The sequence below is a fragment of the Limosilactobacillus sp. C0001E2 genome (assembly GCF_056590915.1).
Map to the genome: position 1 here is coordinate 1 of NZ_JBWPXC010000008.1, position 50548 is coordinate 50548.

The following is a 50548-nucleotide window of genomic DNA, read 5'->3' on the forward strand; positions in this document are numbered from 1 at the left end:
TAATTTCTAAACTAAACTTAGTCATAGTAAAACCCCCATAGTTGGAACTCCTTGTCCAACTATGGGGGTTCACTTCAATATGCATTTGTTTTTGTTCCCTTTTTTCTACTTAAGGCTAAGTCATATCAGCATTTAGTTACTGCTTTGACCTGACTTTTTGAATCTATTATTACCCAACAACAGTTTGAATTATGATTTTGAGTATACTAAAACTAACCAGTTTAAAAACGATTTTAAAATTATCTTTGTCAATTAGTCATGGTTGGCAAATTGATAATCATATTACTCCAGCAGTCCAGCTGATTGAGAACATGATGGTATCGATCCACAGCCGCGGGTTAGGTGACCAATCAACGGTGGCCTCGTCATCATCACCAAACTGGGTGGTGACAATGGTACTTAGGCTAACTGACGTTGAGTTCGCAGAAATAATAAATTTTGAATATTAGAGCTGCTTATTGAAATAGCGCAGGTGGCTGGGATCTTGCTTACTATATTCAGTGCTGAAAAAATAATTGTTTTTTGATTAAATTGTGGTATGCTAGTTCCTAAAGGAGAGAGTGTATTATGTATGGAAAAAATAATTAACATTTAATTGACCAAAAAGCAAACCAGCACTACACACGCTGGTCACTGCGGAAATTAAGCATCGGAGTTGCTTCGGTAGCCATTGCTTCGGGTTTCTTTGTATATACCGGACTTGGCCAGGTTACCCATGCCGATGCTTCGACTGCCGTTGAAGCATCGGTGGCTACTCCACAGCCGGGGGAGGGGCAGAGCAAAAGTCAATCCACCAGTACGACTACTGATTCTAATCCCTCGGCGGTCGTAAGTGACCGGGCAACAAATGATAGTAGTGCACCATCAACCACGAACCCGGCTGCTGTGACGAACCGGAATTCCCAGGACACACCAATCAATATTGACGCCATCGAATCCGGCCATGTAAAGACGGGTGGTCAGCTGACAAACGCGAGCCAAGTGGTCAGCGGTTGGCTAGAACTGGCACCAAAATCTCGAGCTGGATACACCCCAGGGACTGGTAATTCGACTAAGTTAAACGACTATGAAGTTAACCTGCAGTGGATTGACACTGACGGGGCGATTAGTCCGGTTTACTCGACCAAGAGTCACTACCTGGAAGGGGCAGCCTCCAACGGTGGGGGTGACGGTGTCTTTGCCTTCGACTTGCCGACCTTTACCGACGCCAAGGGAACTGAGCACAAGTTTACATTTTTACCAACGTCTAAACAGCGCCTGAAGCTGTGGCTTGCACCAGGGCAAAAGTCAGCGGACGGCAGTGAATTATTCACCTTCAGGCCAGTCGTCGGGAACACGCCGGGCTTCTCAACGCCAACTACGGCGGGGGCCTTCTACCTTGCCGGTGCTAACCTCCAGCGGGCTAGTATCTACGTTGGTGAAGCACCAACGGCAGAGATGATTAAGACAATGGTTGGTGACCCAAGTACCTGGCGCTATGATGATGCCGGTCCGGATGCTTATCCGGGGAACATTGCTGGGGGAACAAATCGGGTTTCCGGTAGAGTTTGGTGGGGAACATCAAAGCTAGGGACGATTTTCCCAACGTCAGCTGGGGAAAACTTTGTTAACCAGACCGCCGATGAAGCTAAGACTGGCTTCCGCGTAGTCAATGCGATGCTAACTCCTGAGGGAATTGCGGCTTTGAGTAGTACTAGGAGTGCTGCCACGGCGATTGATGAGGTTAATGAACAGCTCGCAATCATGAAGGCCCATCCAGAGTACATCCAAGAAGTAGTGGTAGCACCAGTGATTGATGGTAAGTATACCGCGCACTTTAGTAAGGATATTGATACTGATGGGCTCCTGCAGTTTGTCTTAAATCCAGCAGGCGAAATCCAAAGTTCGTACAGTAACTACCCAGTGCTGGCGTACGGGGGCTGTGGTGACTACATAAATTCTAACGCATTTATTACTACTAGTAGAATGCAGGGTTACAACCTCCATTTTGCACTAGTGCCGAATATTGGAAAGTACAACATTGATATAACTAACTATGATACAGTGGACCATACAGCTCGGCCAGGTGATACTGCTATTTCCAAGGTCAATGCTATTTACGACTATGGACAGAAGGTGGAAATCGTCTGGAATAGTAATGGCAAAGAACTCAAACGGACCACTGTTACAAGCAATGCTGAGGCGGGAAAAGCAGCTCGGCTCACCGTTCCAAAGGACATGGATACTGATACAATCTACAACGTGGAATTAGTTGTCAACGGGGTCACGGTGGATGCCGACAGTTTCTTAGCAGAAATGCCAAAGGACGCTGAGAAGTATACGGCAACCAGCGACAAACTGGTCAAGCCTAACGGCGAACCAACGACGCCAGCTGCTAGTCAGCCAGCACCAGTGCAGACAGCGGTTAAGCCTGCCGGCGCTGCTGAACATAAGCTGCCGCAGACTGGTGAAGACCACAACGGTGCACTAGCACTTGCTGGGGTTTGCCTGATGAGCTTCGCAACGCTGCTTGGCTTTGGTGAGTTACGGCGGAAGAAGTAACCATGTTTTAACTGAATAATTAGGTGTGGTTTGTGAATGGCAACATTCTGACAATACTAAACCTTCTTTCTTTAGGGAGACGTGAGAACAGCGGCGATGCCCTTCTCATGCTCCTACTGAGGGCTCCAGGATTCGGCTTGGCCGGGTGCTGGAGCCCTTTTGTTTGGCTCTTCGTCTAAAGTATAAGGTAGATAGAAGCATGACGATGCTTTTATCTACCTTTTCTTTTATACTTAGAATTGAGGTTGACAGTACCAGTGAATCTAGAATTCGTTTGTCAAACTGGCCCATTAATTTTAAATCGGTGTTTTCCAACATTTTATAACCGGTGTGGACAACATGATCTTAGTCGCTTTTACCAAGAAGTAAGTCGAGATGTGGTTAACCATAAAAATAGCTTACACCGTGCTTTACAACTTACTTTCCCGTAATTAGAGTCATTATTTAGTAATACTAATAATGAGTTGTATTGGACTATTGTTAATCACTTTGCTTGTCCTTCACGGGCCCTGAAACTTTCAGATACTGAGTTAAGATCTTTCATCTTACATAGTACAAATAAAAATATCTCAATTGATCTCGCTACTCATATTGCTGAAAAACTATTAACACTTGCCAAGAAGGCTTAATGATAATTCTTATGTTTATGGACAGATCGCGTATTTAACTAACCGTGTTATCGAGGAAGTTCACGAAAAAGAGAAAATTATTTCTGAAATGCAACACGAAGCGGAAGGGTTGTCTGAATATAATCTACTCTTAACTATCCCTGGATTCGGTGTTCGAACTGTTACTTCTTTGATCGGTGAATTAGGAGATATATTCGTCGTTTCCATAGTAGTAATGCTCTTAATGCCTATATCGGGATTGATCTTAGACATTATTATGAATCAGGTAACTTTGTTGCCACTGATCATATTAGTAAACGTGGTGATGCGATTGCACGTAAAATTCTTTTTAAATCCATCCAAAACATTGCCGTGGCAAGTCATTTTTATCCTAATCATATTAATGATTTCTATCAGAAAAGGAAAAGACAATCTTCTCAGCCAGGAACTAAGAAAATTGCCATTGCCGCGATACACCGTCTTCTCAGAACGATTTATCATCTTGTAAAATATAATCAACCCTATAATTATCAAATAGCTAAAGTATAATTTAAGATTGATTATTACTATTATTGTGCAACCCATGAAAAATAAATCTAGTTCATGAGCTTGTTTTGTTATACTTTAAATTTAACTTTGAGCCATTTTAATTATTTAATTAACTTTTCTATCCAGCTAAATTCCAAGGAATTCCTTAATATCCTTGACTATTCGTAGAAAACCAAAACAAGCACTGATGTTAAATTCATCAGTACTTACAATTGTAGAGTCCCTTTGTTCAACCCGTATTGATAACGACTGCTTACAATAATAAAATTAAGACCACTAGAATAACAGCTTATGGTTTTCGCAACTTTGATCATTCCCGTATCCGAAGTCTACTAGCTCTCAAATCTCATGGTAAAAACTAAGCTAAAAGAAAAGGTCAGCTCAAGCAGCTTCGCTACTTAAACTAACCTCATCAAAATACCTCATCAGTACTGACAAAGGGGTAAAATTGTAGAGCTAATTTGATTACTTGCGCTTCTTGTTTACAGCAGCAAGGCCAAACATTCCCAATAAGGTGGAGGCACCTAAGCCTATTAATGTTAAGCTATTGTTATTACCAGTTTGTGGTAGTTGGTTATCCTTAGCTGTCGTTGATTGAGACGTAATCGTCTTCCCAGTTTGCATGTTAGGAACATTACCTTCTAGTTTGCCAGTAACATTATTTCCATTAGGAGTAGTGTTTGTAGGCGTATTAGTAGCTGGTGTTCCTTGCCCTTGATGATCATTAGTTGTTGGTTGACCGCCATTAGTTGGGATCAAGGCCACTTTAATGATTTGATCAGGGTTACCATCCTTGAAGGTGTAAGATGTTGGAACACTTTCACCAGGAACTAATTGATAACCATCAGGAATGTGAATATTAACTGGAACTGTCTGACCGGTCTTGCCAGGTACTGTTTGAACGCCAACAACCTTTCCTTGTGGATCAATAAACTTATACTTAACCAATTGGTCGGTTGGGATATAAGTAATTACGACTGGAGTAAAGTCGCTGGTGCTGGTAGCCAAAGCAACTGCTGGTGCATTGCCACTTAGCGTATAACCAGGAATTTCTGGAGCATCGTATTCACCGAAGTTTCCAGTGGTCCAATCGCTATACTTGGTTACTTTACCGGTTACTTCATCAACTGTAGCAGTCCGGGTGAGGTTAACCGTTTGATCATGGGCTTCCTTCGTTCCATCGGGCTTGATAACCGTAATCTTCCGCATGATTGTCTTATTTAGATCAGTTGGTGTTGTTGTCTCTGGCGTTTTGGGATCAGTTGGATCTGTGTCCTTAGTGTAAACAAAAGTTGTGGTGTATTGGTATACACTATACTGGCCACTCGTCACTCCAAGAGTACGAACAAGACGATAACCTTTAATTTTCTTAGGTTGGACTTGCCATGAACCATTTGCATACCAGCCTTTTTGCGGATTAACCCCATTATTTTTTTGATTAGGATTATCTAGGTTGAACGCAAGCGTATCATTATTCCTAAGCACATTTCCTTGCTCATCAATATAACGCACAGTTACTGGTTTGTTTGGTAGCAAGTAAACATGTATCCCTTTGGCGTACCAATTGAAATAATCAGAATTAAGATATGTCCCTGTACTTCCAATATAGGAGTAACCTTGTTTTTCACAATGGCTAATCTCCTCACTTATTTTTTTCTCAAAATTACCATTGTTTAGGTCAATCCTTTCGCCATAGTTACCAGCAATCGTAAAAAATTTGTACGGTAGATTTGTTTCTTCTGGAACAAGTAACAATTCAGTCCTATTACTATCAGAATTGTTTTTCAAAACCTTCTTATACTTGAAAGTTAAATAAACATAGTTAGGATCAGCTAACGAATTTCGAGTTTGACCAGTGATTTTACCCTTTAAAACAGGTTCAGAAACTAATTTATATCCAGGAATATTAATGGCTGCGGCTTCATAGCGCGATGCATCCGGTGCTTTCTTATCACCAGCACGGTGTTGTGGAGATTCAGGGGTCATCCAGAAACTATCTAGAACCATTGATGCTAAAATATGCCCGTTATCTACATCAACATACTCTATTTTGATTGGTGACAATGATGCGTAATCTAAATTAATGTTAATGTCTTGCGTAGTAATACCTTTCTTAAGGCAGGCATTACCTTGTTTATCAAAATAGAAATACTTATTCAAAACTTCTGAATTCATTAATTTATAACCGGCCACAGTAAATTCTTGATCCACACTATCCCCTGGTCGAATTTCGGTCTGCTTGAAAGGTTGTTTGAATACATAATGACCATTACTAATCACTTGAATTGGCTTATGTAGGGTGACATCGCGAAAATTCATAGTAATGTTGTACTTACTGGGCAGTGGTTGTTTTGCTGTTATTTTATTGATTATCGGCATTTGTTGCGCTGTCGTTGTTGTTTTATTTGGAACTAATGTTGATGAAGTTTGATGACCAACCGTATTTGATTCGTCGCTAATCCGAATATTGCTTGAATTGGCACTAACTTGTGGATCAGTCACTTGAGTCGTGGATGTATTTTGAGTAGCAACTGTCGCATCATCTGCCTTGGCATTACCACTAATAATGAAGGTTAAACCAACAAGGACAGATGCCGTTCCAACCGTTAATTTCTTAATAGCAAATCGTTGTCGTTTTGCTACTTGTTGCTTATGTAATTTATCCATATTTTATACTCCCTTTCTAATACATAATTTATTATATATTGAATATGTGGGGGGGCAAGTGCTTGTTTGTGACACCTTGTAGAGATGAATGCCAACTTTTAATTTTCACCGGTTTGAATAAATGTGAAAGCACAATGTTACCGAATAGAAAGGATTGGACAGTTATTACAAAATGGCTAAAATACCAGTACAGACTCAAAGCAGAACTGTACTGGTATTTTTTCGTATATTAAATTATTCATTATGATCGTAATCTGTAAAATCACTAAGCAAATGTTCTAGAACATCCATACGATTACTGTAGATTCTTAAAATTTCTACACGACTTTCATTACTAAGGATCTGATAGAAAACAGTATTTCTTGTTAGGTGTAAGTAGTGATAACCCGTTAGAACTTCGGAAAGTTCCGATGCGTCTCTTCCAAAGCCAGGTAGATTAGACAATTTACTGATAGAATCTTGTAAATCATTAACTTTTTGATGAGCGATTTGGCTACCAAATTGCTGTTTTAAGTAATTATATAAGGAAGCAATGTCTTGTTTAGCTGCTCCCTTAAATCTAATTTGATATTTTTTCACTAGTCAAGATCTCCAAAAACTTCATCCATAGTGTATAATCCCTTTTCATTAGAAGCCTGTTGAAGGTCCTTTAAGAGTTTCATGCCATTGACAAAACGATCATAGTTCTCAATATTAACAATGGCATATTTTCCATAACCATTTTTAGTAAGGAAAACAGGGGTATCGGCGTTAACTTCTTTGAGTAGTTTATTATAATCCCGCAAGGCAGACACGGGCTTGATATTCATATTTAACATGTCAATCACCTCTCTTATAGTATATATAATTTTAAGTAAAATTAACAGCGGAAAAATATATTTTAAAATCTTTTCCTTAGAATAATGATGAAAACTATTTAATTTCAAAGGAGACAGATTGTTATGTTACACAAACAACAACACCTAACTTACAATGTACAAACTGGGGAATTTCTACGGAACTTTGAATACCTTGCTAAGTATAGCGAAAAAGCCGGAGTCTCAATTTCTGTGAGGAGGCGCGATAAGATTATTGCAACCTTGTTAGCACCAGCTGCTGTGGAAGAAATTAGTGATTTTGTCGAAAAGATGGAGCTTAAGCATCAAACCGACCAAGCAGAGAATAAGCGGTTAAAGAAAGAAGTTGCCGCGTTACGTTTAAGACTGAACCTTAAAGAAAATTTGGATAAATAATAATGAAGCTGGTTAATGAGATCAAGTGATGATTTCATCAACTAGCTTTTTTAATTGGTGTATTTTTCTAGTATTTGACAGTAACAATAAGCAACGGCTTGGGGATAGTCAATATAAGTCGCCGTCTCTAGATTCAATGAGTAGTGGAAATAATCAGCAAATTCATAAATTGATGGTGTATGGTCAAATAACTGATACCTCCTAAAGAGCTGTTGCTGCACATCAACTTCCATCATCTGTGGTAATTTGATTCCAGCCAGTTGTAAGAATAGATCTTCAAAATTTTTGTTACCAAAGCCAATTAAAGTATCAGCTTGATCAAAGAATTTTTGAATGGTTGGTAGGTAATTATTTAATGCTGATTGGTTAGTCACATCTTGGGGAGTGATGTGGAAACCTTGTTGAGTTGGGTCCCAACTTTTAACTATTTCTGGTTTAAACAAGTGTGAGAAAACAATGTTACCAAATAGATCCGTTATGGTTAGGTGAATAATTTCATCACTTTGCCAATCTAAACCAGTAGTGTCAATCCAATAAATAAATGGAGTATAGTATTTTAACATTTTTCAAATCCTCCAGCGCAAAATAATATATATTTTTTTGAAATTAAGCTATATTATTTTGCTCTACCTGCTTTCGAATCCGTTGCAAAGTGGAAATCGAAATATCAAAAGCACTTGCAGTCTGTTTATAAGAATGAGTAAGCAAGTACTCATAAGCGGCTTGGTAGTGTGGCGTGATCGCTCTTTTGGGTCGTCCTTCATGATAATCAGACCGGTGCAGCTTAGCATAACGTTTCCCTTCTTGGGTGCGGTCCACAATCATATCCCGCTCCATTTCCGCGACTGCCAAGAGAATTGTCTTAACTAACTTACCTACTGTTGAGTTTTCCAACATGCCAATGTTAAGAACATTGATCTTCACGCCTTGATTCATTAGTGGGTCGATTACATTTAATGCTTCCCGGGTATTTCTAGCTAACCGATCCAGCTTAGTAACCGTAATCACATCACCCGGCTTTACCAATTGAGTGAATTTAGCAAATTGTGGGCGGTCAGTAGTGGTACCCGTAAATTTTTCGGAAAAGATACAATCATCACTGATTCCAGCATTCTGCAATTGATTAATTTGATCTGCTAGTTCTTGTCCTTTTGTAGACACTCTAGCATAGCCATATTCCGTCATTTCAATCCATCCTTTTTGACCATAAGTTTCTGAACATCATTAAAGCTTGATGTTATAGGCCCAGCCCCTTCATTCACTTACTTTCAAGTTTTTGACCAGGGCCTTGCAATAAATATAGTGCGAATGGTTGAGAATCTACATAGCCAAGTTGAAATTAGGTGTCGGGTAAGCTGACACATTTTAGCAGATGTGCGACACCATTTTTGACACCGGACTTTAAATTTTGAATAGTGCTAGTTATTAACTCAAATGGTGTCGGTCTGGTGTTAGTTAAGCTGACACTAGTAAAACCTTACTGTATCAAGCATTGGGTAACTTTTGAATTATTTTGGTGTCAATGGAAAAATGATGCTTAAAGTCAGTGGTACCATGGCATTGGAAGGAAATGTGTCAACGGTGTCAGGTTTTGAACTGAACTTTTTAAATTAACTATTAAATGAAGAAAAATAATAGTAATTAATTTAAAAAGAGTAGGTAATAGTTATTTATTATGTTTTCATTCCAAACCTGACACAACTGACACCAAATGAAATGGGTAACCAAAGTAACTTGACATTTACTGTTAATACTTGCATCAGTCTAATGTTATTAATCCTGAAAAGCTTCATTTAGCTATTCAATTAAAAAGAAAGTGTCTAATCAATAATTGTAATAAAAGTAGTTCCTCAACATCCTTATAAACTTGTTATAATAAAAAAGTGCACTGGCGACCACCAATGCACAAGTTGTCAACTGAGGAGCTGATACCCTTGAGGGTGTACTCTGTTGCGCTTGGCTGGTGGTGTATTGCAGTACACCAGAACAAGAGCGCTACCGTTAAGCTATCAGCCTAATTGTTGAATATAATATTCTCATTTACGGTTATATTATAGCATGGTTTAGCGACTTTGACGACCGCTTGGCTTTCGGGCTGAGCGGTTTTTCTGTGTCTTAATCTGACTACTTTACCCATCAGCTTAAAATTTTTGGATTAGTGGTTTGCAATAAATATAGCCAAGATGAGGTTCGGTGTCAGCTAAACCGACACATTTTAGCCAATGTGCGACACCGTTGTTGACACTGAATTTTGAAATTTGAAAAGTATCAGTTATTGACTTAATTGGTGCCGGGTTAGTGTCAAGTTAGCTGGCACCAGTAGATTATTGTTATATCAAGCATTAGAACACTTTTCAATAATTGTGGTGTCAATCAATAAATAATGACTAAAGTCAGTGGTATCAAGGTATTGGGAGAAAATGTGTCAACAGTGTCAGGTTTTAAGCAGAACTTTTTAAATTAACTATTTAATAGATAGAAATAATAGTAATTGATGTTGAAATTAGTAGTTAATTATTATTTATTATGTTTCACTCAAAAACCTGGCACAACTGACACCTGCTTAGTCTAGTATTGTTTAAACACGTAATTGTAATTAAAAGCAAGCTGTCAGCATAAAAAAGCGTAAGTTTAAATGTTGGATGTGAAAATGCCCGTGACCTTATTAATTTGAGGTTGCGGGCATTTTTTCTAATGAATAATACTTCAATAGATAAATAGAAATAGTGCTTGGTAATGAGCACTTAGTATAATCATTAACTTTATCACTGTTAATTAATTCAAATATTTGACTAAAAATTAGAAAATTGACGGTTGATTCAGAACTTCTATAAGACAAATTTAGCTAAATTTAATGCTATTTTGATGCAAAAACACATTGCTTTTAGCTGGCTAATGCTTATTTTACAATACTTGTAATATAAATAAAAAAATATCGGAAAAAATTTAAATTTTTTCGTGCATCGATTATTAAATTTTATATTATGAATATATAAATAAATATTAATAATAAATTAATGAAATTGAGGAGCGATTATTATGCTAATACAAATAATAGCAGGACCTATTTCAACATAATAATTATATAAAAATAATAAAAGTCAATTGTGATATCGAAAGGAAGTTTTAAATATGACCAAAGGTTTAGTAAGAAAGAAAACAGATCCCAAATTTTACTTTGCAATTTTTATTCGAAAGCATCACGGAAATTATAATGGCGGAATTGGCATCATTATTCCCCATCTTAATGTATTATTTCAGATCACTAGATTTCGCGGCATGGCTAAAGAAGTAACTGGTGAATGTTTCTTCTCTAATGCTTACGAAAAAATATATGAGCCATCTTACTCCAATCTTCGAGTTGTTCGTTATTCTAGATTCTCTGACTTAGTAGAAGCGCACCCTGAACTTGAACATCCATTTTTCCAGGAGATTTTTGAAAAGCGACTGCAGGAAATTGCCAATTACCGGATTGATGACCGAGGTGTCTTTAGAGTGGTAGATAATGATCCAACAGCAGATATGGACTTCGGTCTCATTAATGTTCGTATGAAGCATTATTTCAAGAAAATGAAGAGTGGCTGGCCAGTAGATTAGGAAAGGTGAAGCTAGAATGTTAATGGATGATAGTGGAATTATGACTTTTCCGAGCACTCCATCTTACTTACTTCAGGCGGAAATGCTTCAGCTAAATAAAGTGTTTAGTGGACATTGTGAGGATGAGTCTGGTAAGAGTGAAGCAATAAAAATGCTACCAGAGCAAGTATTTAGTGAACTAATAACCAAAGGACCATTTCAAAATGATGCTAAATCAACGTTTAGATTCACTAAGAACGGCATTTATGCTGCTAATAAAGTAGTTGCACATGACGTGGTACAGATTGATGTTCATTCAATGCTTCCTACTTTTGCCTATGATCTTGGTTTATTAAATGGTCAGTACCAAGCTCTATATAATAGGAAAAAATCGATTGAAAAGATTGATGGTTATCAGGCTAACCCCAAGCTAGCTCAGGAAAGGGCGGACATCAAGTTCCGGCTTAATCATGCTTGTTCTACTAATGATAGTGGGAGGGGCAGATACGTTAATCGGTTACTTCCGGTGTTTAGTTCCATGAATTTTATGTTTGATGTCTTAAGCTACTGGGGACTTAACAATATTTTAGCTTGTCTTAATGATGGCTTCATCATGCAGGTCGGTAAGAGGTTTAATCAGAAATTTGCCAAGTTTGAACAATATTATCAGGAACAGATTCCGCATTTAACCTTCTCAGCTAAGAAGTGGAAGTACGGAATTGTTAAGAACCCGCAGGAATATATACTGATCAACTCACCATCAGATTATAAGTGTCGCAACCATGAATTCGATGTTAATTCGCTGTATCAACAGAAAACAGGACACAGTTTGAGGACACTTAAAACAGACGAGGTTGACCAAGATACGTTAGCATTAGCACAAGCAAAAGAAGGAGAGGTGATTAGAGTGCTTTATCGTTACATGTTTGAACCAGATATTGATGGTTTAGGAGCACTTGACGAACAGGAACAATTCAAGGATCTGGATAAAATTCTTCAGCAAGCTGGAGTTAATGATATTGACTACAAGGTACCGAAGAAGCATTTCTACAATGTTTACCTAGGTGATGATAATGACCCTGATGACTGGGCATATCAGTTCACTAAGCGGATATTGCAAAATCAGGTTTTCGCTACTGGAGATAAACTTAAAGGTAGAGTTAATTTGTTGGGTCAGACCATTAAGATTGATGAAGTCCAAAATATTGATGATTATCTGGATAATAGTCGAGTTCAAGTTATTAATAATTACACACCGTCAGTTATTGATTCTATTGGCAACGATCAAACCATTGAAGAGTGGTTAGAGCATGAGGTTAAGAAGATCCAGCAAAGCAATGTTAATCTAGCTTACCAGTACAGCCTACTTACAATGACTGCCCAAGCTTGGGCAACTCTCAACAAAGAGAGTCCTAATAAAGTAGTTAATTATTTAACTAAGTTGAGAAAAAAGCATGGATTGTCTCAGCTGGATATGGCCGATATGGTATATAGCGATCCGAATACCATTGATGGTCAGCTGATGGTGAAGGACAGTCATAATGTGTACAGCTCTAAGGCTTCGGTAATTAACCATTTATTGAAGAAGTACATGAATAAGCAGCAGAAGCAACACTTTGACTTAGTGAAAAATAATATTTTAGCATTGCTGCAAGACGACAAGTACCAAGATACTTTAGAAAGTGGCTTCAATTCTGATACCCAGACCATCTGGTTGAATGGTAAAGGTAAGATTCAAATCGATACACAGTATGGTCATGTGGTTTGACATCATGTGAACGTTAACTATAGTCCGGGCATTGTTAACAGCACAGAATACTATCAGGTTAATAGTTTTCTTAAACACCTGGCTCCTAAACAGGAGCGTCAGCTAAAAGCAATGCTTGGTCTAATTCCACTTCAACATACAGAGATTATGAAGGAATTAAGAACTTTTATTGTACTAAAAGGTAAGAGTGGTGCTGGAAAGAGTACATTAGCAAACTTGCTAGAGAAACTTTTTAATGATCCTGATCAGGCAGGTTCTAACATTATTTCTAATACGCAGAATGTTAACAAAGCCTTTACTGATGGGCATTATATTGCTCTTAACGATACTAAAAACGGCATGTTAATGTTATGGTTTGATGATTTTCAGTCCTCTAGTCGGAATAATATTATTACTGCCAATGCAGGAACAGTAATTAATGGGGTGATTTCTGGGGTAGCACAAAATGCTTCCACAAAATATGAGCGGGATCATCCGGTAACCTTACCTTCACTAATCGTAATCGCGACTAACTCTATACCGCAAGTTACGCAGGAAGGAACCGCAGCTAGAATGTTCGTGATTGATTCACCGAAGACGCTCAAATAAGATCCGATTAAGGATGAGAACGGTAATGTTATTAAGGTTGCTGATTTTATTAATAATCCAAAAGTATGGCAATCATTGTTCTATATCATCATGCGGGAAGCAGCTAATTTGCTTAAAATGACTGATAAAGAACGGGGAGAAATTTTCGATCATAAGTATTCTGCAGCGTCTAAGTTGTCGGTGCTCAATGATTCATTGGAGCTATTCTTTGAAAATCAAGGAATTACTTCACCGTATGACCTCATCGGGATGCAAGCCAATAAACTCTTTAATGTTTATAAGGATGAAGCTAAGCAACCAGGGGTATCTTATCGGTCATTTACGGATCAGCTAGAATTGTTGGGACTTGTACTTAAGCGGAAACACTTTAATGGAAGAACTTTCCAGAAAGTGATTTGTTCCAATAACGATCGGCTAACTCAAGAAAAAATGAAAGCCATGCTCAATGACCTCAGTATTCTGCCAGACCAAGTAAATAGTGTGGATCTTGATACTGGTGAAATCAGGCCATTAAAGACATGGCATCACGGTTACGAAAATTTAAAGGATAAGTACCCTCACGCCAATGAAGTATTTAAACCATTTAAATTTAGTAACTGATGAAAATATTTGATTACATTAATTTTAACATAGAATTTCTATTTGAATTTGAAAGGAAGAATAAAAATGGCACGTTTTGCAAGAGAGCTTAAACTAGTAAAGGTAACTAAGAAAGACTTCGTAGAAAGATTCCAAGAATTTAATATATTCGATAAGTTAAGTGAGGATACTCGTTTAGAGGTTGAAATTAATGATAAAGAGGGAATGGTTAAAGGAGTTTACCTTCCAGTGGGTTCTTATAACGAATTAATGCTAAATTACATTCAGATGAACGAGTTGGTTAAGAGTCTTGTGGATGATGGGGAAAATACAAATGATGGCAAACAGGATAAGAGATAAAAGGCTAAATTTGTACTAAGTTTTAACGCAATATACGAATATAGCGACAAAATAAAAATATTGGTAAATGATTATGTTACCCAATGCTCTTAGAGAGGTATATGTAAATGCTATTAAGAAAATTGAAAAGCCAATAAAGAAAGTAATAAGTTGAGAAAGGGAAATGTAATGGTAAAGGATGAAATTGTTAACTTGAAAACACTGGCGGATATTATCGGTTGTAGCAATGGTTACATCTATACTTTAATCCGGTTAGGTATGCCGTATCATCAGTTGGATCCAAAATCCAGACGCTACTTTGTAGTTGATGAAGTGGTTAATTGGTTAAAAACAGCGGGATTTCAACAGGTTACGACCTGGCGAGCGCGTTAATATTTTATTAATGTGCTTGGAGAGTGATAACATTTGACGATTAAATTAGTTACCAATAAAAATAGTAAACATTGTGGGCAATACTGGATAAGACCACAGACTAGCGTGCATGGGAAGTTGATTTCGGCACCGGTTCACTATGCAGAAACGAAGTCAAAAGCTAGAAAAATTGAGGCAGATTTGATTGATCAAATCAAGACGGGGCATGATTTCAACACTGGTAGCAAGTACCTTCCACAGGCCTTGTCCGAATGGATTGCAAAGCAGATCAAGATGGAACGCTGGAGCCCAGCTTCAATTAAGACTTGGCGGTACACCGAAAAAATGGTGCATTGTTATCTAGGTGGCGTGAAGGTCAGAAATTGTGATAAAGATACGATCAGAGAGTTTATTACTACCTATGCAAGAGAACATCATGCTAGCATTACCACTCATTCCACAGCTAGTAAGCTGTTACAGCAATTGAGAACTTACTTCCTAACGCTGGAGGGTGACGTAATTATTAAGTCACCAGTGCCTAATCGGCCAATTGACTACTTCTTTAGGAGAGATAAGCAATCAATTACCAAAGAAAAGTATGCAATGACGTATCAAGAATTTCAGGCCTTTCGGCAAGCAATCCAGGATGATTTGAAGCAAATTCCAATTCAACGTTGGGTGGTTAGGATGGCTTTGTGGGTCGAAGCCGAAACCGGAATGCGGCCACAAGAAATCCAAGCATTGAAGATAGCTAATCTCACCCAAGATGAAGGTCATTGGGTATTTCGGATTAACGATTCTTATTCCGAGCTGACTAAAGGATTAAATGGTCACTTAAAAGCTCGCCGCAAGGGTGAAAGTCGTCTAACACCACCAATAACTCAGCAGCTTTATGATCAGTTGTAAGTTTTTAAGAAAAAACAGGAAGAGTTTATAACAGAAAAAGGTCTGCAAACCACTAGTGATTTATTGTTCCTTAACTTAACCGATTACCGTTTAGCTCGATTGGGCTATCCGGTTACCCAACGGTCAATGAATGACATGCTCAAGGAACTTTGTCGAAGAATTGGCGTTAATAATGGTGATCTGCCATTGAGTTGTTACACACTTAGAACAACTTGCGGAACTAGGTTAGCAAGACTCGGTGATTACAGTTACGCTTGCAATCGCTTGGGCAACTCACTAGCTGTCTATATGCGCTACTATGTGAAAACTTTTAATACTGGTTATAGTGGATTGATGGATCGCTATCTGTCAATGTAAATTGAGTTTTTTCGGTGCAAAATTGGCTGATTTTGCACCGATAATCTTTAAATTGCACTGATAATGATGTAAAGAATTGAAAAAGGATGAAAGAAATGCGAGAAAAATTAAGGGAATTAGGCAGTCAAAAACGCCATGAATTTATTGGGGAATTTGTACGACTCGGATATAAGAATAGCTTTAGGACTTTTCGAGCAACGTTGATGTTAGCGAATGTTAAACTGGTTGAGAATGATGAATTAGTAACTGACCATTTGTGGTTCAACTATACCAAGAGCTTTCTTAAATTAGGGGAACTGAAAGAAGGCGACCTCATTAAATTTAATGCCCGCGTAAATGGATATGATAAGGGATATATAGTTGCGGACACTCATGATTATCGGTTAGTTAATCCATCGAAGATTAAGTTAGTGAATAATAAGATTGCTCGCCCACCAATGCCAATTGACAATAATGCAGCAATGATTGGTTATGCTATGAAAAAGAATAAACAATTCTATAAAGAGAATCACCGTTCGTATATACAATGGTATGTTGATTGTTATGAGTATTGGCTAAAGCAGTTGAATTCAAACAAGGACTAACTGTAAAGTGTTTAAGCACAAACATCACTGTGATTTACAATTAAGTAAGGTGGCTGATGTGCTTATTTGTATTCCCTTATCTATGGAGATAGATACAAAACATGGTATAATGTAAACATTAGAAGTATGATGCCAGTGTGCAAAATGGTTTAAGGTGGTTACTTAAACCGATCGATAGAAGGAGTGTTTAAATAACATTCCTTTTGTTGTCTATACTTAAATAAATTATCGGCGTAAAATAAAACAGCGATGAACAAATCCACCGCTGAAATAACCATCTCCCGCCGGTATCAAACCTGAATGAATTACTTCAATAGGTAATCAATCAAACGCTTAATAGCTTTTTTAATTGATTTTTTTAAGTGCTTGTTAGGCACTATTACGATAAAGATGAAGAATACCTTCATCAGTAGGAGTTGCCTCCTTCCTGTGCAATTGGGTAGGTCGAACCCTCTTGAGGCACAGCAATTATTTTACCATAAGACTCACTTATGATATAATATAGATACGATAAAGATGAAGTACCTAAGCACAAACGGTTTGGTCACCGCGGTCTGCAATAAAGTACCGATGGTTGGGGTGCCTAATAGCACTCCTTTTTTATTGGAATGAATCATAAAAGAGAACATTGTATAAAGTAACTATCAAATGAAGAACACCGGTATGCAAAATGGTTTCAGTTCGTTACTTAAACCGTGCTGGTAGTTGGGGCGCCTAATAAGCGCTCTTTTTATTTATGATGTTATTCTTAGACTATCTATTTTGGATTATGGCATCATATAAATACCATAATGATACCTAAAGGGAGGGCTTACTATGACTGCAACAACATCTAAAGAAAAAATTGGTTTAACAATTCGTTTAGATCCGGAACTCCATAAAGAACTGGTCAAGGGGCTGAATAGTATTAATATGACTCTTAATAGTTACTTTACTCTGGCTGCTAAGCAATTCGTTATTCAAGGTAAGGTTCCATTTGAAATTAAAGCTGAGTCTAAAGTAGAACATGTAACTTTCAACGAAAAAACTAGAAAGGCCATTGTACGAGTCTTTGCTGAAGAAGAAGGGCTTCTTTCCAACACTGCAAAAACTTTTGATAATACTGATGATGCAATGGAGAAGCTTTTTTATGACTAATAAGAACTGAAGAGTTAGCTTTGATCGTCAGTTCAAGATTGATGTGAATAATTAGCGAAAAATTCGATAATCTTCAGAATGAACTTCCATTTATTTGATGGTAAGGTTGGTTTACTAATTATCCACACTGAAATAAATAAGCGCAAATTGTTTTGCTTTATGCGATTTGGAAGCTATAACGAACTTTTTTATCCAAAACAGTAATAGAGATCACTACACTATAAAGAAGCAAAATAGTGAGAGATATAGCTGTGAATAGTAGGTATTAGATTGGTACATTAATATAATAAAGGAAAACAAATATGACAGAAGAAGTTAAAGACTACCATGATAATTTTTTAGAGGTTTTAGAACAAAGTTTACTTGAAGATAAGAAGATATTGGATTTTCTAAAGGGCAAGTAGAAAAGCTTCAGATCTATTTTCAGAATAGTACAATTGAATTACCGAATAGGTCAGTGAATTGGCACTGTTCAACTGAGATTCTTGAAGTGAGCAGACACTTGAGTTGCTAGAACCTGAACTAATCTAGTATTGATAGAGGCAAGCTGCATTAGACCTCATGCGTGACTCAGCACGGAAACGAAACCAATATAGTGGGGCTGTCTAACAGCTCTTTTTGTTTGGATTTTAAATTTAACTATAGTATTGAATTGTTAAAGCAAGTGTACTGGTTACCATTTTTAATATTTAATAGCTTATAATGAATACAGAATATTTAGTGAAGGTAGAAAACTCAAATGAAAACAGCTAGCAAAACACTACTAACAAGAGCAGAAGGACAAGAATTTGATCGCAAAGCTGCCGAGTTTGATCGGAGAAATTTGGCTAATATCTTAGTATCATTTGCCAATGCTGACGGCGGAACAGTGGCGCTTGGAATTAAGAACAAAGAGTTTGAGGGGATTGATCATTTAGATACCCATAAGATTAATGATTTTAAACAAGTAGGGTATGATTTAATTCATCCTGCTCTGAAAGTGAAAACTGAATTCCAGAAGGTTACTGTTAATGGTAAAGATAATCGGATCATGCTGTTAACCGTTGAATCCAGTGATAAATATGTTTATTCTAACTCCAAAGATGAGGTTTATTTACGGATTGGTGATGAAAGCAAAAAGCTAACTTATAAGCAAATTGAAAGTCTTAATTACAGCAAGGATATTCGATCCTATGAGCAGGAAACGGTTGAAACGGCGTTATTAGAAGATTTAGATCAGGACCTGCTAGAGCAATATAAGAAACTTAACCATTTTGATGGCGATGATGTATGGAAATTGTTATTCTCTAGGGGCTTTGCTAACCGTAAAATGACCTCAGATGATTCATATGTTTATAAGCTCAATGTGGCGGGTGTCTTAATGTTTGCTGAAATGCCAGATGCCTTTATTCCTGGAGCAAGAGTTAGGTTTATTAGATATAGTGGAACGCAAGCTGGCGTTGGCGAAAACTTAGATGTTATTAAGGAAGCAATGATTGAAGGACCACTACCAAAGGTCATTGAACAGGCAGATAACATTGTAAAATCACAATTACGAGAGTTCACATCCTTAAATGTTGAAACAGGTAAGTTTGAAACCGTACCTGAATATCCTAAGGGTACTTGGCTAGAAGGAATTGTAAATGCGGTAACGCATCGTGCTTATAATTTAAACGGTGATGATATTCGAATCATTATGTATGATGATCGGATTATCATTCATAGTCCTGGCGATTTACCGTCAATAGTAACTGTCGATAATATCCGTACTACTCACTATTCCAGAAATCCAAACATTGCCAGAGCGTTAGTTCAATTTGGCTGGGTTAGAGAATTTGGTGAAGGTGTTGATCGGATGTACAAAAACATGGAAGAGTATTTCCTTGAAGATCCAGAATACGTTGCTACTAATGCCTATACCGAACTAACCCTAAGAAATAATATTGTGATGCGGAATTCAAGACGTAAAGAAGAAATAAGTAAAATTACTAACTATGATTTTACTAAGCTAACTTATCCTGAAAGAGCAGCTTTGATTTATGCCTATGAACATAAAGAACTACGACCTAAAGAATTTATTAGTTCTAATTCTAAGTTACATCCATCAACCGCTCGGAAAGCATTAAGTGATCTGACAAAACTAGAGCTTTTAGAAAGACATGCGGATTCGCCAACTTCACCCAATACTTACTATACATTGAAAACACAGAAATAATGTTTAACGGTTAATGAATTAGATAGCTGGATATAGCTGCTAGAGAGTAAGCCAAATAGTAAGCAAGTTATATAGCTGAATATAGCTATTAGAGAGTAAGCCAAATAGTAAGCAAGTTAGATAGCTGGATATAGCTGCTAGAGAGTAAGCCAAATAGTAAGCAAGTTAGATAGCTGAATATAGCTATTAGAGAGTAAGCCAAATAGTAAGCAAGTTAGATAGCTGAATATAGCTACTAGAGAGTAAGCTGAATAGTAAACAAGTTAGATAGCTGAATATAGCTACTAGAGAGTAAGCTGAATAGTAAACAAGTTAGATAGCTGAATATAGCTATTAGAGAGTAAGATGAATAGCAGGTAAGTTAGATAGCCTAATATAGTTGTTTATTAGTATAGTTATTCTGCAAGAATCCGACAACGACGCTATTTGAACAAAGTTTCTGACCATGCTTTTAACACAAAGCCTTAACACGTTTAAGATGAAATCCTTTTACACCAAGGGCTGAGCTACCCTAAAACAGCGACTTTAGTGAGCACTATACACATAGCAAAGCCCGTAATATCAGCGATTATCGTTGGCGTTACAGGCTTTTTTGTTACTTAAATGGCGTTGCTTTAACACGTTTGTTAACACAGGCAGATGTTGGTAAGCGATTTTTGGTTGGTGGAGGTGCTCAGATTGCTGATATATCAAACTTGGTCGCGTGTTAAAAGCTGTTAAGAGATTAAAAATTGATCTATTCTAAGTTACAATAATAATTCTCAAAAGGAGATAGTACTATTGCAAAAGTTAGGGTTAATTGGCGGAACGGGGCTTGAATCTACAGTTATTTATTATCGAAAAATTTGCCAGCGACATTATCAGGATACTGGATCTCTGCTACCTTTAAATATTGAATCGTTAAGTGTCTACAAAGTATTGTAATTTAGTGGCAACCGTGAGTTTAACGAATTGGTAGACTATTTGGCTCGTGGAGTGAATAATCTTGAAAAGAGTGGTGCAAATTTTGCTGCTTTAACAGGGATTACACCGCATGTAGTTTCGATGCCAGCTGTGCTTTGTGAATATGCTAGAGAACGACAACATAAACGATTAGCTCTTTTAGGAACGGCGCCGACCATGTCTCAACATTTTATTCAAAACGCCTTTAAAGGTAGTGAAATTAGCATTATTGTTCCACAAAAAGATGAGCAGTCTTATATTGACGAAAAAATTGAAAAAGAATTAGAAAAGGGGATTGTTAAAGAAAAAACTCAACAGCGTTTAAAGCAGATCATTAGCCGAATGATTAATGATGATAAGGTTGACGGCATTATTCTGGGCTGTACGGAACTACCGCTGGCCTTTAACGACTTACAGCTACCAGTAGAAACTTTGGATGCAATGGAAATTCATATTCAAGAGTTGGTTAAATTGATTGAGGGTAATTTGAAAGGCAAATTAAATAAATTATAAATATTATTGCAACGAATATTGGTATCTGATCAAGAAAAAAGTACCAGATCTCTAAATAATAAACCCTGGTACCCTTTATGGAAGATAGCTGTTAATGACCACCTGCAAGGTTGGTAATTACAACTCCAATAACAATCAAGCTGATTCCGAAAACTTGTAATCCCGAAGTGTGTTCATGAAATAAGAAGAATGAAACCAAAGCGGCTAAAACAATCCCAGCGCCGCCCCAAGTCGCATAAGCAATATTGAGTTTGATTCCTTTTAGTGATAAAGATAGAAAAAAGAAGCATAAACCATATGAAATTAAAGTCCCCAGGGAGAACCAAAGATGGGTAAAACCATTAGATAATTTCATCAGGTTAGTGCCAATCAATTCCATAATAATCGCTAAAGCAAGTTCGAAGTAATGCATTTTATAGCACCTCTTTCTTAATTTAAAAGTATTATATCGGCGAAAATTTAAAATTATTAGTCTTGAATTTATAAAAATTCTCGCGAGGTAACAATTTATCGATGCAAAATCAATCAATTTTGCACCGATAATTTTTAAATTACACTGAAAATTTAGTATAGAATGTTACATAGAGAAGCAAATTATTTCAACAAGAATGAAAAAAGCAAAATGCCATATTCTAATCAAAAGGTAAATTTAGTATGTATAACTTGAATTTTATTACAGACTTAGCGAGTCCTGATCTAGACCCATACGTACGACTAACGGAAGCTCAGCTCTTTCATGCCAAGGGTACGCAGAACGGATTATTTATTGCAGAAAGTCCCAAGGTTATTGAACGGGCCCTCCGTGCTGGTTATCAGCCGGCGTCCCTTTTAGTGGAAGAAAAAGTCTTAGACCGTGATTTGGCTGACCTCGATCACGAAATGATAATGAATCAGACAGAAGGCTTAGGACAAACGCCAATTTATGTTATTAATAATCAGCAAGTTCGTCAACTAGCCGGCTACAATCTTTTGCGGGGTGCGCTTGCTGCAATGTATCGGGTGCAGCGTCCAAATCTTGCGTCTTTTTTAAAATCGATTCCGAATCCTCATCCACGGATTGCAGTTCTGGAGCGAGTGGTTAATCCTGCTAATATTGGGGCAATCTTTCGTTCAGCAGCGGCGCTGGGCATTGATGGGGTTATTGTAACCAGTGACTCTGCTGATCCTCTTTATCGACGCTCTTCGCGAGTATCGATGGGGACTGTCTTCCAAATTCCTTGGACTTATCTCGATGCCAGAACCTGGCAAACGGAAGGTATTAACCTCCTGCATCGCTTTGGGTATCGAACGGCTGCCATGGCACTGCGTCATAACACCATTAGGATTGATGATCCACAGTTGGCTAAATTAGACAAGTTGGCCATTATCCTTGGATCAGAGGGCCCCGGTTTAGAATAACGGACAATTACCCAGAGCGATTTGACAATTAAGATTCCGATGGCTGTAGGAGTCGATTCTTTGAACGTTGCTGCCGCTTCTGCACTGGCATTTTGGGAGCTTGGCAATCGAACACAGGACAATTAATAAGCTTAAGAAGGTTTTAGAATGTTACAATCAATCAAAAATAAATCGGCAATTATTACCGGAGCATCTTCAGGAATTGGGAAAGCAACCGCATTAGCCCTCGCTCGTGAAGGGGTCAATCTTGTTTTGACAGCTCGTTCAGCGGACAAACTAGCTGCTATTTGCAAAGAATGTATGAAGTACAATATTCAAGCGTATTATTACGCTGGAGATATTACTGACGAGCAAACCTCAATCGAGACGGTTAAGCTAGCAAAAGAAAAATTCGGTAAAATTGATATTTTAATTGCTAATGCTGGGATTGGTCTGGTTCAAGATTTTCTTGACAGTTCGATGGCGGACTACGATCGGTTGATGAATACTAATATGCGTGGTGATTACGCTATTTGTTTGCATACTATTCGGGAGATGGTTAAGCAACATGAAGGTCAGGTGATCATTACTTCATCAGTCACGGGAATTGATGCACATGGTGATGAAACAGCATATACTGCTACCAAGTTTGCTAATCGTGGGTTTGCTCACAGCCTAAACGAAGCTTTTCGTCCAAAGGGAATTAAGGTGTGTTGCATGGATCCATCAGCTACGGATACTCAATTTGAGATCGGTAATGGACGGACTAAAGAAGAAAACGATGCTTCAATCATGTTGACCAGTGAGGACGTTGCTGATGCGATGGTCTTTGTTTGCAAGCAGTCGAAAAACGCCCGAATCATGGAAATGCGGATTGCATCCATGGCAGGAAACTAAGGAGGACTATTATGGCCAAAAGTGAATTACAAAAACTAATGGATGGTGAATGGTACCGAGTAAATGACGCTGAGGTGGCAGCACGAAAGGTTAATTCTGCAACTCTCTGTCAAGAATTCAATGCAATTCCTGAAAATGAGCCAGCAAAGCAAGAAGCTAAAGCGCGGGAGATTTTTGGCTCGGCTGGCAAAAACTTAGTGGTTCATAGTCGTTTAAATGTTGATTATGGGAAGAATATCCATGTCGGGGATAACTTTTTAGCTAACTATATAATTTAACTGTCCTTGATATTGCACCAGTTGAGATTGGTGATAATGTTTGGATTGGACCGGATACTGATATTTATACGGTAAACCACCCACTTACAGTCAAAGGTCGTCGGGAACGACTGGGAATTGGTAAGCCAGTAAAAATTGGAAATGATGTTTGGATTGGTGGACATAGTACAATTTGCCCGGGCGTAACCATTGGTAATGGTGTAGTGGTTGCTGCGGGAGCGGTAGTAACTAAAAATGTTCCAGACAATACCCTGGTAGGTGGCGTTCCGGCAAAAGTCATTAAAAAATTGATCAGTAATGTCAAAAACATTGAATCAAAAACTGAAATTTGATTTAATAAAGATAGAAATCAATTAATTAAGTAACATAAGCGACCTGGAATCGTGAGGATGACTATTCTTCAAGTATTTTCTAGGCTGCTTTTTTATGGAGTAGGATATGGAAGAACTATTTGAAAAAGCACCAGTTAAGCGGGTGTACTTTAAACTAGCGTTGCCTGTCGTCTTAGTCATGATCACGACCATGATTTACAATTTAGCGGACACGATGTTTGTCGCTAAGACTGGGGATACTAATTTGGTTGCTGGAATCACCATAGGTGCACCACTCTTTACCTTTTTATTGGCGATTGCTGATATTTTTGGCCTTGGTGGTTCATCAGTGATCTCCCGTTTGTTTGGGGAACAAAACTATGAATTAGGACGGAAAATCAGCAGTTTCTGTATGTATGCAGGAATTATTACTGGCTTAGCATTGACGGTTTTATTATTAATTTTTGAAAAGCCAATCTTAACGATGTTGGGCGCTCGTGCAGCAACGTATGGCGAAGCTGCCAACTTTTATCGTGTGCTGTCGATCGGAGCGGTTTTCATTATTTTCAGTTTGATTCCACAAAATTTAATTCGGACGGAAGGTTTAGCAATTGAGGCGATGCTTGCAACAATGACCGGGACGATCCTAGCCATTATTTTAGATCCCATCTTTCTGTTCGTATTAAAGATGGGCGCTACGGGAGTAGGGATTGCTAACGTGTTGGGCTATACCGTTACTGACGTCATGTTGGTCGGATTCATTTGGAAAAAGGCGAAATTTATTACGCTAAATCCACGCAAGCTGAAGATTGATGGAACATCTTTCAAGGACGTCGTGGCAATTGGTATTCCAGGTTCAATCACTAACTTTGCCCAAAGTTTTGGTATGGCACTCCTGAATTCTTCGCTTGCTATTTATGGGGCTGATAAAGTAGCTGCTATGGGGATCACGCAAAAGGTATATGGCATTGTGATCTTGGTAATTGTCGGCTTCACCTTTGGTGCGCAACCTCTTCTTGGCTATAATTATGGTTCGAAAAACTGGCAACGTCTGAAAGAAATTCTGCAGTTTGATATCTTAGTTCAGGTTGTCTATGCAGTAATCGTTGGAGGGCTGTTGATTTTGTTTGCACGCCCTGTAGTTGTTCTATTTATGAACCGTCCAAATATTGTGAGCGCCGGCAGTTACATGCTACTAGCTACGATTATTACAACCCCAGTGGTTGGGATCGTGTTAGTATACACCACGATTTTTCAATCAATCGGTAATGCGTGGGGCGCCTTTATTATGGCCATTGCGCGACAAGGAATTGTTTATTTCATCGTTTTAGAAGGAATGAAATTATTGATGGGTTACCACGGAATAGTATGGGCGCAGGCCATCAGTGATGTTGTGACTTGTATCATTGGTTTCTTCATTTATGAAAAGAGTTTGGATTTAAAAGATAAGATTAAAGAGCAGAGAAAATAGTGTAGATAGAAAAAGTCGTTAATCAATGATCATTCTTAACCCGCACTGATATTAGCAGCTACATGCCTGGCTAGATTGAAAATGCTTTTATGACTACAAAATAAAGCATTACTTAATAAAGATTATTTTAAAATTCATTAATAATTAGTGATGGATAGCTATTATTCAAATGATATGCATGATACAATTTAGGTGTATCAAACGCAAATGGTAACTTGTTTCCTGGTAGTTTGGAAGTAAGTTGCCATTAAGTATTTAAAGGGAAATTATTGAAACGTGAATTACAACTTGTTAGCTGATTAGCGTTACAATGATAGGTGAATGACTGAACTAAATTTTAAATGTAAGAGGGGGAGCAAATGGGTAAGAATAATCGACAAAGGAATCTGGTTCCAGAAAGACGAAACTTTAAATTATACAAAGCAAAGAAACAATGGATAACCGCTTGTGCAACGTTCTTACTGACATTTGGTGCGACTGCGGTTATGAATGTCAGTGCAAGTGCTGACGCAAATTCCGATACAGGGAGTACCACTCCACAAGCCACAGAAGTATCTAGTAATGATTCGACTGATCATACTAGTAATAGTACCGATTCTTCTAAAGTAGTATTAAGTTCTACTGCCAGTGAACAACCAGAATCACAGACTAGCGGCGATTCGACACCGGCAAAACAAACTGCTGATTCATCAAATGATGTCACTACTTCAGAAGCTTCAGCCGACAAATCAGCAGCGCAGGATGAAAAAAATGGTAGCAATAACCCAACCAATGATCAGACTTTAAAGGTTGGTCAGTCAACAAATGCTGACACCAGTACATTAAAAGAGTCAAAAGCAGCAACTGAAAATATTGCTCCAATTGCTTTAAATGTTGATGCAAACATGATGTCGGTAGTTCCGGGGGACTACCTTGATCAACAACGATGCCAAGTACTTCATTAAGAACTACAGCGAATTAGAAAAGGCTGGTGCCAAGTTCTCTTGGGTGAGTTATACAGATCCTTCCACAGGCGAAACCGTGGAAGTCGTCAAGGACGGCTTTACAACAGGGACAGGTCCAGATGATGTCTATTATGATGCTGTAGTTAGGGTAACTTATGGTGATGGGACAACTGCAGAAGTTGACACCAACTTTAATGCTGAAGGGCTAGTTACCCTTAGTCCAGAAAAATATTATTATGTAAAAAATGTTGGTGACAAGGCCGATCCTAATACTGCCGACGCTAATGGCAACAGCTTGGCTAATATATTAAATTACGGGCAGACTGTTGCTGGTAATAGCGAAGGTGTAACTGCCAAGTTGGTAACCCCGCTTGATACCAGTAAAATTGGTATTCACTGGGCAGAGGTTGAAGTAACCGATCATGCGATCAGTGCCTATGGTGATGAGGGTTATTCCAATGGACAGCCCGTTCGGGTAATTGGTAGATCTTACACGGTTAAGATTCCATATGTGGTTAAAGAGATCGCTTTGCGAACTGACATTCCGATTGATAGTGCTGGTCATCCAGTGATTACTGTTCAGTCACATGAAGGCGACGACTCTTCATTGGCATTTGACCCGACTATCGATAATGGTCCGAATGGCGGTGCCTGGGGTGAATATTTCTACCAAGATTATGCGTTAGCTTATGCTTTAGGAATTAGAGCGGATGCAAGTAAATTGAAGTCATCTACCAATAGTGATGAGAATAGCTTCACCATTAGTCTTGACGGCCTACCAAACGCTAACGTACAAACTGTAGACGTACAATATGCAACGTTGGTCAACGATAAAATGTACATCTATAATAAAAACGTTAACAATATCAATAGTAGAGGCTACGGAGCTTTCGCTATGCAGAACAGGCTTGAATTCCAAAACCTCATTAAAAATGGCGTATTAAAGGATAATGTCCATATTACATTAGCTAACGGAACAACTATTTCACCAACTAATTTGGAATTAATACGAAGCATAGTAAATGGTACTGGTGGTATTTTCGGTGGAAAATTTGTTATTAATTACAATGCGATCCTAAATCAAAAACAATGGTTTACCATTAACCTCAATGGTAAATCAGTGTCATTTACCACTGATACTGATGGAAAGCCGCTCGGATCAGATGGCGAGGTCATTAAAGGCTCTGACGGGAAGCCATTATTTACCATTAATTCTAATGGTGAGCCGGTGGATTCAAACGGCCAGGTGATGACGGATTCTGACGGAGAGCCACTAAAAATACTATCGGTTCAACCGCTAATTTGGACATCTAATACGATTATGAGTAATGCTGCTACGGATGAATTTCAAAAAGAAGTTGAAAAATGGTATGCAGCTACCAATGGTAATGGTAAGGCAACTTATTTTGGAACGCCTAATTATTCAGTGAGTTGTAGGAACTTAACTACAGAAGGTCAAGTTTTAGCACCAACTTTAAAGAATGACGCTAATTTAGATGTCGATATTACAGATGGCGCACGGACATACGCAGAAGCTGATAAAGACGGTACGGTTAATAATCGCAATTTAGCTGCCTTTATACAGAACCCAACCAGTGTGCAACAGCTAATTGACAATGGCTATAGCAGATGGGATGTGAGAAGTACCCCTAATGATCTAGGGACATCAACGAATAAAAATGTAGCCTATGGGGCTACTATTAATAATTGGCCAGCAGGCACCAAATTTGTGTGGAAAGGTGAAGACGGTTCAAACGAATTAATTTTTGACAAGGCCGGCGAAAGTAAGACAGGCTCGATCACAATTGAGTTACCTGGTTATGACGCTAAAGCAACGGCGGCAGCTAATGAACCATTTGTGTACACAGTATCTGATGTCACGCTCCACTCACATGCTGAGGTAACTGCTAAGAATGAGACCGTTGATTATGGTACTAAGTTAACTGCTGCTGATTTGGTTACTAACAAGGACGTATTTCCAGCGGGTACCACTTTCCAATTTGTTGATAATACTGAACCTGATTGGCGTAAACCAGGATCTTATTCAAACGTAACCATTACTGCAACCTACCCAACTGATTATTTGACTAAAGATGGTAAGCATGAAATCACTACTAAGCCAGTCACAGTTGCCGTAGCAATTAACGATACTCGGACCATCACTGTGCTTCAAGGCACTACAATTCCAAGTGTTGACTCAGTTTTGAACTTACCTTCAGACTGGCCAGAACATACTGCTAAGTGGACTCAAGATGTTAATAGTAATGCTACTAATCAGGGACAAATTACAGTTCATTATGCAGATAGTGGCCTAGATCAGGATATCAAGGTCTACGTAACTGTAATCCCAAAGGATACTGCAGTTGATAATCCTGAATTTAATACTAATGGAAAACAGTATGGCAAGACTGACGGCGAAAGTATTGCTAATGGTGATAACCAAGGAGCAGTTTTAACAACCAATAATGGTAAGGCTGTTTCATATGAGACATACAATGAGAGTGGTGTAGCGGGTGAGCCAAGTACATTCAAGCAAGAAAGTACTGATTACACACCAACTTATAGTTTGTCAGGTTTGAAGACTAATGCGGACGGTAGTTTAGTCATCGGCAATCAAACGTTTCTGTGCGTGTATCTGTGCCAAAGGGAACGATTGGAGCTTTAACTGATGCAGATGGTAATTCTTACTATGATTTAACTACAAATATTGTTGTTGCTCAGCCAGTAACGTTTGAATTCGTTGATACTTACGATAATAATAAGGTGATCGGCCAAGCTTATTCACAAGAATTTGTTCCTGGTAAAAAAACTAATCTAGACTTTACAATGACAATGCCGGAAGGCGAAAAGGGCGTTTATGACTACGTTTTAGCTGATGGACAATCACTTCCAACGTCATACACTTTGCAGGAATTTAGTGAGAAGCCAGTAGTAGTCAAGATTGGCGTTCACCAGTCGATGCACTTTAAGATTGTTTTCTGGGATGATACTGAAAACAAGGAATTGTATTCTACTGAAGTCCCAAGTGCTAACGCAGCAAATGGTGGATACTATATTGTCAATTTCCCTGCAGGAACTTTCCCAGCCGGTGTTAATGCTGGTTATTATGCATCAGTTGGTGCAACGGGTGTACCTGAAGGAGCTACATTTAGCGGCAACTATAAAGAACCATTAACTGACCCTTCTACAGATTGGACAGTGCCTAACTACCAGTGGGATAAGACAGAAGCGGTAGAAAAGGCCTTGACTGGTGCAACAATTACCATTCATGTTAAACACAAGACAGAAGTACTTGGTGAAAATTCTAATATTCCAGATGGTACTAAGACTGCAGAGGGTCAGTTGGTAACTCGTGATGATTTCAGTAAGACATTTACAAGAAAGATTACAGAATATCTTCCCGCTGCAACTGGTACTGAGCAAACGAAAGATTTAAGTCAGACCGTTACCATTAACCGTACTGGTGTAAGAGATCTCGTAACTGGAATTTTGACTTGGAATGACTACAAAGATGGCGAAAGCAATGTGAAGTTTGCCGATGGTGCAATTAGTGGTCAAGCTAGTTACAAGATTACGCCATTATCAAGTGCAGCTAAGTTAGCTAACACTGAAGAAGGTAACTACAGCAAAGTTTATAATGCTCAAACAACTGATCAAATCGATCCAAGTAAGTTCCAAATTACTGCAACTGTTAATGGTCAACTTCTTAATACAACTGGTATTACTGGTAATAGTTATCAATGGGTAGATGCTGATGGCAATGCTTTAACTACGAAGCCAACGAATGTCGGTACTTACTATGTCAAGTTAACTGATACTGCATTCCAGAAGTTACAAGCAGATAATCCAAACTACACTTTAACTAACACTGGTTTAGGTGTTTACAAGATTACTCCTGCACAAGGCTCTGCAACTTTGAGCGGTAATAATTCTAAGGTTTACGATGGTCAAGTAATTTCAGTTGATCAGTTGAACAGCAATGGTCAAATTAAGGTTAACTTGAACTTCCCAGGCGGCAACAATGCTAGTTACACTTTGCAATCAGGTGACTACACCATTTCTGGCAACGCCACTGATGCTGGTGATTACACCATTAATTTGACGCAAGCTGGGATTACCAATATTGAAAACTACATCAAGTCCTTGGCTGGTACTGGTTAAGACGGTGCAAGTAATGTGGCGTTCGCTGATAATGCGGTCTCCGGAGCTGCTTCATTTACGATTGAAAAATCCAAGAACGTGGTTAGTGTTGGTGGTACTCAAGCGGAAACCTATAAGGGTGCAGCTTATGACGTTGCCTATAAAGCTGACGGCACGAACAGTGTAACTGTTTCAATCGCTAGAGCAGACGGCAACACAACTGGTGCTGTTGGCAACCTGACCAAGGTAACGCTTGATTCAGATGACTTTACAATTGTGGACGGCCCAGCCAAAAATGTCGGATCATATAAGATTGCTTTAACTAAGGATGGTCTGGACAAGATTCAAAATGCTCTTGGTAATAACTATGCAGTGGCCGTAAATAGTGATGCTACTGGTACGTTGAAGATTGGGCCATACATGGCTAGTGCGGTCTTCTCCGGTGATCCGGTATGGAGTTATAATGGCGGTGTTAAGCCTGAATATTGGAAAGACTTCACGGTTACGTTGGATGAGCCAAATAATCCAACCTATGATTTGAAGGCGACTGATCTTGAATTCTTGGTCAATAGGAAATGGACTTCTGTTGCCCCGGTAAATGTCGGTACTTACAAGGTTCGCATTTCTGATCAGGGTTGGAAGAATATTAAGGCACTCAATAGTGACAACGTTACATGGAGCGCCACCGCTTCAGATGGTGAAGGTAGTTACGAGGTTAAGCAGGCGAAGGTCACTGCTACCCTTAGCGGTCAGAATTCGATGGTATACAGCGGTAATGCTGCAACTACCACTGATCTTTACGCCGGCGACTCCACAATCAAAGTTGTAATCAATAGCGACGGTGAAATTGCTAACTTGCCTCAGGAAATGACTCTTGCAGATGGTGATTACACTTGGAACACTGCTGATGGCAAGGCTCCGGTAAATGTCGGCCCTTACACGATTAGTTTGACCCAAGCTGGTTTAACTAAGGTCCAAGACTTGATTAATAGTGCCGTTGGGGAAGGTAATGTTGCTTTAACTACTACGCCAGCAAATGGCGGTACGGCTAACTTTGTAATTACTCAAGCTGTTGCCCCAAACGTTCAGCTTTACGGTAGCGAGAAGAGTACTTATAACGGTAAGGAAGTTGAGTTTGTCCCAACAAATACGGAAGCGAAGAAGAATTATGGCTTCAACAATGTTGAAAACTTAACGATGCCGACTCTGACGAGTGAAGACTTCGAATGGGTTGACCAGGATGGTAATGCTGTAGCTACGCCAGTGAATGCCGGGACTTATTACTTACAATTGAATGCCAAGGGTAAGGCCGCAATTGCGAATGTTAACCAGAACTACAGCTTTGTTGATCAAAATGGCAATAGCACGATTAGTGGGATGATTACGTATACCGTTGCTCCAGCTAACTTGTCGCTGACTGTTTCTGGGACAGCTTCCAAAGTTTATAACGGTGAAGACGCTAAAATTACGCAAAAGCAAATTGATGATGGTGAAATTAAAGTAGTCTGGAATACTTCTAATGATGCTCCATCACTTGAGTACAACTTCACTCCAGCTGACTTTGAAGTGGTTGATAAGAATGGTCAACCAGCTGTTCACGCTAACGCCGGGATTAATAACCAAGGACAAACGCTAATTGCTAAGGATAATCCTTACTATGTCCGTCTCACTGATGCAGCGATTGCTAAGGTCAAAGCGTTAGCGAATGCAAGCAACTACAATATCACGCAAGCTGAAGATTCAGGTAAGTACTTAATTTATGCTCAAAAGGCTGAATTGACGTTAACTGGTAGTCAAACCACTACTTATGGAACGTCCATGCCGCTTGATCCGAGTGCATATCAGATTGACTTCAGTAACTGGAGTGGCTCAACCCCAAAGCCGCAGATCACTTTAGAAAATGGCGATATTTATGTTGATACTAACGGTGATGGTCAAGAGGGCGCTGCGCTCCCTGTCAATGTTGGTGAATACAAAGTCAAGATTGCTAAGCAGTTAGCAGATAAGTTACAAAAACTGTATCCAGACTATGACTTCTCAGGAACCATTGATGTACAAGCTGCGCAGAATGGTCAGACTGATTACTCTGCAGTAGTTGTGCCAAAACATGATACGGCTTCATATAATATCATTCCTGCTGTTGCTACTTTAAAGATTAACGGTGCGCAACACGTAAAGTATGGTACTTCGAACGCTGTTCAGGATGGTCAATACACAGTTGATGTAACTGCGCCAGTTAATGGTAAGGAAACGTCAGTTGTAACTAAGGTGGCGCTGACGGTTGCTGATTTGACGACTGTACCAAGTAATTCAAAGGCTGGTACTTACACGCTTCGTTTGACGGCTACTGGTTTAGCTAAGGTGCAAGCTGCAATTACTGGTCATGGTGATGTAACCAAGAATTATGATTGGAAGAATGCCGATCAAGCAACTGCTAACTTCTTTATTGATCAAATGCCAGTGAAGATTAGTCTTAGCGGCAATGGATCAGTTACTTATGGTTCTCCAGATTGGCTGAACACAATTAAGGATCAGCCAAACGGTTATACATTGACCATCACTACCGAAAATGGTGATGACTTAACGTACAATCTCCAAGCTGGTGATTTGAAATACACGCAAACGCCAGGCAATGCTGGTGATTACTCAGTCGTATTGACTGATCAAGGCTTGCAGAACATCGAAAAAGCGTTAGGGACTGACTATGAATACCCACAATCGACTGCTGATACGACCGGCACCGCGCAATTAAAGGTTGAAAAAGGCGATGCAAACGTTACGGTTGACGGCAGTTGGGAGAAGACTTATGATGCTGAGCAGACGTTACCGAATGATCTTTCTGGTCACTATGGTGTCGGCTATGTCACGATTTACAAGGCAGATGGCACTGCGACAGAGGTCCAATTACAGCCGAGTGATTCGACATTTGCTAATGGTGCTAACGCTACAAATGTTGGCACTTACGATGTTGTCTTATCCGAAAGTGGTAAGGAACGCATTAAGGCTTTAGACGGCGCTAATGGTGACAACTACAATTGGACGTTTGATTCAACTGGTACTTACATTGTTGATCAAGCTACTGGTCAGGCGGAATTAACTGGTCAAAACTCTAAGGTGTTTGATGGCCAGCCGGTAACCACGACTGAAGTGAATGCTAATGGTCAGATTGTGGTTAACTTGACTCTGCCAGTTTATGAGCAAGGTGCTGAACCAGGCGATGCTCCAACCTTGGTTAAAACAATCAACCTGGGAAGTTACACTCTGCAAGATGGTGATTACACTTGGAACACCAGTGATGGCAAGGCACCAACTAATGTTGGAGATTCCTACAAGATCACTCTGAATAAAGACAAGATCTTGAGTCATTTGCAAACTCGTTTGACTGAGTTGAACGGGACAGGTCAAGATGGTGAAAGCAACGTCACGATTAATACCGATGATCTTTCAGGGACCGCTAGCTTTGTGATCACGCCGAAGAACATTACGAATGTGGTAATTTCCGGCGATGACCAAAGTAAGCAGTACGACGGTCAAGGTGCAAACCTTGATGTTAGTGGCTTGAAGATTAGTGGCGACGGTGTGGTTGCTGATACGCCATTAGTTGACACAGGAATTACTGCCGATGACTTTGACTGGTATGATGCGAGTGGTCAACAACTTGATGCGGCTCCAGTGAATGTTGGTAACTACACCGCGCGGTTGAAGGGTGCAGCGCTTGCTAAACTTCAACAAGCTAACCAGAACTACAACTTCGATGCAGCTAGTGCAGCTATTAATTACGCAATTACCCAGAAGGCTGCAAAGGTTGTGGTTAGTGGTAATGATGTACGTAATTACACTGGTCAAGGGACCAGTGTTGCGGACGTTTTGAACAAGGTTACTTTGAATGGTAATGATCTTGTTCAAGGACAAAAGTTGAATACCACGGGCTTAACTGCGAATGACTATGCATGGTACACAAAGAATGCTGATGGTACTTACACTGTGACTGGTGATCCAGTAAACGCTGGTACTTACTACTTGAAGCTTAAGGAGAGCGGCATTGATAAGATCAAGGACGACAATCCAAACTACAGCTTCGCGAGTGATGCCATTAATGGTGAGTTTACTTACACCATTAACGCGGTTAGTGGTACTGCTACTTTGAGTGGTGAAAATAGTAAGGTTTATGATGGTCAGGCGGTTACTAATGATGAAGTAATCAGTCCTAATGGGACGATTGCAGTAACGTTTGGGTTCCCAGGCAGCACTGATAAGGATACTTATGTCCTCCAAACTGGTGATTATACTTGGAACGTTGATGATCCAACCAATGCGGGAACGTACACACTTACTTTAAGTGCGGCTGGTCTTGCTCACTTGCAAGAAGCAATTAATCAATATGCCGGCAGTGGCAATGTAACTCTGAATGCCAACAGTCTAAAGGGTTCGGCAAGCTTCACTATTGACCCGAAGCCACTGACTGTGACCTTAACTGATAAGTCCAGCACCCCAGATGGCAAGACTTATGATGGTCAACCAGCGACGATTGATCACAATGCAGCAAACTTTGGTATTTTTAATGCTAATGGTTTAGTTGATGGTGAAAGTTTGAACGTTGCTAACTTAACTGATGGTGACTATGAATGGGTCGACGCTAATGGTAATCAGATTGACGCACCAACAAATGCTGGTACTTACTACATCGCTTTAACTCTGGCTGGTTTGGCTCAACTGCAAAAGGATAATCCAAACTACCAGATTACTGAACAAGGTCGTTTCAAGTACGTGATCAGTCCGGTGGTTACTAATGTATCCATTTCCGGTCGTCAAGAAAGTACAGGAACCACAATTGATGCTACTCACTACCAGGTAAATGCTCCTGCTGGGGTAACAGTTCCTGAAGGACTGACATACCAATTTGTTAACGGTACCCCAACTGAATCTGGAACCTACCTGATTGGTTTGACGCCAGAGAGTTTGAATGCTCTGGAAAAGGCCAACCCGAACTACAAGCTGCAGGTTTCTTCAACGGCTGAATTCACGTTGGATGCAACTGTCCACGTTATCTTCCAAGATACTGATGAAGATAACAAGCAGGTTGGTCAAGAGATCACCAAGTCCGGCGTAGCTGATTCAACGGTTGATCTTGGATTGCAGCTTCCGGAAAACTATCTTCTCGCTCCGGGTGAAAAGCCATTAGCTGAGTTAAATAATTACACATTTGGTAAAGATTTGACGCAGAATTTGTACATCAAACTGGTTCATAAGATTGTCGAAGTTAACCCGACTGATCCATCTACCAATCCAAAGCCGGAAGATCAAAACTGGTTTAAGGAAAATGGCTTGGTTAAGGATGTAATGCGGACGATCAACTACCATGGCTTGAGTCAAGATCAGTTAGCTGAAATCCCAGCTTCTGAGAAGACTCAAACGGTTCACTTTACTAGAACTGCCCAGTATGACTTGGTAACTGGAAAGCTGATCGCAGGCAGTGAAGGTGATTGGAATCCAGCTAGCGACAATTTAGCAGGCTTTACACCACACCAATTTGCTGGCTACACAGCAAAACCTGGTGAGATTGCAGCATTAGTAGTAACTGCTAATACTCCTAGTGTCATAATCGTTGACGTGACCTACGTCAAGAACACTGAACCAGTTCATCCAGGTGGCAATGGTGAACAACCAGGTCAAAATGGTAATAGTACGCTTCCTGGCGGCAAGGGTAATGTAACGGATCATAATAAAGAGAATTCATCAGCCCAACATACTGATATTAATAAGAAGACAAACACGAACCAATTGCCACAAACTGGGAACGCAGATAACTTAGCCATGATGGGCTTAGGTGCTGCTACCCTGTTGAGTATGTTTGGCCTTGCTGGTTTAGATAAAAAACGTGGCAAGTAAATAAGCGATTCTCGAAAGAGTTGGAAAAAGGACTAATTTTAGTTCTTTTCCAGCTCTTTTTTTGTGTAATAAAAAAGTGGGGCTGTGACACAAACCCGATTACTTTAATAAAAAGCGAACAGCGCAGTACACAAATGGCCTCCAGTGCTCGGCAAAGCCGAACTCTGGAGGCCTATTTGTACTTGCGGGGGCGTGAAAACGAAGTCATAAATGACTTCTGTCACGCTCCCACTGGATGAAGTTTGATAAAGGGATAGTTGTCAATGGACAATTAACCTTCGCCATCGTCCATTTGAACATTATTTTGGGACTGATTTTGTTGAATCTTTTGAATTGCAGCATCGAGCTGGGATTTATAAGTGCTAAATTGAGCGGCGAGTTCATCTTTATTGTATGACTTGCTAAAATCCTTATTACCGTGAGTATAGTGATCAACATCAATCTGATCATTATTAAAGCTGATGATGTACCATGCAAAGACGAACTTTCCTTCACCAATCTGAAATGTTGGATCTTCATGTTGTTCGATCGCCATCGGTTGTTCAGTTGCTGGGTTCGAACTTTGACCGTTTGCTAAGTCGTTAAAGGTCTTAAATTTATCGTCAATTGAATCACCGCGGAGCGAATTGATGTAGGCCGCGACCGCTAATTCTTCGTTGTTTAATTCCGCCTTTTGTGGTTCTGCTGCTGATGATGGTTTACTTGAAGAGTGCTGTTCCTGATGCTGCTTAGTTGATGAAGATGAAGTTGGCTTATTTTGCACTTTGGACTGTTGGTTGGCATTGTTGCTGCCGAAGATGAAAAACAAGACCGCACATAAAACGACGATAATCCCACCGAGCAGGCTATAAATGATTTTAAATTTATTCATTAATGATCATCTCTTCCACTTAATACATCGTCCATCAGTTTCTGGTTAATCTCTTCTGAATGTTGGTCATTGTAATTAATCTTTTGAATCAGTTCATCAATTTGTGCTTTCTTATCATGGTAGCGATTAATAAGATCTTTCTTGTTGAGGGTTCCTTCGCTGTGTTCGCCAGTCATGTCAGAGATTTTATGATCAATGCTGTCACCATTAATCGTCACGATCAAACGGGTTGATCCAGCGGTACCTTCTTGAAACTGGAATGAATTATCACTAAGCTGCTTGATTTGCATCAGCATTTCCTGACGTGGGTCAACTTGTTCAGTGGTATCAGCCATGGCATCGTTCAATTTTTGATCAATGCTATCTGATTTACCGAGATCAACTAAGGCCATCGCGGCCAGTTCCTCATTCGTAAACGACGGCTGAGTTGCTTGTGGCTTGGATGAAGAGTGGGCTTGTGCAGCTTTCTTAACTACCTTCGAAGATTTCTTTTGCGCAGTGGTTGTGGAATGGTTACTACTATTAGTTCCTAGTATGAACAACAGCACGGCACAAAGAATAACGGCAATTACTGAAAGGCCACAGATTATAACTTTGTTGTTTTTAGTCATGTCAATCTCCTGTTATTTAACCTCACCGATTTTTGTTAGTTTGAACTGCAGCTTATCATTATTAAAATCACTATCATTGGATGATTTGATGCGGGCTTGAATCGAAGAGCGATTGTACTTAACAATATTAAATTTACTATCAACCGAATCACCGTCGTACATAGTAAACTATTTATTATTAATTGAGTAAGTCAATTTATCATAATCAATCTTATGGAGTACGGTCTCAAAATCATGGGTCTCAAATTGCTTGATATCGTTTTTCTTAACTGTACCAGCAAGATGGTGACCATCATTGTCAAAAGCTAAATAAATGATCATGGTACCATCGGTGTCTTTACCACCAATTTCGCCGCTAACTGTACATTGATAAATAGAACCAGTGACCGCTTTTTGTAAACTTGGGTGTTGGTATTTCCACCAACCAAAGCCAGCCAGGGCAAAGACGATAATCAAAATTCCAATTCCGGTTAGTAGTTTACGTTGTTTAGTCATTGAATGACTTTTTAATTTTGGGGACGGTTGATGGCCGACCTTTCGACCACAGTTGGGACAAAACTGACTATTACTCTCTAGTTGAGCACCACAGTACTTACAGAATTTCATGTAATTTCCTCACTTTATATTTTCTAACGAATGGTATTGACGACTAACGATGTCCCAAACGGTGGTGCCTGAACTATAGGTTTGCGCGTCATTCCGGAGTTTTAAGTTACCGGCGGTTGAAACACGATACACCCGGTATTCAATATCCCTTAATCCAGGATTTTTTCGCATGATTTTAACCACGATTCGTTTATGACCACGGGTCCACCACGATACCACCCGAAAGTTTTGGTTGTTGATCGGAATTTTCTCGGCACCGTTTGGAAGAGTACCATTATTGGAGGTATAGAAATGCCACCATGCCCACCGTTCAGCCATTGGGCGAGTAATGCCATGAATGTCATTGGCAGAAACAATTTGAGATGGTCCAGGAACGTTGGCAATGAAGGAAGTTGTGCAAGCTATTAGACAAGATAAAATTATTATTCCTAACCAACGGTAAATTCTTTTCATCATAATTCTCCTGTTATTTTGCTTGTGTTACTTGCATATTATTGGCCAGATCATGAACTTGTTTTCCGGCGTGGTGGTTATTTACGAATTTAGCAATATCTGACCAAGTAGTTGAAGCTTGCGGATGACTAAATTCTTCGATGGTTTGATCGATTGTTTCATCTTCACTACCTGGCCCATCAGGAACACGATACAAGTAGACTTTATCGCCATCTGTGGTAAAAAATTCGCCACCGCCTTTACCTAGCCCATTAGCTTGAACCCGAATGGGATTGGACCCTTGTTTATAGTAACGGTGTTCGTCATCTCCACCCAGTCCTTGTTGAGCAAGCGCGCCATGTTGAGAATAGAGATTAAACTTATCCCAGAATTGGATATTATTAACACTGGCATAATAAATAACTGCCGCAATTTTCTCCTTTTGATTCATCGAATTGGCTTGCATTTTATTTTGGTCAGTGTGCTTTTGTTTTTTGGCCGTTAAACTAACCTGTCGATGGTTAGAGCTAGTTGTGGAATGACCGCTGTGTGCACCTAATAAGAATAAAATCAGTGCAACCAGAATAACGATAACTGCAGACAGAATCATGATGACTTTTTGATGCGACTTATCTTGAGAATTACTTGTGTGGTCGACCCGCTTTTGCGTAATTTTCGGTTGGTCGAGCTTGGTACCACAGTTTTCACAAAAAAGACTATCTTCGGTATTTTCAAACCCGCACTTTGGACACTTTTTCATAATTAACCTCATTTTTGGATTTCTTGAGCAATTTTTTGAACTTTGGCGAACGCGTGGTGGTCTTTGATATAGCTATTAATCGCTGACCAACTAACTGTCATTATTGGGCGTTTTTGGTCGACTTTATCAACTGTCGTGATGGGTCCACCTTGATAATAGAAGTAGACGTTATCCCCGTCTTTAGCAAAAAATGTCGTTCCGTCACCACCTAGTAAAACATTACTAGGGTTTTTGTCGGTAACATTAATTTCGGTTGGTTTAGTTCCCTGCTGGTAATCTTTGGAAGCCTTACTAATCGTCACTTTCTTATTACCTTCGTACTCACTGGTGCTAGGCCAGTGGCGAATATTATTTTCCCCGGCATAGTATAGAATGGCCGCGGTCTGCATTTTTCGATCAGCCGTTTTAGCGTTAAATTGTTGAGCTGATAATGGGTGATGAGAGCGTGAACTATTGGTGGAGTGACCACCAATTTCAAAGATGATGAGGGCAATCAATATAATCGCCAGTCCCCAAATCCAATAATGATGTGTAGCGTGTGAATTCTTTTTGACAGGAACTAATTTAGCTCCGCAATTCGCACAAAAAACACTATCAGCAGTATTTTGAAAATGATATTTTGAACATTCTTTCATTGTTAAATTCCTATTCACTGAGATCATTGACGTCGCCATCTGGATTTGGTTTTTGCAGAATAACGCCATGAATCTTAATTACTTTGACGCCAAAACTAACATTGCCGTGAATATCGTCACCAGGGAAGTAACGGGGCAGGGAGGTGTCTGGATCACCATAAGCATCCACAAATTGGGGAGTTAGTTGTTCTTTGTATTTATACTTATATTTTTATGATGCTTTTTGTGGTGCTTTTTCTTAACCTTGACCTTAACGGTTTCGTATTTGTAAGCACCGGTATCAGCATCGTCCCAATTCAGATCGACTTTACCATCCGAACTAACGTGCCAAGTTCCAACGGTTCGGTAGTCACTGTTTTGACTATTTGCGTAGGCTTTATCATCGCCGTCTAGCCAGTAAGGGTTAACGTTGCCCCCTAAGGAGCCATCACTGTTGAATTTAAGGAAGACGTGGGAATATTTATTGCCACTAACGTCTTTGGTAATTTGATTTTTATAGTCACCACTATCGTCATCCTGGTCTTCCTTATTTTTAAAATAAGAATATCGCCAGATGGTGCCATCCAACGTTTCCTTGGTATAGGATTCTCCTAATTTACTGCTGGATAAGGAAAATTGGTGTTGGTTGCTAAAGTTGAGAATCAGGATCCCAACGGTTAATACTTGAATCAGAATAATGGCAATGAGTTTGATTTTAAATGGTTGATGAATTCGCCGGGCGAAGATAATCAATAGCCACAGTAGGCTAGCAAAAACAAAAAAAGATCCAAAACCGTAAGTACAGGATAAATCATCCGAAATCACACTACCGGATGTATTCTGATAATCCGTGCCAGTATAAGATTGGCGCAGGATACTTTGGTAATCAATGGTGGACCTGGTGACAAAATATAGTGAACAACCTAAAATGACGGCAAGAATAATGACTCCTAAGTACCAAGTCCAGCGTGGTCGGGAATTATGGGGACGTCTGATTTTGGTTAAATCATAACCACATTTGGGGCAAAATTTGGCACCTTTACTGTATTCAGTGCCACATTGCGGACATTTTCTATTCTTCATTATTAGAAACTCCGTTGATTAAAATTCCAACTGCGTAAATAAAGGTTCCAATCCATGGCAACAGCTTCATGAATTGGTACATATTTGAGTAATCACTGACTGATGCATCACCATTAATAATTGAGGCAACAACACTCATGCTGGCGTTAGCAACATTAGCGTAGATGTATGAACAAATCCCCGCGAACGCCAAGAGAACGATTGCCCCTAATACTTTTAGGACGTGACCACGTGGGCTGTGTTTAAAACCATTGACGATTCCACCAATAAACATCACCACCCCAAGTAGTCCGAGTGAAATTCCCCAGAAGAATAGGTAACCACTTGAATCGAGAGCACCACTTTTGATAACAGAAGTTGCTTGTGATGCGATACTCGTCGCTGTTGGGCGATTAGAGAAGTACATAATGCCACCGACAATGGCTAAGATTAGGCCGAAAATAAATTCAATTCCGGTGGTGAAGTGGTGATTGACCGGAGTAGAATTAAGCATTTTCTTTTCCTGTCGTGAAAGATGGGTTGCCTGTTGAGTTTGGGCCTGATAATTATTTACATCTTTTAGGTCAACCTGATTTTTAGCGATTAAGGCTTTACCGAGTGAAGCCATTTTACGTTTGAGATTATCAAGGTCGTTGTTATTGAGCCAATCATGGAACTTATTTTCCCAAGGATAAGTTTCTTCATTCGAGAGGAGTGGGTATAAGTACGTCAATAGCAAAAAGATGGTTAATGACCACCAACGAAGGGTTGGCAACAACACAGCCCAAGCAAAGAAAAAGAGCATGGTGATGGAATTATTGTTCATGAATTTGAACACTTGTTGCCAATGTTTCTTGGAGAAAGCTAATCGATGAAAGACATTAATTCGGTTATTTTGCTGTTGATCTTTCAATTTAGCTTGCAACTTGGCAATTTCTGCTTCGAGCTGCTGACGATCATCGGTATGTTCAGCAGTTGATTGATCTTCAGTAGCAGTACGATGTTTAGGTGCTGACTCATGATGAGGAGCTTGCTTTTCGGCATTTCGATTGGGTTGAGGTGCCTGCTTAACCGGCTGTTCAGCTTGTGGTTGAACCCGCTTGCCACATTGTTCGCAGAAAACTTGGTTGGGCTTGAGTTTAGCGCCACAGTATTTACAAAATTTCATAATCTTCTCCTATTGCTGTAAGTGAATGTGTTGAGCTTTGTCTTTGATTTGGTCAACGGCTCCATGGTCGTTGACGTAGTTAATGATGTCATGGAGGTTGGCAGTGGCAAGGGGGTCTTTATCTTTTTGCAAGTTAGTGGTCTTAACATCATAAAAGGCGACTTCACCGTCTGAACCAACAGTGTATTGGGCAATTGATCCGCCATTCATATTGCTTGGTCGAAGGCCCCACGAATTACCACGTCCCTTAACATTAAGATGATCTGCGTTATCAAATTGATCAATGTCAAGGTCATCGCCATATGATGAGAAAAGGCCATGCCAGCATCCTTTATCGACGACATGATCACCATAGTACGCAATTGCCGCCGCCGTTTGCATTGGGGTAATGGAGTCATAATCCAACTTATCGCCAGAATCATTACTGGAAGATGCCGATGAATTAGTCTTCGAGCTAGTTTTTGCAACTGAGCTAGAACTGGTTTGACTTCTTTTCACAGAGGACTTATTAAACATCTTGCCCGCAAAATAAGCACCGACAAAGATAATGAGTACACCAATTACTAACAAGACCCATTTGAGTTTTTTCATTGTTAATTCGTTCCTTTCATAAAAAAAGCCCCGACAAAATGCCGGGGACTTCACCTAGTTTTAAAAATCCCAATCATAACCGAAAATGAACGTTTTCATATTACACTAATTAGCGAAAATAAATTGCATTAAAGTGCCATCTTGTTCATTAAACGAAAAAATTTAACCATATAAAAAATCATTACCAACGGATGCCAGTAATGATTAGTCAATTATGATTCGGCCTCACCAATAGAAATATAGTCAGTGAAATCAGGGCCATGGACGATTAGAGCTTGGTGCTTTCGATCAGTAGTTACATTGTACCAATGGCGTGATTGCCAGGTGTATTGGATCTTAATACTATGAGTGGTGTTTAGATTCTTCGGAATTGTTGCCAGATTTATCTTCCGGGCAGCGGTTGGCGACATTTTAATTTGGAGCCGACTTGTCGGTATTGCCTGGTATTTAGCTTTAACTTGCCGAACACTGACGTGATTGAGCTGGTGGTAATTCGAATATCGCGCTCCACGGGAAATCACCATTTTATGATCACGTTGAGCGGGTTTTCGGAGATTGATTGCAATATAAAATTTCTTGGTTGCTGAAGATGGTTCATTATAACGACGAGTGATGGTAAAGGGTTTAATACTGGATGAGATGTAGTTGTTGGAGTGCAAAGCACTAATTCCGATAATAAAACCAAATGTAATGATAATTAGCGTAAGGATAAGCTTGGAACTTGGAGATAAACGGTGATCAGAAGGAGTGGAAAAATTCTTGTTCCAGGTTTTTTGAATTGGCGTGTTATTTAGTGAGGTGTGACAATTTAAGCATTCGTCTTGATCCAAGGGATTCATTTTTCCACAGTTTGGACAAATTTTTACGTCAACGGGTTTAAGTGTATAAAGTTGATAACCACACTTATGACAATATTGGGTATTGTCGGGATTTTTCGTTTTACATCTTGGACAAATCATTTCATCACCTCCGTTTTATGATTAAAATCATGCTATCATATTAGCATTCAAAAGAAGGAGTGTTGAGAGTGTTTTTTACTTTACAAAATCCAGCGATTTATAATATGATTCATTTTCCATTTAATGTGGATATATGGACGGATGTTTTTTATATGATGTTTGTCCTAATGATTCCATTGTGGAGCTATACTAAAATTACCCAGCGAAAGCTGAATTGGTCATATTATGCAATCTTCGGTTTCCTTGGCCTCTTTACAATTGCAGTAGTCAATACTTATCTCGTTTTATTCATTGGAATTCTAATTCTGTATGCACTGGCTTTTCGTCGTTCAGTTTCCTTTAACAAAGTGGCTACTGGGTTCTTAATTTCGGTTGGCCTAATTCGCTTTATTCAGAGAATCTACGTTAGTTTATTTTCGCTTTGTGTGGACACGCCCTTTCATGTTCATCAACGGTTGGGTACGGATAATTATGTGATTGTCCTCGATATTGTTTATAGTCTTTGTTTGATCATTTTTGTACCCTTATTAGTTAAATGGGCTCAAAACTTCATCAGACAATATTTAAGGACGGTGGTTCCATCAAATCCGCTATTTACGTGGTTAATTAATTTAGGAATGCTTGCTCAGTATCCTTTCATGTATGCAGTTAACTACCGGTTGATTTCGATTACGCCGGTGTGGCAACTAGTCATTAATATTATGTGGCTGCTGGCCCTCTACCTGCTAATGTATCTCCGGTATCGTTACCTAGTATTAAATACGATGGTGGATGATCAACAAATTGAGCTCAATAATTTAAGATTATACACAAGTCATATTGAATCGATGTATGACGATCTGCGGCGTTTCCGTCATGATTACAAAAACGTTTTGTATAGTTTAACTGGGGCATTAGAGAATGACGATATTCAACAATCTAAAGAAATTCTCAACCGGGTTTTGAAACCATCCGAGCAAGAGGTCAGCAATAAAGCAAGTGTCCTCGGCCGACTGGTAAATATCCAAGATTTGGATGTAAAGAGTCTAGTTTATAGCAAGGTGATGAAAGCAATCGAAGCGGAGGTCGACTTTCAAGCAGAAATTGCCCAACCGTTTAAGTTTGGTTCGTTAATGGACCAACTAGATGTTGATCGGGTTCTTTCAATCTTGTTGGATAACGCGATCAATGCTGCTCAGCTGTCAAAGGAAAAACAAGTTAACTTTAGTCTGTTTGAAAAGTCAGGTCTCCAGTACATCGTGGTGGGTAATTCTACCAAGGATCGGGAACTAGACTTACAAAAGCTAGATCGTGATGTTCGGCGGATTAACTTGACGGATAACCACGGAATTGGTTTGAAAAACTTACGGATGATTCTCTCTCGTTATCCAAGTGTGACGAAGGAAGAAACTTCGCAAGATTACTGGTTTAAGCAGGCTATTCGGATTCCGAAAGCCTAAATGGTTCTCAAAAGAATGCATTTAATGGTAATCTTTGTTCATCGAACTGTAAAAGTTAAAAAATCGTTTTGGAACCCCGAATAATTCATTTATTGTTTGATATTATAAATAGTAACTGAATTATTAGTGGGGGGGTAACGATGAAGTGCTAGACGTCTACATTTTAGAAGATAATCTGGCTGAATTATCGCAGATTAATCATTACGTTCGTTCAGTTAGCGAAAAACTGAATATTCAAGCAAATGTGCGGACGTTTTCAACGCTAGAACAAATTAACCAGTCGATGCCAGAGCCTTCACTTCGCAATGTCTACATTTTGGATTTAGCAATTGGTGATGATGACCAGGTCGGGTTAAAGTTTAGTCAAAAGATTCGTCAATATGATTTAGAAGCATCCATCATCTTTCTAACGGTTCATGATGAATTACTTTCTACAACTTACCAATATCAAGTCGAAGCCCTTGATTTTATTGTTAAAGATCCAAAACGGGTGGTACAAAGCCTTGAACGTGACTTTACGAAAGTAATCAAAAAGCTGGAATTACCAAAGCGGGGCAAGACGATTACTTTACGGAGTCATTATGAAATTATTAAAGTCTACGTCAATGATATCTTGTTTTTCCAAAGCAATCCGGATAATACCCATGCATCATTTATGTATACGGAAAATAATCAGAAGATTCCAATTAATATGTCATTGCGGGAGTTAGAAGAGCAAGCTGAGGAATTCTTTAGGATTCATCGTAGCTACTTGGCAAATTTGGCGAACATTCGCAGCTTGAATGTCAAAAAACACACGGTTAAATTTAACACTAGTGAAATGACGGTTCCCGTATCACGATTAAAAACGCGGAAACTAATGGAAGTTTTAAATAACTACTCTTCAATTCAATGGTAATTAAGACCCTCAAGTTCGGCTTTCCCGAACCTGAGGGCCTTTTTTAGTAAAAAAAACCGCTCAATGCAGAAGGAAACCATTGAATGCATCACTGATTGTCGAAAATTTGTACAATAACTTTTGTGAATAAGACAACTTTGACTATCGGGAGGAGTTTTTAGAATGAAAGAACATAAGAAATTGTATAAATCCGGTAAGTTGTGGATGACGGCTACCGTCATGGCATTCGCTGCGGGAGCTACGTTGGTCACTACAACCGCCCATGCGGACACGACAGCCAACACTGCCGCTGATACGACTCAAAATTCAACTGACCAAGTTGCACAACAAGAACAAAAGGTTAGTGCTGATCAAGATGCGGTTAACAAGGCACAAACTGCGGTGGATGCCAACAAGAAGGACATTGACCAAGCTAGTCAAGATCTGCAAAAGGCTCAGCAAGATCAACGGGACGCACAATCACAAATTGATGCCCTCAAGAATTCTTCAATGTCATCTGATCAAGCGCAATCAACAATTGATTATCTGACCAAAAAGGCCAACTACTATCAACAAGCTGACCTGCAACGTAAAGAAGAACAGGCACAAGTTAAGATCAATAAGCTGAACGATCAAGTCAGCACATTAAATTCACAAACTGAGACCGCAACGGTTCCAAATGGCCGAATTGATAAGAGCAAGTCCCTATTAGAAAATGCTTCTCGTAATAACCTATGGGACAACTTCTATAGTGATGAGCAAAACGGCAATACAACCTGGAATCAAAAACTGGTTCCGAACAACATTTACATTAGCCCAGACAATGATAAGTCAGCTAATCATGGTGCTTCTGCGCCATCAACAGCTAATTTAGCAAGTGAAGCGTATTCACCATATGGTGAATTTGACAAGGTTAATGCCACTAGTGGGATGACGGAAGACCAAGCACGGGAATTATCAATTTTACTGCTGAATGAACTGAACCATGCTCGTGAACAACGTGGCTTAGCACCATTTGTGATGACCGAAGACCAATTTAAGCGGGCGATGGCGCGGGCTGCCCAACCATCAGCAAGAGTATTAGACCATAATGAATCAGATATGAATTCAGTCCTTGGAAACTGGCATTCAGAGAACTTAGCATTAGTAAATGCAAGCGCGGATAATATGCTAAGCTTGCTTAACAATGCTAATGGTTCTGTTTCAAGAATGTTAATGGTTGATGCAGACAGTAATTGGGGTCACCGTGATAACTTCTTGGAAAACGGTAATTACAATGCGGCATTTGGTTTTAAATTATTGGACAACGGTTTCTACGTAATGACCTTTGACACCACTTACGTTAATGATACCGATAAAGCTAATGATTTAGTAACAAACACAATTAACAATTACGCTGCGATGGGGCCAACCAAGGACGCCACGGCTAATGATCAAAAGTTAAATAATCAGATTAGCGATTTGAAGCAACAAATTAGTGACCTTCAAGGGACGATTAAGCAATTATCCAGCAAAGAAGATAATTTACAGTTTGACGCTAGTTACTTGAGTAAGGCTGAACAAGATCAATATAATCAAGCAAAGGCGCAACTGAATTCTTCACAAACATTAGCAGATGCCCAAGCTAAGTTGCAACAAGCAACGCAAGCGGTTCAAACTGCTCAATCAACTAAGGATAGTTTGACCAGTCAAACATCCACGCTGCAGAATCAATTAGACGCTGCCAAGGCCACTCTGGCGAAGGATCAGGAACTGCTTGGTAAGTTGAAGGCGGCCCAGCAAGTATCCAACCTGCAACCAAAGGTTGGCGCACAAAAGCAAACAGTTGCTAATGATCAAAAGACCGTGGATACTGCTAAACAAGATGTTGATAGCAAGCAGGCAGCTTACGATGCTGCTGTGCAAACCCGTAAAGATACTTGGAACCAAAACCAAGCTGATCTTGCCGCTGCCCGGGCCGCTGGTCAGGAAGCTAGCGAAGCACAACAAAAGCTGGACGCTGCCAAGGCTGCTTTAGCGAAGGATCCAAAAGTGGTGGCTGCTCAACAACAAGAAACATCTCTAAAGGCTGAACTGGTTAAGTTAGTACCACACTATGGTGACTTCTTAAACTGGAAGCTGCGGGACAAAGAAGAAGCAGCTCTCTCTGGTGATCAAAAGACGCAATACAATCAATTACAAAGTCAATACCGTGCAGCTCAAGATACAGTGAATGATGCGCAAAAAGCAGCGGGAATTGATGATTTGCAAGCAGATGTCACTGCTAAAGACCAAAAGCACATTGAGTTATCGAATAAGCAAAATGCTTCTGCCCAGAAGTACATGGCAGCCTTTGATGCAGAACAACAAGCAGAAAAGGACTTGCAAACTGCGCAAAATAACCATGATCGTGTTGCTAAGCAATTACAATCTGACCAAGCAGTTTTGATGGACTTACAAGCACAATTAGATCAGTTAACGCAAAAGGACAACGTTAAGTACACCAACTTGAATCCTAGCTTGGTAATGAAGGTTAACGTCACTGCTGGTGATACTAACATTCCTGCACCAAAGCTGACTGACGATGCTTTCATTAAGAATACTAACACTGCCTCTGCTGCAATGTTTATGGTACTAGCGCAAACTAATGGTACTTATCCAGAAGGTACGACAGTGGAATGGGCAGATCCTGCCAAAGTTCAAAAGGATGCTCAAACTGCAGGAACCTACGATGAAGAAGTTATTTTGGACTTCCCTGATGGTTCTAAGTCCAAGGCATTTAATGTTCCAGGTGTATTGGTAGTTGCTGCTAAGCAAACCACTCCATCTACTAACCCAACGAAGCCAACGGAAACTGACCATACTTTGACAGTTCACTATATTGAAGTCACTGGGTATGCACCAGATGGTAAGGAAATTACCAAGGTTGTCGGTACGCAAACCTTTACTGGTAAGCAGGGTGATACCTTCAGTGGCAGTCAACTTAACGTACCAGCGGGATACAAGTTAGCGAAGGATGGAGTAACCTACACTATTGGTGATCAAAACAGCACACTGGAACAACCAGTGGTTAGTGTTAATACACCATCGACCCCATCAACGGATCCTAATAAGGGCGATGATAAGCCTGCTACGCAAGAACACACACTGACAGTTCACTACATTGAAGTAGTTGGCTATGAACCAATGGGTGCCCCAATTACCAAGGTTGTTGGTACGCAAACCTTCACTGGTAAGCCTGGTCAGACCTTTGGTGGTGACCAACTGAAGCTTCCTGCTGGCTACAAGCTGGCCATGGATGGCGTTACCTACACCATCACGGATAAGGACGAAGTGAACGAAACACCGGTAATTAGTGTTAATACACCATCAAGCAAGCCAACGCCTTCAACTGATGAAAAGACTGATTCACAATTACCAGCAGGTGCTAAGGTTGTGAATAATCATGTCGTTGATGCCAATGGCAACATTCTTGCTGGTTGGAAAGTCGTTAATGGTCAAGCCGTTAAGGAAAATAGTTCAGTAGCACAAACTGCTGCCGTTCGTAATGCTCAACCAACTAAGGCTAACAATGATAAGAAGCTGCCACAAACTGGTAATGCAGACAGCTTAGCAATGCTGGGCTTAGGTGCTGCCTCATTGTTGAGTATGTTTGGCCTCGCTGAATTAGACAAGAAACGCGGCTGATTGAGTAAGTAATTTAAAAAGGGTTGGAAAAAAGGACTAATTTTGGTTCTTTTCCATGAAGTGAACCCTGTAAGTTGGACACTTTAATTTAGACAACTTTTTCTAAGGTAAGATTTCGATATTCAATCGGAGT

Annotated in this window: 40 protein-coding genes and 2 pseudogenes; 25 read left to right on the top strand and 17 right to left on the bottom strand. The window is 39.6% G+C overall.

What is annotated here, in order from left to right; all coding sequences use genetic code 11:
- Nucleotides 1-747: 747 nt before the first annotated feature.
- Together AC1EKL_RS07660 and AC1EKL_RS07665 are read left to right on the top strand one after the other, a co-directional pair.
- Nucleotides 748-2541, top strand: a complete 1794-nt coding sequence (locus AC1EKL_RS07660) for an LPXTG cell wall anchor domain-containing protein (protein ID WP_480190268.1) — start codon at nucleotides 748-750, stop codon at nucleotides 2539-2541.
- Between the two features lie 821 nt (nucleotides 2542-3362).
- Entirely contained in the window at nucleotides 3363-3698 is a 336-nt protein-coding gene (locus AC1EKL_RS07665; protein WP_480190091.1) for a transposase, read from the top strand.
- A gap of 465 nt (nucleotides 3699-4163) precedes the next feature.
- Here the strand turns inward: AC1EKL_RS07665 and AC1EKL_RS07670 are convergent, their stop codons facing one another.
- The 3 genes from AC1EKL_RS07670 to AC1EKL_RS07680 all read right to left on the bottom strand — a co-directional run bounded on the left by AC1EKL_RS07670 (nucleotide 4164) and on the right by AC1EKL_RS07680 (nucleotide 7183).
- Nucleotides 4164-6365, bottom strand: a complete 2202-nt coding sequence (locus tag AC1EKL_RS07670) for a mucin-binding protein (protein ID WP_480189739.1) — start codon at nucleotides 6363-6365, stop codon at nucleotides 4164-4166.
- Between the two features lie 234 nt (nucleotides 6366-6599).
- On the bottom strand, nucleotides 6600-6944 hold the full coding sequence (locus tag AC1EKL_RS07675; RefSeq protein ID WP_480189738.1) for a type II toxin-antitoxin system RelE/ParE family toxin: 345 nt from the start codon (nucleotides 6942-6944) through the stop codon (nucleotides 6600-6602).
- Nucleotides 6944-7183, bottom strand: a complete 240-nt coding sequence (locus AC1EKL_RS07680) for a type II toxin-antitoxin system prevent-host-death family antitoxin (protein ID WP_480189737.1) — start codon at nucleotides 7181-7183, stop codon at nucleotides 6944-6946. Before AC1EKL_RS07680 ends, AC1EKL_RS07675 begins: the two co-directional genes overlap by 1 nt.
- Before the next feature lie 123 nt (nucleotides 7184-7306).
- On the opposite strand from AC1EKL_RS07680, the gene AC1EKL_RS07685 reads away from it, so the two are divergent.
- Nucleotides 7307-7597, top strand: a complete 291-nt coding sequence (locus tag AC1EKL_RS07685; protein ID WP_480189736.1) for a hypothetical protein — start codon at nucleotides 7307-7309, stop codon at nucleotides 7595-7597.
- Between the two features lie 50 nt (nucleotides 7598-7647).
- On the opposite strand, the gene AC1EKL_RS07690 is transcribed toward AC1EKL_RS07685, so the two are convergent.
- On the bottom strand, nucleotides 7648-8160 hold the full coding sequence (locus AC1EKL_RS07690) for a hypothetical protein (RefSeq protein ID WP_480189735.1): 513 nt from the start codon (nucleotides 8158-8160) through the stop codon (nucleotides 7648-7650).
- 43 nt (nucleotides 8161-8203) lie between these two features.
- Nucleotides 8204-8782 carry a recombinase family protein gene (locus tag AC1EKL_RS07695; protein ID WP_480189734.1) on the bottom strand — a complete coding sequence of 193 codons (579 nt, stop codon included), beginning with the start codon at nucleotides 8780-8782 and terminating at the stop codon, nucleotides 8204-8206.
- Between the two features lie 1947 nt (nucleotides 8783-10729).
- Between AC1EKL_RS07695 and AC1EKL_RS07700 the strand changes: the two genes are divergently transcribed.
- From AC1EKL_RS07700 to AC1EKL_RS07750, 11 genes are all read left to right on the top strand, one after another.
- A complete protein-coding gene (locus AC1EKL_RS07700; protein ID WP_480189580.1) occupies nucleotides 10730-11194 on the top strand; it encodes a hypothetical protein in 465 nt (154 codons plus the stop codon).
- 16 nt (nucleotides 11195-11210) lie between these two features.
- Nucleotides 11211-12941 (top strand): hypothetical protein, encoded by a 1731-nt coding sequence (locus AC1EKL_RS07705; RefSeq protein WP_480189579.1) that lies wholly within the window; start codon nucleotides 11211-11213, stop codon nucleotides 12939-12941.
- 6 nt (nucleotides 12942-12947) lie between these two features.
- A complete protein-coding gene (locus AC1EKL_RS07710) occupies nucleotides 12948-13529 on the top strand; it encodes a hypothetical protein (protein WP_480189578.1) in 582 nt (193 codons plus the stop codon).
- A gap of 108 nt (nucleotides 13530-13637) precedes the next feature.
- Nucleotides 13638-14129: a hypothetical protein gene (locus AC1EKL_RS07715; protein ID WP_480189577.1), complete on the top strand. Its 492-nt coding sequence runs from the start codon at nucleotides 13638-13640 to the stop codon at nucleotides 14127-14129.
- Nucleotides 14130-14195: 66 nt separating this feature from the next.
- Nucleotides 14196-14468 carry a hypothetical protein gene (locus tag AC1EKL_RS07720; RefSeq protein ID WP_480189576.1) on the top strand — a complete coding sequence of 91 codons (273 nt, stop codon included), beginning with the start codon at nucleotides 14196-14198 and terminating at the stop codon, nucleotides 14466-14468.
- A gap of 150 nt (nucleotides 14469-14618) precedes the next feature.
- A complete protein-coding gene (locus AC1EKL_RS07725) occupies nucleotides 14619-14840 on the top strand; it encodes a hypothetical protein (protein ID WP_480190269.1) in 222 nt (73 codons plus the stop codon).
- Between the two features lie 33 nt (nucleotides 14841-14873).
- A complete protein-coding gene (locus AC1EKL_RS07730; RefSeq protein ID WP_480189574.1) occupies nucleotides 14874-15725 on the top strand; it encodes a hypothetical protein in 852 nt (283 codons plus the stop codon).
- 452 nt (nucleotides 15726-16177) lie between these two features.
- Entirely contained in the window at nucleotides 16178-16666 is a 489-nt protein-coding gene (locus AC1EKL_RS07735) for a hypothetical protein (RefSeq protein ID WP_480189573.1), read from the top strand.
- A gap of 816 nt (nucleotides 16667-17482) precedes the next feature.
- Complete coding sequence (locus tag AC1EKL_RS07740) at nucleotides 17483-17803, top strand: type II toxin-antitoxin system RelB/DinJ family antitoxin (protein WP_480189572.1); 321 nt, start codon at nucleotides 17483-17485, stop codon at nucleotides 17801-17803.
- 739 nt (nucleotides 17804-18542) lie between these two features.
- On the top strand, nucleotides 18543-19997 hold the full coding sequence (locus tag AC1EKL_RS07745; protein WP_480190052.1) for an ATP-binding protein: 1455 nt from the start codon (nucleotides 18543-18545) through the stop codon (nucleotides 19995-19997).
- A gap of 951 nt (nucleotides 19998-20948) precedes the next feature.
- On the top strand, nucleotides 20949-21452 hold the full coding sequence (locus AC1EKL_RS07750; RefSeq protein WP_480190270.1) for an aspartate/glutamate racemase family protein: 504 nt from the start codon (nucleotides 20949-20951) through the stop codon (nucleotides 21450-21452).
- 91 nt (nucleotides 21453-21543) lie between these two features.
- On the opposite strand, the gene AC1EKL_RS07755 is transcribed toward AC1EKL_RS07750, so the two are convergent.
- On the bottom strand, nucleotides 21544-21864 hold the full coding sequence (locus tag AC1EKL_RS07755; protein WP_480189569.1) for a DMT family transporter: 321 nt from the start codon (nucleotides 21862-21864) through the stop codon (nucleotides 21544-21546).
- Nucleotides 21865-22106: 242 nt separating this feature from the next.
- Between AC1EKL_RS07755 and AC1EKL_RS07760 the strand changes: the two are divergent.
- The 8 genes and pseudogenes from AC1EKL_RS07760 (at nucleotide 22107) to AC1EKL_RS07795 (ending at nucleotide 36759) form a co-directional block, all read left to right on the top strand.
- Nucleotides 22107-22976, top strand: a pseudogene (locus AC1EKL_RS07760) (TrmH family RNA methyltransferase).
- A gap of 21 nt (nucleotides 22977-22997) precedes the next feature.
- Nucleotides 22998-23726 carry an SDR family oxidoreductase gene (locus tag AC1EKL_RS07765; RefSeq protein ID WP_480189568.1) on the top strand — a complete coding sequence of 243 codons (729 nt, stop codon included), beginning with the start codon at nucleotides 22998-23000 and terminating at the stop codon, nucleotides 23724-23726.
- A gap of 11 nt (nucleotides 23727-23737) precedes the next feature.
- A pseudogene (locus AC1EKL_RS07770) lies at nucleotides 23738-24336 on the top strand (sugar O-acetyltransferase).
- A 106-nt stretch (nucleotides 24337-24442) separates the two neighbouring features.
- On the top strand, nucleotides 24443-25786 hold the full coding sequence (locus tag AC1EKL_RS07775) for an MATE family efflux transporter (protein WP_480189567.1): 1344 nt from the start codon (nucleotides 24443-24445) through the stop codon (nucleotides 25784-25786).
- 359 nt (nucleotides 25787-26145) lie between these two features.
- Nucleotides 26146-26730, top strand: a complete 585-nt coding sequence (locus AC1EKL_RS07780) for a KxYKxGKxW signal peptide domain-containing protein (protein WP_480189566.1) — start codon at nucleotides 26146-26148, stop codon at nucleotides 26728-26730.
- Nucleotides 26699-29395 (top strand): Rib/alpha-like domain-containing protein, encoded by a 2697-nt coding sequence (locus AC1EKL_RS07785; protein ID WP_480189565.1) that lies wholly within the window; start codon nucleotides 26699-26701, stop codon nucleotides 29393-29395. The genes AC1EKL_RS07780 and AC1EKL_RS07785 overlap by 32 nt, the downstream gene beginning before the upstream one ends.
- Complete coding sequence (locus tag AC1EKL_RS07790) at nucleotides 29368-30891, top strand: MBG domain-containing protein (RefSeq protein WP_480189564.1); 1524 nt, start codon at nucleotides 29368-29370, stop codon at nucleotides 30889-30891. Before AC1EKL_RS07785 ends, AC1EKL_RS07790 begins: the two co-directional genes overlap by 28 nt.
- A gap of 15 nt (nucleotides 30892-30906) precedes the next feature.
- The gene (locus AC1EKL_RS07795; RefSeq protein WP_480190271.1) at nucleotides 30907-36759 is read left to right on the top strand and encodes an MBG domain-containing protein; all 5853 of its coding nucleotides are present in this window, start codon (nucleotides 30907-30909) and stop codon (nucleotides 36757-36759) included.
- A gap of 271 nt (nucleotides 36760-37030) precedes the next feature.
- Here the strand turns inward: AC1EKL_RS07795 and AC1EKL_RS07800 are convergent, their stop codons facing one another.
- The 11 genes from AC1EKL_RS07800 to AC1EKL_RS07850 all read right to left on the bottom strand — a co-directional run bounded on the left by AC1EKL_RS07800 (nucleotide 37031) and on the right by AC1EKL_RS07850 (nucleotide 44433).
- Entirely contained in the window at nucleotides 37031-37630 is a 600-nt protein-coding gene (locus tag AC1EKL_RS07800) for a hypothetical protein (RefSeq protein WP_480189563.1), read from the bottom strand.
- Entirely contained in the window at nucleotides 37630-38241 is a 612-nt protein-coding gene (locus tag AC1EKL_RS07805) for a hypothetical protein (RefSeq protein WP_480189562.1), read from the bottom strand. Before AC1EKL_RS07805 ends, AC1EKL_RS07800 begins: the two co-directional genes overlap by 1 nt.
- A gap of 168 nt (nucleotides 38242-38409) precedes the next feature.
- Nucleotides 38410-38847, bottom strand: coding sequence for a zinc-ribbon domain-containing protein (locus AC1EKL_RS07810; protein ID WP_480189561.1), 438 nt, complete (start codon nucleotides 38845-38847; stop codon nucleotides 38410-38412).
- Between the two features lie 9 nt (nucleotides 38848-38856).
- Complete coding sequence (locus AC1EKL_RS07815; protein ID WP_480190050.1) at nucleotides 38857-39300, bottom strand: hypothetical protein; 444 nt, start codon at nucleotides 39298-39300, stop codon at nucleotides 38857-38859.
- Between the two features lie 13 nt (nucleotides 39301-39313).
- Complete coding sequence (locus tag AC1EKL_RS07820; RefSeq protein WP_480189559.1) at nucleotides 39314-40039, bottom strand: zinc-ribbon domain-containing protein; 726 nt, start codon at nucleotides 40037-40039, stop codon at nucleotides 39314-39316.
- Between the two features lie 8 nt (nucleotides 40040-40047).
- Nucleotides 40048-40674, bottom strand: coding sequence for a hypothetical protein (locus tag AC1EKL_RS07825; RefSeq protein ID WP_480189558.1), 627 nt, complete (start codon nucleotides 40672-40674; stop codon nucleotides 40048-40050).
- Between the two features lie 10 nt (nucleotides 40675-40684).
- Nucleotides 40685-40843: a hypothetical protein gene (locus AC1EKL_RS07830; RefSeq protein WP_480189557.1), complete on the bottom strand. Its 159-nt coding sequence runs from the start codon at nucleotides 40841-40843 to the stop codon at nucleotides 40685-40687.
- A gap of 11 nt (nucleotides 40844-40854) precedes the next feature.
- Complete coding sequence (locus tag AC1EKL_RS07835) at nucleotides 40855-41736, bottom strand: zinc ribbon domain-containing protein (RefSeq protein ID WP_480189556.1); 882 nt, start codon at nucleotides 41734-41736, stop codon at nucleotides 40855-40857.
- Nucleotides 41726-42883 (bottom strand): zinc-ribbon domain-containing protein, encoded by a 1158-nt coding sequence (locus tag AC1EKL_RS07840; RefSeq protein WP_480190272.1) that lies wholly within the window; start codon nucleotides 42881-42883, stop codon nucleotides 41726-41728. Before AC1EKL_RS07840 ends, AC1EKL_RS07835 begins: the two co-directional genes overlap by 11 nt.
- Nucleotides 42884-42892: 9 nt before the next feature.
- On the bottom strand, nucleotides 42893-43474 hold the full coding sequence (locus tag AC1EKL_RS07845; RefSeq protein ID WP_480189554.1) for a hypothetical protein: 582 nt from the start codon (nucleotides 43472-43474) through the stop codon (nucleotides 42893-42895).
- 212 nt (nucleotides 43475-43686) lie between these two features.
- The gene (locus AC1EKL_RS07850) at nucleotides 43687-44433 is read right to left on the bottom strand and encodes a double zinc ribbon domain-containing protein (protein WP_480189553.1); all 747 of its coding nucleotides are present in this window, start codon (nucleotides 44431-44433) and stop codon (nucleotides 43687-43689) included.
- A 68-nt stretch (nucleotides 44434-44501) separates the two neighbouring features.
- On the opposite strand from AC1EKL_RS07850, the gene AC1EKL_RS07855 reads away from it, so the two are divergent.
- From AC1EKL_RS07855 to AC1EKL_RS07865, 3 genes are all read left to right on the top strand, one after another.
- The gene (locus tag AC1EKL_RS07855; protein ID WP_480189552.1) at nucleotides 44502-45872 is read left to right on the top strand and encodes a GHKL domain-containing protein; all 1371 of its coding nucleotides are present in this window, start codon (nucleotides 44502-44504) and stop codon (nucleotides 45870-45872) included.
- 145 nt (nucleotides 45873-46017) lie between these two features.
- Nucleotides 46018-46770, top strand: coding sequence for a LytR/AlgR family response regulator transcription factor (locus AC1EKL_RS07860; protein ID WP_480189551.1), 753 nt, complete (start codon nucleotides 46018-46020; stop codon nucleotides 46768-46770).
- Nucleotides 46771-46932: 162 nt separating this feature from the next.
- Complete coding sequence (locus tag AC1EKL_RS07865) at nucleotides 46933-50415, top strand: SEC10/PgrA surface exclusion domain-containing protein (protein WP_480189550.1); 3483 nt, start codon at nucleotides 46933-46935, stop codon at nucleotides 50413-50415.
- The last annotated feature ends 133 nt before the right edge of the window (nucleotides 50416-50548 follow it).

Bases quoted from the DNA above. Each gene is read 5' to 3' on its own strand.
- AC1EKL_RS07825 (WP_480189558.1), bottom strand. From the start codon at position 40,674: ATGAAAGAATGTTCAAAATATCATTTTCAAAATACTGCTGATAGTGTT.
- AC1EKL_RS07835 (WP_480189556.1), bottom strand. From the start codon at position 41,736: ATGAAGAATAGAAAATGTCCGCAATGTGGCACTGAATACAGTAAAGGT.
- AC1EKL_RS07780 (WP_480189566.1), top strand. From the start codon at position 26,146: ATGGGTAAGAATAATCGACAAAGGAATCTGGTTCCAGAAAGACGAAAC.
- AC1EKL_RS07695 (WP_480189734.1), bottom strand. From the start codon at position 8,782: ATGACGGAATATGGCTATGCTAGAGTGTCTACAAAAGGACAAGAACTA.
- AC1EKL_RS07720 (WP_480189576.1), top strand. From the start codon at position 14,196: ATGGCACGTTTTGCAAGAGAGCTTAAACTAGTAAAGGTAACTAAGAAA.
- AC1EKL_RS07845 (WP_480189554.1), bottom strand. From the start codon at position 43,474: ATGAAAAAACTCAAATGGGTCTTGTTAGTAATTGGTGTACTCATTATC.
- AC1EKL_RS07800 (WP_480189563.1), bottom strand. From the start codon at position 37,630: ATGAATAAATTTAAAATCATTTATAGCCTGCTCGGTGGGATTATCGTC.
- AC1EKL_RS07680 (WP_480189737.1), bottom strand. From the start codon at position 7,183: ATGTTAAATATGAATATCAAGCCCGTGTCTGCCTTGCGGGATTATAAT.
- AC1EKL_RS07685 (WP_480189736.1), top strand. From the start codon at position 7,307: ATGTTACACAAACAACAACACCTAACTTACAATGTACAAACTGGGGAA.
- AC1EKL_RS07820 (WP_480189559.1), bottom strand. From the start codon at position 40,039: ATGAAAAAGTGTCCAAAGTGCGGGTTTGAAAATACCGAAGATAGTCTT.
- AC1EKL_RS07815 (WP_480190050.1), bottom strand. From the start codon at position 39,300: ATGAAAAGAATTTACCGTTGGTTAGGAATAATAATTTTATCTTGTCTA.
- AC1EKL_RS07755 (WP_480189569.1), bottom strand. From the start codon at position 21,864: ATGCATTACTTCGAACTTGCTTTAGCGATTATTATGGAATTGATTGGC.
- AC1EKL_RS07705 (WP_480189579.1), top strand. From the start codon at position 11,211: ATGTTAATGGATGATAGTGGAATTATGACTTTTCCGAGCACTCCATCT.
- AC1EKL_RS07690 (WP_480189735.1), bottom strand. From the start codon at position 8,160: ATGTTAAAATACTATACTCCATTTATTTATTGGATTGACACTACTGGT.
- AC1EKL_RS07850 (WP_480189553.1), bottom strand. From the start codon at position 44,433: ATGATTTGTCCAAGATGTAAAACGAAAAATCCCGACAATACCCAATAT.
- AC1EKL_RS07805 (WP_480189562.1), bottom strand. From the start codon at position 38,241: ATGACTAAAAACAACAAAGTTATAATCTGTGGCCTTTCAGTAATTGCC.
- AC1EKL_RS07865 (WP_480189550.1), top strand. From the start codon at position 46,933: ATGAAAGAACATAAGAAATTGTATAAATCCGGTAAGTTGTGGATGACG.
- AC1EKL_RS07775 (WP_480189567.1), top strand. From the start codon at position 24,443: ATGGAAGAACTATTTGAAAAAGCACCAGTTAAGCGGGTGTACTTTAAA.
- AC1EKL_RS07735 (WP_480189573.1), top strand. From the start codon at position 16,178: ATGCGAGAAAAATTAAGGGAATTAGGCAGTCAAAAACGCCATGAATTT.
- AC1EKL_RS07840 (WP_480190272.1), bottom strand. From the start codon at position 42,883: ATGAAATTTTGTAAATACTGTGGCGCTAAACTCAAGCCCAACCAAGTT.
- AC1EKL_RS07740 (WP_480189572.1), top strand. From the start codon at position 17,483: ATGACTGCAACAACATCTAAAGAAAAAATTGGTTTAACAATTCGTTTA.
- AC1EKL_RS07670 (WP_480189739.1), bottom strand. From the start codon at position 6,365: ATGGATAAATTACATAAGCAACAAGTAGCAAAACGACAACGATTTGCT.
- AC1EKL_RS07745 (WP_480190052.1), top strand. From the start codon at position 18,543: ATGAAAACAGCTAGCAAAACACTACTAACAAGAGCAGAAGGACAAGAA.
- AC1EKL_RS07765 (WP_480189568.1), top strand. From the start codon at position 22,998: ATGTTACAATCAATCAAAAATAAATCGGCAATTATTACCGGAGCATCT.
- AC1EKL_RS07700 (WP_480189580.1), top strand. From the start codon at position 10,730: ATGACCAAAGGTTTAGTAAGAAAGAAAACAGATCCCAAATTTTACTTT.
- AC1EKL_RS07810 (WP_480189561.1), bottom strand. From the start codon at position 38,847: ATGAAATTCTGTAAGTACTGTGGTGCTCAACTAGAGAGTAATAGTCAG.